75 protein-coding genes (2 of these 75 cut by a window edge) are annotated in these 54,384 nt (G+C 36.1%); 27 read left to right on the plus strand and 48 right to left on the minus strand.

The window, feature by feature from the left end:
- The 4 genes from ACXAEY_RS22665 to ACXAEY_RS22680 form a co-directional block, all read right to left on the minus strand.
- On the minus strand, window positions 1-613 hold the 5' portion of the coding sequence (locus tag ACXAEY_RS22665; RefSeq protein ID WP_474815411.1) for a hypothetical protein. Its footprint begins 605 nt before the window's first position; only the first 613 of its 1,218 coding nucleotides appear in the window; it begins with the start codon at window positions 611-613; its stop codon lies off the left edge, out of view.
- 306 nt (window positions 614-919) lie between these two features.
- On the minus strand, window positions 920-4,036 hold the full coding sequence (locus ACXAEY_RS22670) for a right-handed parallel beta-helix repeat-containing protein (RefSeq protein WP_474815412.1): 3,117 nt from the start codon (window positions 4,034-4,036) through the stop codon (window positions 920-922).
- A 133-nt stretch (window positions 4,037-4,169) separates the two neighbouring features.
- Window positions 4,170-5,261: a hypothetical protein gene (locus ACXAEY_RS22675; protein ID WP_474815414.1), complete on the minus strand. Its 1,092-nt coding sequence runs from the start codon at window positions 5,259-5,261 to the stop codon at window positions 4,170-4,172.
- A gap of 244 nt (window positions 5,262-5,505) precedes the next feature.
- Window positions 5,506-5,727, minus strand: coding sequence for a hypothetical protein (locus ACXAEY_RS22680; RefSeq protein WP_474815416.1), 222 nt, complete (start codon window positions 5,725-5,727; stop codon window positions 5,506-5,508).
- A gap of 180 nt (window positions 5,728-5,907) precedes the next feature.
- Between ACXAEY_RS22680 and ACXAEY_RS22685 the strand changes: the two genes are divergently transcribed.
- Both ACXAEY_RS22685 and ACXAEY_RS22690 read left to right on the plus strand, forming a co-directional pair.
- The gene (locus ACXAEY_RS22685) at window positions 5,908-6,219 is read left to right on the plus strand and encodes a hypothetical protein (protein WP_474815418.1); all 312 of its coding nucleotides are present in this window, start codon (window positions 5,908-5,910) and stop codon (window positions 6,217-6,219) included.
- A 1-nt stretch (window position 6,220) separates the two neighbouring features.
- Window positions 6,221-6,433 (plus strand): hypothetical protein, encoded by a 213-nt coding sequence (locus ACXAEY_RS22690; protein WP_474815420.1) that lies wholly within the window; start codon window positions 6,221-6,223, stop codon window positions 6,431-6,433.
- Between the two features lie 143 nt (window positions 6,434-6,576).
- On the opposite strand, the gene ACXAEY_RS22695 is transcribed toward ACXAEY_RS22690, so the two are convergent.
- The 9 genes from ACXAEY_RS22695 to ACXAEY_RS22735 all read right to left on the minus strand — a co-directional run bounded on the left by ACXAEY_RS22695 (window position 6,577) and on the right by ACXAEY_RS22735 (window position 15,237).
- Window positions 6,577-8,187 carry an AAA family ATPase gene (locus ACXAEY_RS22695; protein WP_474815422.1) on the minus strand — a complete coding sequence of 537 codons (1,611 nt, stop codon included), beginning with the start codon at window positions 8,185-8,187 and terminating at the stop codon, window positions 6,577-6,579.
- A 167-nt stretch (window positions 8,188-8,354) separates the two neighbouring features.
- Complete coding sequence (locus ACXAEY_RS22700) at window positions 8,355-9,566, minus strand: ABC transporter permease (protein WP_474815423.1); 1,212 nt, start codon at window positions 9,564-9,566, stop codon at window positions 8,355-8,357.
- Entirely contained in the window at window positions 9,567-10,445 is an 879-nt protein-coding gene (locus ACXAEY_RS22705; protein ID WP_474816522.1) for an ABC transporter ATP-binding protein, read from the minus strand.
- A 130-nt stretch (window positions 10,446-10,575) separates the two neighbouring features.
- On the minus strand, window positions 10,576-10,725 hold the full coding sequence (locus ACXAEY_RS22710; RefSeq protein ID WP_474815425.1) for a hypothetical protein: 150 nt from the start codon (window positions 10,723-10,725) through the stop codon (window positions 10,576-10,578).
- Window positions 10,726-10,898: 173 nt separating this feature from the next.
- A complete protein-coding gene (locus ACXAEY_RS22715) occupies window positions 10,899-11,303 on the minus strand; it encodes a DUF488 family protein, N3 subclade (RefSeq protein WP_474815427.1) in 405 nt (134 codons plus the stop codon).
- A gap of 205 nt (window positions 11,304-11,508) precedes the next feature.
- Window positions 11,509-12,012, minus strand: a complete 504-nt coding sequence (locus tag ACXAEY_RS22720) for a DUF6241 domain-containing protein (RefSeq protein WP_474815428.1) — start codon at window positions 12,010-12,012, stop codon at window positions 11,509-11,511.
- Window positions 12,013-12,234: 222 nt separating this feature from the next.
- Window positions 12,235-12,516, minus strand: coding sequence for a DUF5983 family protein (locus ACXAEY_RS22725; RefSeq protein WP_474815430.1), 282 nt, complete (start codon window positions 12,514-12,516; stop codon window positions 12,235-12,237).
- Window positions 12,517-12,648: 132 nt separating this feature from the next.
- Window positions 12,649-14,064 (minus strand): flagellin N-terminal helical domain-containing protein, encoded by a 1,416-nt coding sequence (locus ACXAEY_RS22730; RefSeq protein ID WP_474815432.1) that lies wholly within the window; start codon window positions 14,062-14,064, stop codon window positions 12,649-12,651.
- A 342-nt stretch (window positions 14,065-14,406) separates the two neighbouring features.
- Window positions 14,407-15,237, minus strand: a complete 831-nt coding sequence (locus ACXAEY_RS22735) for a hypothetical protein (protein WP_474815434.1) — start codon at window positions 15,235-15,237, stop codon at window positions 14,407-14,409.
- Between the two features lie 317 nt (window positions 15,238-15,554).
- Here ACXAEY_RS22735 and ACXAEY_RS22740 point away from each other — a divergent pair, with 317 nt between their 5' ends.
- The 7 genes from ACXAEY_RS22740 to ACXAEY_RS22770 all read left to right on the plus strand — a co-directional run bounded on the left by ACXAEY_RS22740 (window position 15,555) and on the right by ACXAEY_RS22770 (window position 17,992).
- Window positions 15,555-15,995, plus strand: coding sequence for a hypothetical protein (locus ACXAEY_RS22740; protein WP_474815436.1), 441 nt, complete (start codon window positions 15,555-15,557; stop codon window positions 15,993-15,995).
- Window positions 15,996-16,052: 57 nt separating this feature from the next.
- A complete protein-coding gene (locus tag ACXAEY_RS22745) occupies window positions 16,053-16,286 on the plus strand; it encodes a hypothetical protein (RefSeq protein WP_474815438.1) in 234 nt (77 codons plus the stop codon).
- Window positions 16,287-16,326: 40 nt separating this feature from the next.
- On the plus strand, window positions 16,327-16,629 hold the full coding sequence (locus ACXAEY_RS22750; RefSeq protein WP_474815440.1) for a hypothetical protein: 303 nt from the start codon (window positions 16,327-16,329) through the stop codon (window positions 16,627-16,629).
- Between the two features lie 33 nt (window positions 16,630-16,662).
- Window positions 16,663-16,926 (plus strand): hypothetical protein, encoded by a 264-nt coding sequence (locus ACXAEY_RS22755; RefSeq protein ID WP_474815442.1) that lies wholly within the window; start codon window positions 16,663-16,665, stop codon window positions 16,924-16,926.
- A gap of 92 nt (window positions 16,927-17,018) precedes the next feature.
- Entirely contained in the window at window positions 17,019-17,189 is a 171-nt protein-coding gene (locus ACXAEY_RS22760; protein ID WP_474815444.1) for a hypothetical protein, read from the plus strand.
- Between the two features lie 36 nt (window positions 17,190-17,225).
- Window positions 17,226-17,588 (plus strand): hypothetical protein, encoded by a 363-nt coding sequence (locus tag ACXAEY_RS22765; protein ID WP_474815446.1) that lies wholly within the window; start codon window positions 17,226-17,228, stop codon window positions 17,586-17,588.
- A gap of 50 nt (window positions 17,589-17,638) precedes the next feature.
- Complete coding sequence (locus ACXAEY_RS22770; protein WP_474815447.1) at window positions 17,639-17,992, plus strand: hypothetical protein; 354 nt, start codon at window positions 17,639-17,641, stop codon at window positions 17,990-17,992.
- A 61-nt stretch (window positions 17,993-18,053) separates the two neighbouring features.
- Here the strand turns inward: ACXAEY_RS22770 and ACXAEY_RS22775 are convergent, their stop codons facing one another.
- The 6 genes from ACXAEY_RS22775 to ACXAEY_RS22800 all read right to left on the minus strand — a co-directional run bounded on the left by ACXAEY_RS22775 (window position 18,054) and on the right by ACXAEY_RS22800 (window position 21,220).
- The gene (locus tag ACXAEY_RS22775) at window positions 18,054-18,290 is read right to left on the minus strand and encodes a YolD-like family protein (protein WP_474815449.1); all 237 of its coding nucleotides are present in this window, start codon (window positions 18,288-18,290) and stop codon (window positions 18,054-18,056) included.
- 145 nt (window positions 18,291-18,435) lie between these two features.
- Entirely contained in the window at window positions 18,436-18,819 is a 384-nt protein-coding gene (locus ACXAEY_RS22780) for a hypothetical protein (RefSeq protein ID WP_474815451.1), read from the minus strand.
- A 54-nt stretch (window positions 18,820-18,873) separates the two neighbouring features.
- Window positions 18,874-19,395, minus strand: a complete 522-nt coding sequence (locus ACXAEY_RS22785) for an ADP-ribosyltransferase-containing protein (RefSeq protein WP_474815452.1) — start codon at window positions 19,393-19,395, stop codon at window positions 18,874-18,876.
- 137 nt (window positions 19,396-19,532) lie between these two features.
- Window positions 19,533-19,805: a hypothetical protein gene (locus ACXAEY_RS22790; protein ID WP_474815454.1), complete on the minus strand. Its 273-nt coding sequence runs from the start codon at window positions 19,803-19,805 to the stop codon at window positions 19,533-19,535.
- A gap of 343 nt (window positions 19,806-20,148) precedes the next feature.
- Window positions 20,149-20,898 (minus strand): hypothetical protein, encoded by a 750-nt coding sequence (locus tag ACXAEY_RS22795; RefSeq protein ID WP_474815456.1) that lies wholly within the window; start codon window positions 20,896-20,898, stop codon window positions 20,149-20,151.
- Between the two features lie 91 nt (window positions 20,899-20,989).
- A complete protein-coding gene (locus ACXAEY_RS22800; RefSeq protein ID WP_474815458.1) occupies window positions 20,990-21,220 on the minus strand; it encodes a hypothetical protein in 231 nt (76 codons plus the stop codon).
- A 182-nt stretch (window positions 21,221-21,402) separates the two neighbouring features.
- Here ACXAEY_RS22800 and ACXAEY_RS22805 point away from each other — a divergent pair, with 182 nt between their 5' ends.
- Window positions 21,403-21,891 (plus strand): dihydrofolate reductase, encoded by a 489-nt coding sequence (locus ACXAEY_RS22805; protein ID WP_474815460.1) that lies wholly within the window; start codon window positions 21,403-21,405, stop codon window positions 21,889-21,891.
- 86 nt (window positions 21,892-21,977) lie between these two features.
- Here the strand turns inward: ACXAEY_RS22805 and ACXAEY_RS22810 are convergent, their stop codons facing one another.
- The 7 genes from ACXAEY_RS22810 to ACXAEY_RS22840 form a co-directional block, all read right to left on the minus strand.
- Entirely contained in the window at window positions 21,978-22,448 is a 471-nt protein-coding gene (locus ACXAEY_RS22810) for a PH domain-containing protein (RefSeq protein WP_474815461.1), read from the minus strand.
- Between the two features lie 123 nt (window positions 22,449-22,571).
- Complete coding sequence (locus ACXAEY_RS22815; protein ID WP_474815463.1) at window positions 22,572-23,675, minus strand: DUF4236 domain-containing protein; 1,104 nt, start codon at window positions 23,673-23,675, stop codon at window positions 22,572-22,574.
- A 32-nt stretch (window positions 23,676-23,707) separates the two neighbouring features.
- A complete protein-coding gene (locus tag ACXAEY_RS22820; RefSeq protein ID WP_474815465.1) occupies window positions 23,708-24,439 on the minus strand; it encodes a hypothetical protein in 732 nt (243 codons plus the stop codon).
- Between the two features lie 153 nt (window positions 24,440-24,592).
- On the minus strand, window positions 24,593-25,087 hold the full coding sequence (locus ACXAEY_RS22825) for a hypothetical protein (RefSeq protein ID WP_474815467.1): 495 nt from the start codon (window positions 25,085-25,087) through the stop codon (window positions 24,593-24,595).
- 205 nt (window positions 25,088-25,292) lie between these two features.
- A complete protein-coding gene (locus tag ACXAEY_RS22830; RefSeq protein ID WP_474815469.1) occupies window positions 25,293-25,730 on the minus strand; it encodes a hypothetical protein in 438 nt (145 codons plus the stop codon).
- A gap of 58 nt (window positions 25,731-25,788) precedes the next feature.
- Complete coding sequence (locus ACXAEY_RS22835) at window positions 25,789-25,953, minus strand: hypothetical protein (RefSeq protein WP_474815471.1); 165 nt, start codon at window positions 25,951-25,953, stop codon at window positions 25,789-25,791.
- Between the two features lie 127 nt (window positions 25,954-26,080).
- Window positions 26,081-27,520, minus strand: a complete 1,440-nt coding sequence (locus ACXAEY_RS22840; protein WP_474815473.1) for a hypothetical protein — start codon at window positions 27,518-27,520, stop codon at window positions 26,081-26,083.
- Window positions 27,521-27,846: 326 nt separating this feature from the next.
- Between ACXAEY_RS22840 and ACXAEY_RS22845 the strand changes: the two genes are divergently transcribed.
- The 5 genes from ACXAEY_RS22845 (at window position 27,847) to ACXAEY_RS22865 (ending at window position 30,895) form a co-directional block, all read left to right on the plus strand.
- On the plus strand, window positions 27,847-27,993 hold the full coding sequence (locus ACXAEY_RS22845; protein ID WP_474815475.1) for a hypothetical protein: 147 nt from the start codon (window positions 27,847-27,849) through the stop codon (window positions 27,991-27,993).
- Between the two features lie 324 nt (window positions 27,994-28,317).
- Window positions 28,318-28,701, plus strand: a complete 384-nt coding sequence (locus ACXAEY_RS22850) for a hypothetical protein (RefSeq protein ID WP_474815476.1) — start codon at window positions 28,318-28,320, stop codon at window positions 28,699-28,701.
- Window positions 28,702-28,904: 203 nt separating this feature from the next.
- The gene (locus ACXAEY_RS22855) at window positions 28,905-29,066 is read left to right on the plus strand and encodes a hypothetical protein (protein WP_474815478.1); all 162 of its coding nucleotides are present in this window, start codon (window positions 28,905-28,907) and stop codon (window positions 29,064-29,066) included.
- Window positions 29,067-29,143: 77 nt separating this feature from the next.
- Window positions 29,144-29,959 carry a metallophosphoesterase gene (locus ACXAEY_RS22860; protein WP_474815480.1) on the plus strand — a complete coding sequence of 272 codons (816 nt, stop codon included), beginning with the start codon at window positions 29,144-29,146 and terminating at the stop codon, window positions 29,957-29,959.
- Between the two features lie 150 nt (window positions 29,960-30,109).
- On the plus strand, window positions 30,110-30,895 hold the full coding sequence (locus ACXAEY_RS22865; RefSeq protein ID WP_474815482.1) for an LAGLIDADG family homing endonuclease: 786 nt from the start codon (window positions 30,110-30,112) through the stop codon (window positions 30,893-30,895).
- Window positions 30,896-30,964: 69 nt separating this feature from the next.
- On the opposite strand, the gene ACXAEY_RS22870 is transcribed toward ACXAEY_RS22865, so the two are convergent.
- The 3 genes from ACXAEY_RS22870 to ACXAEY_RS22880 are packed head-to-tail and all read right to left on the minus strand — an operon-like array spanning window position 30,965 to window position 31,601.
- Window positions 30,965-31,126: a hypothetical protein gene (locus tag ACXAEY_RS22870; RefSeq protein ID WP_474815484.1), complete on the minus strand. Its 162-nt coding sequence runs from the start codon at window positions 31,124-31,126 to the stop codon at window positions 30,965-30,967.
- Between the two features lie 59 nt (window positions 31,127-31,185).
- The gene (locus ACXAEY_RS22875) at window positions 31,186-31,395 is read right to left on the minus strand and encodes a hypothetical protein (protein WP_474815485.1); all 210 of its coding nucleotides are present in this window, start codon (window positions 31,393-31,395) and stop codon (window positions 31,186-31,188) included.
- Between the two features lie 2 nt (window positions 31,396-31,397).
- The gene (locus tag ACXAEY_RS22880) at window positions 31,398-31,601 is read right to left on the minus strand and encodes a hypothetical protein (RefSeq protein ID WP_474815487.1); all 204 of its coding nucleotides are present in this window, start codon (window positions 31,599-31,601) and stop codon (window positions 31,398-31,400) included.
- Between the two features lie 418 nt (window positions 31,602-32,019).
- Here ACXAEY_RS22880 and ACXAEY_RS22885 point away from each other — a divergent pair, with 418 nt between their 5' ends.
- Window positions 32,020-32,175 carry a hypothetical protein gene (locus ACXAEY_RS22885; protein ID WP_474815489.1) on the plus strand — a complete coding sequence of 52 codons (156 nt, stop codon included), beginning with the start codon at window positions 32,020-32,022 and terminating at the stop codon, window positions 32,173-32,175.
- Window positions 32,176-32,329: 154 nt separating this feature from the next.
- Here ACXAEY_RS22885 and ACXAEY_RS22890 read toward each other — a convergent pair whose 3' ends face one another.
- On the minus strand, window positions 32,330-33,121 hold the full coding sequence (locus ACXAEY_RS22890; protein WP_474815491.1) for a hypothetical protein: 792 nt from the start codon (window positions 33,119-33,121) through the stop codon (window positions 32,330-32,332).
- Between the two features lie 574 nt (window positions 33,122-33,695).
- Here ACXAEY_RS22890 and ACXAEY_RS22895 point away from each other — a divergent pair.
- On the plus strand, window positions 33,696-33,872 hold the full coding sequence (locus ACXAEY_RS22895) for a hypothetical protein (protein WP_474815493.1): 177 nt from the start codon (window positions 33,696-33,698) through the stop codon (window positions 33,870-33,872).
- 343 nt (window positions 33,873-34,215) lie between these two features.
- Complete coding sequence (locus tag ACXAEY_RS22900) at window positions 34,216-34,623, plus strand: hypothetical protein (RefSeq protein WP_474815494.1); 408 nt, start codon at window positions 34,216-34,218, stop codon at window positions 34,621-34,623.
- A gap of 138 nt (window positions 34,624-34,761) precedes the next feature.
- Here the strand turns inward: ACXAEY_RS22900 and ACXAEY_RS22905 are convergent, their stop codons facing one another.
- Window positions 34,762-35,301: a hypothetical protein gene (locus tag ACXAEY_RS22905; protein WP_474815496.1), complete on the minus strand. Its 540-nt coding sequence runs from the start codon at window positions 35,299-35,301 to the stop codon at window positions 34,762-34,764.
- Window positions 35,302-35,490: 189 nt separating this feature from the next.
- On the opposite strand from ACXAEY_RS22905, the gene ACXAEY_RS22910 reads away from it, so the two are divergent.
- From ACXAEY_RS22910 to ACXAEY_RS22925, 4 genes are all read left to right on the plus strand, one after another.
- Window positions 35,491-35,772, plus strand: coding sequence for a hypothetical protein (locus ACXAEY_RS22910; protein WP_474815498.1), 282 nt, complete (start codon window positions 35,491-35,493; stop codon window positions 35,770-35,772).
- Window positions 35,773-35,858: 86 nt separating this feature from the next.
- Entirely contained in the window at window positions 35,859-36,401 is a 543-nt protein-coding gene (locus tag ACXAEY_RS22915) for a hypothetical protein (protein WP_474815500.1), read from the plus strand.
- 48 nt (window positions 36,402-36,449) lie between these two features.
- A complete protein-coding gene (locus ACXAEY_RS22920; RefSeq protein WP_474815502.1) occupies window positions 36,450-36,905 on the plus strand; it encodes a hypothetical protein in 456 nt (151 codons plus the stop codon).
- A 47-nt stretch (window positions 36,906-36,952) separates the two neighbouring features.
- Entirely contained in the window at window positions 36,953-37,174 is a 222-nt protein-coding gene (locus ACXAEY_RS22925) for a hypothetical protein (RefSeq protein ID WP_474815504.1), read from the plus strand.
- Window positions 37,175-37,285: 111 nt separating this feature from the next.
- Here ACXAEY_RS22925 and ACXAEY_RS22930 read toward each other — a convergent pair whose 3' ends face one another.
- The 4 genes from ACXAEY_RS22930 to ACXAEY_RS22945 form a co-directional block, all read right to left on the minus strand.
- The gene (locus ACXAEY_RS22930) at window positions 37,286-37,549 is read right to left on the minus strand and encodes a hypothetical protein (protein ID WP_474815506.1); all 264 of its coding nucleotides are present in this window, start codon (window positions 37,547-37,549) and stop codon (window positions 37,286-37,288) included.
- 201 nt (window positions 37,550-37,750) lie between these two features.
- Window positions 37,751-38,059 (minus strand): hypothetical protein, encoded by a 309-nt coding sequence (locus tag ACXAEY_RS22935; protein ID WP_474815507.1) that lies wholly within the window; start codon window positions 38,057-38,059, stop codon window positions 37,751-37,753.
- A 68-nt stretch (window positions 38,060-38,127) separates the two neighbouring features.
- Complete coding sequence (locus ACXAEY_RS22940) at window positions 38,128-38,400, minus strand: hypothetical protein (RefSeq protein ID WP_474815509.1); 273 nt, start codon at window positions 38,398-38,400, stop codon at window positions 38,128-38,130.
- 25 nt (window positions 38,401-38,425) lie between these two features.
- Entirely contained in the window at window positions 38,426-38,893 is a 468-nt protein-coding gene (locus tag ACXAEY_RS22945) for a hypothetical protein (protein WP_474815511.1), read from the minus strand.
- Between the two features lie 257 nt (window positions 38,894-39,150).
- Between ACXAEY_RS22945 and ACXAEY_RS22950 the strand changes: the two genes are divergently transcribed.
- The 3 genes from ACXAEY_RS22950 to ACXAEY_RS22960 all read left to right on the plus strand — a co-directional run bounded on the left by ACXAEY_RS22950 (window position 39,151) and on the right by ACXAEY_RS22960 (window position 40,930).
- Window positions 39,151-39,768 carry a DUF2628 domain-containing protein gene (locus tag ACXAEY_RS22950; protein ID WP_474815513.1) on the plus strand — a complete coding sequence of 206 codons (618 nt, stop codon included), beginning with the start codon at window positions 39,151-39,153 and terminating at the stop codon, window positions 39,766-39,768.
- A gap of 58 nt (window positions 39,769-39,826) precedes the next feature.
- Complete coding sequence (locus ACXAEY_RS22955) at window positions 39,827-40,366, plus strand: zinc ribbon domain-containing protein (protein ID WP_474815515.1); 540 nt, start codon at window positions 39,827-39,829, stop codon at window positions 40,364-40,366.
- Between the two features lie 195 nt (window positions 40,367-40,561).
- Window positions 40,562-40,930, plus strand: coding sequence for a hypothetical protein (locus tag ACXAEY_RS22960; protein ID WP_474815517.1), 369 nt, complete (start codon window positions 40,562-40,564; stop codon window positions 40,928-40,930).
- 123 nt (window positions 40,931-41,053) lie between these two features.
- Here ACXAEY_RS22960 and ACXAEY_RS22965 read toward each other — a convergent pair whose 3' ends face one another.
- From ACXAEY_RS22965 to ACXAEY_RS23010, 10 genes are all read right to left on the minus strand, one after another.
- Complete coding sequence (locus ACXAEY_RS22965) at window positions 41,054-41,902, minus strand: hypothetical protein (RefSeq protein WP_474815519.1); 849 nt, start codon at window positions 41,900-41,902, stop codon at window positions 41,054-41,056.
- A 152-nt stretch (window positions 41,903-42,054) separates the two neighbouring features.
- Window positions 42,055-42,696, minus strand: a complete 642-nt coding sequence (locus ACXAEY_RS22970) for a hypothetical protein (protein ID WP_474815521.1) — start codon at window positions 42,694-42,696, stop codon at window positions 42,055-42,057.
- Window positions 42,697-42,895: 199 nt separating this feature from the next.
- Window positions 42,896-43,312 carry a hypothetical protein gene (locus tag ACXAEY_RS22975; protein ID WP_474815523.1) on the minus strand — a complete coding sequence of 139 codons (417 nt, stop codon included), beginning with the start codon at window positions 43,310-43,312 and terminating at the stop codon, window positions 42,896-42,898.
- 551 nt (window positions 43,313-43,863) lie between these two features.
- On the minus strand, window positions 43,864-44,232 hold the full coding sequence (locus tag ACXAEY_RS22980; protein WP_474815525.1) for a GIY-YIG nuclease family protein: 369 nt from the start codon (window positions 44,230-44,232) through the stop codon (window positions 43,864-43,866).
- 203 nt (window positions 44,233-44,435) lie between these two features.
- Window positions 44,436-44,702: a hypothetical protein gene (locus tag ACXAEY_RS22985; protein WP_474815528.1), complete on the minus strand. Its 267-nt coding sequence runs from the start codon at window positions 44,700-44,702 to the stop codon at window positions 44,436-44,438.
- A 454-nt stretch (window positions 44,703-45,156) separates the two neighbouring features.
- Window positions 45,157-45,468, minus strand: coding sequence for a hypothetical protein (locus ACXAEY_RS22990; RefSeq protein ID WP_474815530.1), 312 nt, complete (start codon window positions 45,466-45,468; stop codon window positions 45,157-45,159).
- A gap of 37 nt (window positions 45,469-45,505) precedes the next feature.
- Window positions 45,506-45,823, minus strand: a complete 318-nt coding sequence (locus ACXAEY_RS22995) for a hypothetical protein (RefSeq protein WP_474815532.1) — start codon at window positions 45,821-45,823, stop codon at window positions 45,506-45,508.
- A gap of 49 nt (window positions 45,824-45,872) precedes the next feature.
- Complete coding sequence (locus tag ACXAEY_RS23000; RefSeq protein ID WP_474815533.1) at window positions 45,873-46,121, minus strand: hypothetical protein; 249 nt, start codon at window positions 46,119-46,121, stop codon at window positions 45,873-45,875.
- Between the two features lie 210 nt (window positions 46,122-46,331).
- Window positions 46,332-46,700: a hypothetical protein gene (locus tag ACXAEY_RS23005; RefSeq protein ID WP_474815535.1), complete on the minus strand. Its 369-nt coding sequence runs from the start codon at window positions 46,698-46,700 to the stop codon at window positions 46,332-46,334.
- A gap of 22 nt (window positions 46,701-46,722) precedes the next feature.
- On the minus strand, window positions 46,723-46,983 hold the full coding sequence (locus ACXAEY_RS23010; RefSeq protein WP_474815537.1) for a hypothetical protein: 261 nt from the start codon (window positions 46,981-46,983) through the stop codon (window positions 46,723-46,725).
- Between the two features lie 167 nt (window positions 46,984-47,150).
- Here ACXAEY_RS23010 and ACXAEY_RS23015 point away from each other — a divergent pair, with 167 nt between their 5' ends.
- Both ACXAEY_RS23015 and ACXAEY_RS23020 read left to right on the plus strand, forming a co-directional pair.
- Window positions 47,151-47,741: a helix-turn-helix domain-containing protein gene (locus tag ACXAEY_RS23015; protein ID WP_474815538.1), complete on the plus strand. Its 591-nt coding sequence runs from the start codon at window positions 47,151-47,153 to the stop codon at window positions 47,739-47,741.
- Window positions 47,741-48,145, plus strand: a complete 405-nt coding sequence (locus ACXAEY_RS23020) for a hypothetical protein (RefSeq protein WP_474815540.1) — start codon at window positions 47,741-47,743, stop codon at window positions 48,143-48,145. Before ACXAEY_RS23015 ends, ACXAEY_RS23020 begins: the two co-directional genes overlap by 1 nt.
- A gap of 53 nt (window positions 48,146-48,198) precedes the next feature.
- On the opposite strand, the gene ACXAEY_RS23025 is transcribed toward ACXAEY_RS23020, so the two are convergent.
- The 3 genes in view from ACXAEY_RS23025 to ACXAEY_RS23035 are tightly spaced (each overlapping or abutting the next) and all read right to left on the minus strand, a layout consistent with a single transcriptional unit that may run on beyond the window.
- Complete coding sequence (locus ACXAEY_RS23025) at window positions 48,199-49,560, minus strand: TIGR02679 domain-containing protein (RefSeq protein ID WP_474815542.1); 1,362 nt, start codon at window positions 49,558-49,560, stop codon at window positions 48,199-48,201.
- On the minus strand, window positions 49,557-53,702 hold the full coding sequence (locus ACXAEY_RS23030) for a TIGR02680 family protein (RefSeq protein WP_474815544.1): 4,146 nt from the start codon (window positions 53,700-53,702) through the stop codon (window positions 49,557-49,559). The genes ACXAEY_RS23025 and ACXAEY_RS23030 overlap by 4 nt, the downstream gene beginning before the upstream one ends.
- Window positions 53,699-54,384 carry the 3' portion of a TIGR02678 family protein gene (locus ACXAEY_RS23035; RefSeq protein WP_474815545.1) on the minus strand. It continues 568 nt past the right edge of the window, so 686 of the gene's 1,254 nt are visible here — the last part of the coding sequence; its start codon lies beyond the right edge, outside the window — the gene reads right to left on this strand; the stop codon is at window positions 53,699-53,701. The genes ACXAEY_RS23030 and ACXAEY_RS23035 overlap by 4 nt, the downstream gene beginning before the upstream one ends.

The following is a 54,384-nucleotide window of genomic DNA, read 5'->3' on the forward strand; positions in this document are numbered from 1 at the left end:
AACCCTCTTCTTCAGCCTTTTTCTTTTCTGATTCTAACTTGGTAGCGCCCTCTTCATAACCGGTAGCATAACTACTTGCGTAAGCTTTTTGGTAAGCGTCAGATCCGTCAGTAGATACGTCTTTAGAGCTACCTGCATATCCATCTTCCAAACCTGCAGGGTATCCTGCCTTTTCTCCATTTGCTTTATCCTGGTCTTCTTGTTGTTTTTGCTTTTGAGCAGGACTGTTATTGATTTTGGTAGTGTCATAGCCAGAAGGAGCTTCGCATGGAATTCCATCATCAACAGTGTTTCCCCATCCGTCTAAACGTTCAGGATCATAAGTGGCACTATAGCCTTTTTGGTTCCAGTAAGCGACAACTTCATCGTAAGAAGAAAAGTCGCTGCAGTCTTTGTCATTATTCGTTCGAGCTGGAGTGCTAGAAGAGTTGCTGCTTCCTGATGACGACCCCCCTCCATTGTGACTGTGGTAACCCGAACAAAGACCTTTTGCTTTGGATTTTTCAGAACAATTATGACCACCGCTACTGTCCGTTCTTCCCCCGTGCGCTTCTGCAACGTGAGAGAATGCAAAAATCGAGAAGATGGTTAATAAAAAAATAAAACCTTTCATAAAGATCCCCCTTAAATTGGATGTGCTTGTTACATTGATTTTATAATGCTAGGGAGCATAATGGTAGTTTTTTCTAGGGTTAATGGAATATTTAGGGTGAATGGCACAGGTATTATTCTATGTTAATGACTTACAATCTAGCAAGAATCTGCTAACCTAGTTTTTTATTCCCTTTGGAGAAGCAATATCCGATTGTTGGGGGGACTTTGGATTATGTTGAGGAAGGTCATAGGTCACTTGATAAATAAAAAGACTAGCTCTATCCGTTTAGCACGGACCAAGCTAGTCTTTTTCATATTTGGAGGTTTAAATTGAACCCTGAACATCGTCTTCATGGAAATAAACTTTTGTCTTAGTTCCATTATTATCAATAAATCCGTAATACCAGTAGTTACCGATGTACTCTGCTAAGATACTTGATTGGTAAGCTACAGTGTCATGGATCGTGCTAGATTGATTTTGATCTAGATATGCATTCGCGCCACCAAAACTTGCATAAACAGTCTTACCTACAAATGGCTTACTACCCTGAACATCGTCTTCATGGAAGAATGCTTTAGTAGTGGTTCCGTTATGGTTTATATAACCGTAGTACCAGTAGTTTCCTATATACTCAAGGGTTACCTTAGAAGCGACAGGATAGTTTTTATAACTAGTGCTAGACTGATTTGTTTCCTGATAAGCCTCAGCTCCTCCTTCGCTTACATATACGGTCCTTCCTACAAATGGTTTGCTTCCTTGGACGTTATCTTCATGGAAGTAGGCTTTCGTGCTATTTCCATTAAGGTTTATATATCCGTAATACCAGTTGTCGCCTACATATTCTAACTCTAGGGCTTTAGCGATTTGATGAGTCATATAGTATTCGCCTGATTGGTCTTTGGAAACATATGCGTTTGCACCGCCATTACTTACATAGACAGTTTTACCTACAAACGGCTTGCTTCCTTGAACATCATCTTCGTGGAAGAATGCTTTGGTACTCGTGCCATTATTGTTTATATAACCGTAATACCAATAGTTTCCGACATACTCTAAAGTAAGGTTGGTTGCAACTGGATACGTATTGTACGTAACTCCCGCTTGATCTTCAGCAGCGTAAGCCTTTGCTCCACCTTTACTTGCATATACGGTTCTGCCTACAAAAGGCTTACTACCTTGCACATCATCTTCATGGAAGAATGCTTTTTCGGTGGTTCCGTTATTATCTATAAAACCGTAATACCAGTAGTTACCGATGTACTCAAGTGTTAGGGTAGTTCCAATCGGAGAGCTCTTAAAGAAATCTCCCGCTTGATCTTTCCCTTTATAGGCGTTTGCACCGCCTTTACTTACGTATACGGTCTTTCCTACGAACGGCTTGCTTCCTTGAACATCATCTTCGTGGAAGAATGCTTTGGTACTCGTACCATTATTGTTTATATAGCCGTAATACCAATAGTTTCCGACATATTCAAGTGTAAGGTTCTTACCGATTGGATAGGATGTAAAAGTATTACCTGCTTGGTCTTGAGATGAATATGCGTTTGCGCCACCCTTACTAGCGTAAACTGTTCTTCCTACAAATGGCTTACTTCCCTGGATATCATCTTCATGGAAGAATGCTTTTTTAGTTGTACCATAGTAATCGATATAACCATAATACCAGTTGTTCCCAATATATTCTGCTTCAAGAACATCAGCAATCGAGAAAGTCTTATAGACTTCGCCTGATTGGTCTTTCGTGACATAAGCATTTGCGCCACCTTTACTTACATACACAGCTTTCCCCATGAACGGTTTGCTTCCCTGGACATCATCTTCATGGAAGTAGGCATTTTCACTTTTGCCGTTATGGTTTATATAACCGTGGTACCAGTAGTTACCGATATAATCGAGAGTCAGAGTTGCTCCGATTGGGTACGTACTATAAACTGAGCTAGACTTACTCGTTTCTTGATAAGCTTTTGCTCCTCCCTCACTAACATAGACGGATCTACCTTCGAAAGGTCTGCTATTCTGAACTTCATCTTCATGAAAGAATGCTATATTAAGTCCTGCTTGAGTCTCTACGTATCCTAAGTACCAATTGTCGCCTACATAATCTACATTTATATTTTCACCAGCACTAAAGGTTTTGTAATCGCCTGAAGACTTGTCTCTTTTTATATAGGCTTTTGCACCCCCATTACTAGCGTTAACATATAAAGAAGGCATATCATTGTTATCAATGGTTATTATCTTGATAGGAAAAATATCCATGTCATTTTGGTAATCGTTATATATGTTGAAAGAACGAATAAAGTTTTCCTGAACGTTCTTCACGCTATTTGTTTCAAGGTCGTTTATGTTTTGAGCACCTATCTCATTATATGTGATGGCATATTGAGAACCGGCATCGCTGTTCTTCCATTGCATAAACTCAATAGGTTTCGGTAAGTTTTCGAAAGAATTGTTTTGGAACGTTGGATTTACAGCTCCGCTTGCTAAAATTCCTCGGTTATTCCCATCGGGTAAGTTCTTTATTGTATTGTTTTCAATTGTTGAATTTGCCCAATTTAGGACTCTGATTCCATTCGTTCTCATTTTATCTATTACGTTGTTTTGAATAACGACATTGCTGTGATAGCTTCCACCAGAATATTTGTGAGTACCAATTGCTGTGTCTAAGTTATAAAACAGATTATCTTTTATATAGACTTGATCATTTGCAGTTTTATCAAATTTACTCCATGGATTGTTAAACCCTTCTGTTGAAAGGTCTGGAGTATCTAAGTTAATAGCTTCTTTACTTTCATAAGTTGAAGCGTATGAATTCATGAATTTATTATTATTGATATGGATGTTTTTAGTAGCATCCACCTCAATAAAGTGACCTGAATACATGTTTTCGAATTGTATGTTTTCGATGATAATGTTTTGGTTATGTCCCGCAACGATTGCAAGACCATCTTTGTGGAAATTCATATCAATAATCGCTTTACCGCTACCGATAAAGGAAATGTTCTGTTCTCCATTATGACCGCCATATACATCAGAGTTTTTACCAAGCGATGGACGGATCAATTGGAATAGAGATTTAGACGCGGAAAACTGGGATGTCCCTGTCTGTGTCCCTTTATTGATCACAACTCCATCATTAAGGTTAATTGTGACATTCGAAGGAACATATAGCGTATTACTAATCGTATAAGTACCTTTCGTTAGGGTTAGTGTGCCTCCCCCAGTTTGTTCAAGTTGCTCTAAATATGAGCGTAAAACATAATATTGCTTTGTGTAACTATTGTAAGTTGAGTAATTCGTCATGTTGCCGTTATATGGTTCGCTAGATGGTGTAATGGTGTAACTTGGGCTAGCTGCATTGGCATCTAACGAAGTTAAGGATAAGGATAAAAATAAAACAAAAGTTATTAGAGTAGGAAAGAAAAATTTCTTTTTATTCACGTAACGTCACTCCTTTCAAAGTGACTATAATGGTATTGGTGTTTTTGTCAACGTAGTGGGGTCACTAAGCCGTTTGTAAGTAGGGAGATGGAACATTTTTTGACATAAAAAAAGAGCGTGATCATTCGATTGATCAGCTCTCGTAGTTACTTGTGATTATTTTTTTAGCTGTCTCATAGGTGACTATGTGTAGGTCATTTAGAAGCTGTTTGAAATGTTCTTTATCTGGATTATTCAGCCACAAAAGGATAGCTTGTTTGTATTGTTCTTTTTGCCTGTTAGTTAAGTCATTTCTAGTGATCTTTACATGTACGTTTTCACATAAGGGGACAACATTCTCAGGATGAAAGGTGTACTCGGGATAGTCGCTACGAGGTAACAAGTGATGCAAAGAAGGTGAAGGTGCTTTACAGCAAAAGCAATGGTCTAAATCTATTTCGGGATTTTCTTTTTGAAACAGTCTCCTGTCCCACCTTTTTGGAGTGCCCATGTGCAACCCCGTTTCTTTCATGTATTTGTTTTTAAGTTCCGTCTTAAGGGTGAGAATGCCTCCTTGACTCTTGGTCATGTGGTCAGTGAAGTTGTATTTAGATAAGAAAGATTTAGGAAAGAAGCCTACTTCTTTATATCTGATAATATAAGATTCTTTATGGTCTTCATCTCTTGAATCAATTATGGAATTATCACAATAGAAGTTCATATAGATGTCGTCTAACAACTCTACAAGGTCCAGATGACTGGCTACTTTTGTTTTGGTTTGATGAAACATAGCAGGATGAATGTGATTCTTCTTCATAATCTCTGCGCCTGGGTACAAATGAAAACAACAAAAGGCGATCACAGTATAGCCTTTATCGATGAAAGATTCGTACTGCTGTCCAAATGCCGATTGAAGATATTTAGATCCTATAAGAAAGCTGAATTTATCATTGTTAATTTCAGTTGTGCTCAGTTTTAGGATTGTAGGTGCCCAGTTCTGCACATCACTATTTAAATCGATTCCTTTTTCAACATTTAAATAGTATTTCCATGCTTCCTTCAGATTAGAGTTTAGTTGTTCTGGTTCCATTAGAGTGCTAAACCCTTTAAAACGCATTTTTATTTCAGGGGGTAAGAGCTTCTTGAAGTTATCTATATCGTATTGTTTTATATTGAATTTTTCTACAAGAAGGTAAGACGGAAACCATTTATGCTTGATATAAAAGTTCTTCCAGTCCTTTTTCATTAGCCGCCTCCAAATTATAATGAGTGCCATATTTACTGTCTCATCGCCTGTATTTCGCATGTGAACCGTTCTATCTCCAGTATACCCATCTGATGACGTTTTCAACCCTGATATTAGAAGGGTATGAAATATAGGGGAAATACGATATTTTTCATTTCATAGGTAATAACTAAAAGTCCTCAATAGATAGTGAAGTTATCTATTGAGGACTAATTATTTACATGCAGGTTGTGATTGCATAAAACTATTCTTTCGAAGGGCGAGGTAAGATTTTTTCGGACTCGGCTAGCGCTTTTTCTAATGCATTAATATTGTGCGTCATTCTTTCTCTTGCTTTGGTTACAGAAGCTTTAGTCGCTACACTATTACTAAGTGAGTGAGAGGTATTTTTCTTCCCATTTAACGATGGTGAATGTTTGACGATAACCGAATCAATTCCATGATAATGTTCAGTTTTTTTAGTCATGTCTTCCTCCTCAAATTGAAAGATAGTCGTTTTAATTTCAGTAACGGTACATTTATGGAACTTACCTCCTTAAAATCAGTGAAGGGAAATGCGATATCAACTTAAATTTAAACTTGTTACATCATAGTTAGATTCACCTTTGGGCGTTGGGTTTAAAGTTGAAAATGGAAGGAAGTTGTTATGGTAACTGTATACCAACCTATGTATCTTTTTCTGTTCTTGATAGTTTTAGGATTACTATATATTCCAGTGTATATGTATGCTCTTATCAAATTCAAACTGAATTTTATCGGATGGTCGTTTGCTGCTCTTTCAATAATTAGTTATTTGATTGTCGGTATTTACATGGTCGGGAAAGGCTATTACTCTGATGGTGTTTATATTGATGAAGGGTATTCTTCTCTCCTGTTTGATTCTGGATTACCTGAATTGATTTTGTTAACGTATCCATACATATTTGTTGGATTAGCTATATTGATGGGGAAAAAGTGAGGTGAATGTCGTGAAAAAAGATACTGATGAGCGAATTCTAAATGAACTCCAAAACATAAATAAGTCTTTAAAAGAAATGAATGATCGGGAAGATCCGAAATCGGAATTAGCAGGTATGGTCAGAGCGATAATGCTTGGATTTCTAATTGTCGGTCCTGGGATTGCCATTGGTTATGGGATCTTACAGTTCGTAAGTAGTTTGATAATTGATTAGAGAGTATAGAAAAAGAAAGTAAAAGCGCCCGGATAATAATTCCGTGCGCTTTTGTTTGAGAATATAATTCGGCTAATTATAAATAGGAGTTTAGCGTTCTAACATTCTCCTAGATGTTTATGGTCGTCTAATATTCGATGACTTTAAAAACCTATTTTGCTCTCTACATTATTGCTGGCATTGGATACAGGTCTAACTTGGTTCTCTGCAGCCCACTTCCTTATGGCTTTCAACTTCTCTCGGTTGATGATGCTAAGGGGTGTTAACTTATTTATCTCATCTAGGACGTTTTCCAGCGTAATATCGTCCTGATTCGCAAATAGAGAAACCAAGGTACTCTCTTTGATAATCGCTTCAATTTCAGCTCCTGAATAGCCTTCTGTATTTTGAGCCATAGCCACCAGCTCGTCTTGTGAAAAATGGATATTCCTTTTTGAAGCATGGACATTAAAGATAGACATTCTCTCATGTATGTTAGGAAGGTCCACGAACCATATTTCATCAAATCTTCCTTTTCGTAGGAATTCAGGAGGGATTTCATCGATGTTATTTGCGGTTGCTACTATGAACACAGGATGTTTGTTTTCTTGAAGCCATGTTAGGAAGTATCCTAACATCCTCTTAGTCGTTTCATGAGAGCCTCCATTTACTGAGAAGGATTTTTCTAACTCATCGATCCACAACACACATGGAGACATCATCTCTGCAATTTTCAAAGCTTGCTTTAGGTTTTTATCTGACTCTCCAACATATTTACCAAAGAGACTACCCATATCTAAGCGGAGCAACGGTATTTCGAACTCATTAGCTATAATATTAGCTGCTAGTGATTTACCACATCCTTGAACTCCAGTTAGCATTACTCCATTAGGGTATGGAAGGTTATGTTTGACTCGATTTTCCTCGTTGAATAGAAGTTTTCGCTTCTCTATCCATGTGAACAAGTTTTCAAATCCACCTATAGAACCTCTGTCTATATTGGTGTCTAAATAGTCTAGGGAGCCCTTCTTACGGATAATTTGAATCTTTTCTTTTTGGATGTCCTTCACTGAAATTGATTGCTTATTGTTATTGAAATAACTGTTTCTGAGTGCTAGCATCGCCTCTGTTTCAGTTAATCCTATTGAGGATTCTGCTATTTTTTCTCTTGTCGTATTATCGACCTCAATTTTTTCCTTCTCAATAAAGCTATCTAACAACAGCTTCATTTCTGAACGATTTGGATTTTCATAATGGATGATATGAACAAGGCTTTCTAGTTCTTTCGGTATTTCCAATACAGGAGACACGATTAGGAGAAATCTCCTGACATGCTCATCGTTATGCTTATAGGTTGGTAGGTGGTAATCCTCGGTAAATGGGAAGATCACTTCATTTGTAAAATCTTTTATCTGTCTTATTAATTTGCTTCTTTTATTAGAGTCGCCCTTAGCCAACTTTTCGTGGAAGTCAAAAAAGATTTGAACTTTATTCTTGTCTGCTTTACTTAAAAGTTCTAGCGATTTTTCATAATCAATCGCTTTAGAAGTCTTCTTTCCATCAACCTTTTTATTTATTACTTGCCCTTTTCCCGTCACCTCATCTTTAGCTTTCCTATTAGAATCCCAAGAATGGAAGTCAAATTCTTCACCAGAATCTGAAATGAATTGGTTAACCGTCTCTATTACAGGTCTTTCGTCTTCTGAGACTATGTATATTAATGGGTAGTTCCCTTTTAACGCACTTAATAAGTCTTGCTTACTTTCTGAAATCAAACAAACACCTCCTTCAAGGAACCATAATCAAAAAAGCGTGTTTAGCAAGAAGGAAGTTTACTTTGTTAAGTATGATGGTTGTACAAGTAACTATGCTATCTAAAAAAGTTGCCCGCAGATGTCTGCGAACAACCCTATAATCTGTATTTTCTCCTTCAGCTGATAAGTTAATCTTTGTTCTTTGCTAACAAGAAGACATCTTTTATTGTTGCTTTGTTTTTGTATCTCATAACACCATTTTTATATACTTTACTTGCAAAGATGCTTAAAAGGAAGATGGTAGTGATTAGGATAGCTAATGAACCTATAATTTCTACTAAAGACGCTTCATCTAGAGCTATTCTAGAGAATGTAACTAGAGGAGAGAAAAACGGTATGTAGCTCCCGATCAATACTAGTGTATCGTTTGGATTGAATATAGATTTAAATCCAAGGAATGTTCCACCAAATAAAAGCATTGTCACTGGGAATATGATTGAACCAATTTCTTCAACTCTTGTCACTACAGATGCTGCTGAAGCGAAGATCAAAGCGTACAAAATGTATCCCATGACAAAATATACGATAAAGAATAAAAACATCTTTATAGACAACACTGAGAGATCAAGAGGCATCCCCATCAACGTGATGTCGCCACTAGTCCATCCTAGTAAGTTAGCAATAATGTATGCGAGTCCTACGATGGTTACTTGGATAATTCCTGCTGTCATCAAAGAGATTATCTTAGCGTACATCATAGTTAATGGTTTCGCTTTTGTAATCATAATCTCCATGACTCTTGTTGTCTTTTCCCCTGTAATAGCCATTGCCACTTGTTGACCAAACATGACGATGAAGAAATACATCAAAAAGATGAAGAAGTAGACAAGTCCAGTCGATTCTGTCTCTTTGAGCTGAGTTTGTTCAATCGAAACTTTTGATAGTAACGTCTCTGCAACATCTAGTTCGATTTTATTCACCATAACTGTTCGTTTGATATACTGACTCTGAAGTTCAGGTTGTATTAAGGAAATCAGATTATAGTCAGGGTTATTTTTATAGAAGTATTCTACTTGCGGCAACTCCGTACCTTTTGAAATAACTAATACGCCATCTTCGTTACCTTTGCGTACTTCCTCTTTCATCTCTTCTATGTTGTTTTTCTCAAGTTCTTTTAATTCGATAGAGTTTTGTGATTCATTAAGATTTTCTAAATCCAATGAATAAAAGTCATTCTCCACAATGACATGAACTACATCTCTGTCTTCGTCATTAATATAATGGGTAGCTGCAAAGAAGCCGATGATCACAAGGAATAGTATGGAAGCGGTTATGATAAACGACTTTGCCGTCAATGATTCTTTCAGATGGAATCCTAATACAGTCTTAAAGTTCCCCAATTATCTCACCCTCTCTACGAAAATTTCATGAAGTGAAGGGTCAAGCATTGAGAAATTACGAATTTCTGCACCCTCTTCTTTTAATACCTCAATCTTCTCTAGTGCTTCGTCATGGTCTTTAACCTGTAATGAGTATGTGTCGCCTTTTACTGAAAAGTCTCCGACTCTTTCCGATTGGACAGGATGTTTTTTCACCTTTATCATGAGGTTTTTATACCCATACTCTTCTTGTATATTTTGTAGTTTCCCCGAAACAACAGGTTTTCCATTTTTCATCATGATGACTGACTCACAAAAGGTTTCGATTTGTTCCATTCTGTGGCTGGAAAGAATTACGGTTTTGCCTCTAGCAATCTCTTCTTCTAAAATTTTGCTCAGCATAGTTGCATTAACCGGATCTAAACCGCTAAATGGTTCGTCCAAAATAATGAGTTCTGGATCGTGAATAAGCGTAGCTATGAGCTGGATTTTTTGTTGATTTCCTTTTGAAAGTTCTCCAGCAAGCTTTGTTTTATATTCTGGAATGCCAAACCTCTCTAACCAGACATCAATTGCTTTATTAGCATCTTTCTTTTTCATCCCATCTAGTTGAGCGAAGTACCTTAGTTGTTCTACTACCTTTGTCTTTTGATATAAGCCTCTTTCTTCAGGCAAATAGCCTATTGATACATCTTTACGTTCGAGAGGTTTCCCTTCCCATTCGATGGTCCCTTGGTTTTGTTTCAATAAACCTAGCATCATCTTAATGGTGGTTGTTTTTCCCGCTCCATTACGCCCAAGCAAACCAAGAACTTCTCCTTTTGGTAAGTCGAACGATAGTCCATCGACCGCGACCTCATCACCGAACTGTTTTACCAAGTTTGTGATCTTTAACATCAGATCCCTCCATTTCTCTTTTTCCATTTATTAGATTGAGTTATGATATTGCTTTTCCTTTCAAAAACGATTAGTTATGTAGCGTATTGATTTTATTAGTTTTATCCTCATAAAAAAAGACTCCGAATAATGATTAATTCGGAGTCTTAATGTTTTTATTCGTATCATCTTCCCGTTCTTCCCGAAGAATGGGTCGAGAATCAACTTTATATTTGTACTTCCCAAGATAATAAATGAAGCCTGCCGCTATAAGAACAATAATAAATCCTATGATGAATCCCAATGTATCTCTCCTCTCTAATCGAGATATACACTTTGAATGCAATGGTTAATAGATTTGTATCAACCGTATTTTAATCAAGTACATCTCAACTAATACTTGTTTCGCTTTTAGTTATGTTATTAGTATTCCCCTGGAAGTGACATGGCTAAAACAAATTGATATTCCTGTAGTCATTAATTAATTTCCCTCACGCTATAACCCTTCTTACTAAAGAAGCTCCCTACAATGCTTCGGTGGCATAATTTCGATTGATTACAATAACATGCGTAGTAAACATCATTCCCCTTATCCAGTTCGTTCTTCATCATAGTAAATTCTTCTTTTGCTTTTGGATTCCCTTTCATTTCTTCTAGGTAAAATGGGGCGTAATCAGACTTGAATGATTTTTCATTCCATCTATTCACCTTTTCTAGATCCTTTGCTTTGTACAGTAGTTTTCGGGAAGGTGCCGTTTGGTCCCAATTTACCCAACCTTCAGGCAAAAACTTTGCTATCCTTACGCCAAACACTTTTAGTCCGTCTTGGTCTTCTACCTTAGGCGCATTCGCGATTTTAGTTATAAATAATGTTCCTCTCATAACAACACTCCTTTCCATTGAGGTTTCTATGCACAAGGAAAAACCCCTTGAGCATTTTGTTTAATAGCAAGGGGTGGAGTATCCATTCGTTCAGATGGGTAATAGAGTGATTTGACCAGAGATAAAGATGTAGGATATGAAAAAGAGCCGGAGCTCTTTAATAGTATTGTTTCTTAGCTAGATAAACAGGTTGTTAGGATTTTTTCTATTCGAAGTTTTCATTGATGTACTGCGTTTCTTCTACCTCGGATAGAAGGTCTGTAGCTCTTCCGATATTCCCGTCTTGCATATTCCAAATACGGTTATGAGCTTCTACAGCATTGGAGAAATCGCCTTGTTTCCATGCTTCCAAAGTAACCTTATAGAATTCTTGATTATTGTACTCATACTTTGTGCCTTCTACGTTTTCTAACGTTTCTAGCAACGCATCTATTCTTTCTTCTGTAATTCTGTAATGTGACCATTTTTCTTGAGCTTTTACCTTTTGGTGTGTCATAGCGTGGAGTGTATCCTGAAACGCTCTTTCTGAAAGGTAATCCCCATTAACTGTTGTATTTGGTGCTTTTAGTGAGGCGATAGAATCATCTTTTGTTGAAACCTCTTGGTTTTCTTTTACAGTGGTTCCCAGGTCTACGATCGCCCAATACGCAAAACCCGCAATACATAATCCTACAATAGAAACCAAGATTACGAGAGTCCTCGTTTTCATTGTCTAAAATCCCCTTCCCTATTCCTTTCTTATATCCAGTATAAACCAATTATGTGTTTTTCGTAGATAAAGCCTGCAAATCGGTAGATTTTAAAGATATTAATGCATAGCATAATCAAAACGTGCTGATTGAATCATAGGTTTGAGTGATTTCGCACAAGAATTTTTAGAAGAAAAAAGACTCCATGGAGGAGTCTACTTAAAACATAATTATCTCTATTCTTACCAATCGTAGCTTGGTAGTTCATCGACTATTTCTATATCATGATCAAGCAATACCCAATCACTGCCCTTAGTCTTTGCAAAGTCCAATACGTGCAAAAGGTCTTTTGGGATTTCGCTAACTTTTTCCTCGTGATAGTTCGCATATACAATCCATCCGATATCCGACTTACAAAAGACTGTGACATCTTTTGATTCTTCTCGGTGTTGCTGGTCTAACCAATCCCCTGTCTTAAGACTTACATGATTATTAGATAGTTCTAGCATTTTTACGTTTTTCATAAAATACGCCTCCAATTAGTTTGATTAGTTTTTAGTATCTCATCACTTCATAATGATAAAATGGAAAAATTATTTTGCAACATTTTTTTCTTTTGAAAATTCAGTACGGTCATTGAAATTATTTTTTACTTATTAATTCGCAAGCAATTCTAAATAACTCTTTTGGCTACTTTTGGATTCTAATAACATAGAGAAAGAGACTTGTTTTAGGATCTTGTTTTTCACCAAAGCGCTAGTTTCTTCTGATATATTCACATCTTTAATCCTCATCCTGGTGGTTTCATTTTGTGTATTGATAGTAGAAAGAAAGTTAGACTTCATTTCTAAACGTTTAATATCATTTCCGTTCTGTTGTATTTGCTTAGTCGTTTCCTCTATAGCAAGGTCTACTACCGCTATTGATTGTTCGTCTGTCACATTAAAGTTTTTTAACCCAAGGTTGCTTAGTGTTAGATTGTTCAATGAGATAGATGAACTGTCCTTACTGTTGGCTCCTGTATGGATGTCTATCTTTTTATCGCCCGCCCATTCAGCGTTGTAAGCGGTCCCGTGGTATCCGTTACCTGACTTATCCTCCACTAAGTCTTCTCCTTCAAAATTCCATTGTCCTGTTATTCCATTTCTCACCACTTCGCCATCGGCATTACTTTTCATTTCTGAACTTGATAACTCTCGCTTATAATAGCGCACTTCATTGAAAGTGGAGTCGGGGGGAGTGTAGTATCCATTACTCCAAGCTTTTCCTATCATAAAATCGTGAGTTGTATTTCCGACCTGGTCTGAACTCGCAGAGATTCTAAAAGTCTCGTTGCCATCAATGTATCCAATAAGGTCTCCTCCTGTCTTCCAAGTGATTCCTAATGTTGTATCTTGGTCTATAGGTACTGTTCCGTTTCGGAATGTATAGCGATTACCTGAAGAATCCCATACTTCTGGATATAGCCTTCCATTAATTACACCAAGTACAAAACCGCCACTATAAGGGATAGAAAGTGAAGCTAACTTTTGGTCTTCTGTAGTTTCTCTCATCTTTAAGTCTACTTCAACTGTAAATTCATCAGAAGCTAACAAGGAAGACTGGTTGGGGATCGTTACATATCTTGAAGGCTCATCTTTAAAATTGATTCCACTTACAGCTGCTAATACTTTTTTGTTGTTATAAGTTGTGGAGTTTGTGATGCCTTGGATTGAATTTAAGATCTCGTCGGCTTCTTGTTTCATACTTTCTTTATCAGTCATTGAAAAGGTGTCGTTTTGAGCTCTTACTGAAAGGTTCCTCAACCTTATAAGTTGATCAATGACTGATTGAGATGCTCCTTCAGTGACTTTTATCATTGAAATAGCGTCTTCAATATTTTGAATGGCTTGCTTATTACCATTAATAGTGGAAGTGAAACGAGTTGAAATTGCTAAACCTGAAGAATCATCTTTCGCAGAATTGATTCGCTCTCCTGTGGACAGCTTCTTTATAGAATTTTCTAGGTTTTTATTAACCCTTGATTGATTATGTAATACAGCATTTTGTACCGAACTAGACCCAACTTTCATAAAGTCACCCCCCTGCATATCAGGAGGATTTTGTATTACTTTTTTGTCTTTGTCAAGATAATGGAAATTTTTCAATTAGGCATAAGGTCAATATAAAAAGTACGAACTAAAAAATGTGGAGGTATTTTCCACCACATTTTTATTAGGGCATCAATTTTTCATGTACTATTATGCTTAGTGGTTGATTGCAGCAAATACTACTTATTCGGACCCAGTATCGGTAAAAATTCTTGATAAATTCTTGATAAATTCTTGATAAATTCTTGATAAAAATATCTATATTACTTTTATCTCCACCTGTTAGAAAGGCTTATCAAGAGGTACAATATATGACATTAACTCTCACAGCCTTATCTTGAGATAAGCCCTGTCGTCATATGAAACTAATCCTTTAGATATACCCCTGAATGTTTTAAACTCTCGTATACCAAGTATGTCTTTATCTATAGTATCTTTTAAAAGCAGTTCTGTTTCCTCCAGTGTCATGCAAAGTTCTTGATACCCATCCGTTGCTAACACAATATGTTTGGCATTTTTAGATACCGGTACCACTTTAATGTGGTCTTCATTTGTTCCGAATCCATTTATACAAGAATAAGCAAAGGAAGTGTTGTAATCCGTATCATGGAAATGCTGCTGCATAGCAAGGAGCGGTTTAATAAATTTTGATCCTTCGTCATTCAACAACAACTCTTCCTCTGTTTTGGAACCGGTAATGAGGTGGTACTCATTCACTAACTTCCTTACAGATGATGTGATTTCGTCTATATACTTTGTGTTGTCATAAGGTACTCCGTCTACCATTGCTATCGCATCGCCAAAAAACCATAGCTCTCTTCTTGATTTGCTAAACACGACTACATTAGCTTCTGGAACAGCTTTTTTGTCAGTGAGGATCAAATCCATTATCCCTTCTCTTTCATATGAATCGCGGATCGATTTATCGATATGTAATTTAAAGTCCATGGCGTTGATATCTGGTTCAAGTTCGTAAATGCTATTTTTAATTTCTTCCATAATAAAACGACCGGTCTTCTTTCCGTTAATCAATAAGTCTGATTTCGCTGAAGCGCCATCAATCATCACAGCATAATCTTCAGTTACGATAAAACCATCTTCACATTTTTCGGTTGGTGATTCTTTCCCTCTCAAAAACGTCTCCATCACTTTCATTAAATCCCCCCTTTAAATAAATCCTTTGTACGATGAAAATGCATTTAGTCAATTTTTTTAAGTAGTAACCTAGTATGGTAATTGAAATTTATTATGGTTAATTTTTTCTCTAAACCGCACAGTAGTAAGAAACGGTCTAATCAGACTCTCAAAGTCAAAAAGTTTCATTTTTTATATGTAAAAATAATATTTTGTTATTTAAAATGGATAAAAAAGTAGAAAAAGCATTTTTTGATATGTTATCATTGTTTAAAGAAAAATAGTGCTGGATATCGCGTCGGTGAAAATCCAGTTGATCTTGAAAGTGAGTGTCACGCATGACTAAAATGCAGAGAAGATTCGCGCCACCCATCTGGCATTCTGCAATTTTATATATATTCTATCTTGTAATGTTTCAGCTATTGCCCGGTACGATAAAAGAAGTGCATAGTGATCAATTCCATGCCTATTTCATTGCCTTTGCTGGGGCTGCTTTTTTTTTGCAATTGATTTTTTATCTAATTTCTTATAGAGAATACAAGCAGAAGGCGCACCTGGTTATCGAAAGTACGCTTTTAACACCTGAACAACAAGAGATGACAATCCCTCTACTGGAATCAAAGATGGAGGACGAAGGAGAAAACATTAAAAATTGTTTAAAGTTACGTTCCCTCTTAAAAAGCGTGAGGAATGGAGCCCGACTTTATGAATTTGAAGTGATTGCTCTGAACGCTCTTCTATTCGACGACGACAAGAGGTTTTGTGATAAGTACCTATAGAAAACATAGATTGCATTTTGTGAAGTGTATATCTAGAAGTCGGAGGATTATTCTTTTATGGATATCAACGAGACGAAAAGCTATTTAGAAAAAGCTGCAGCTGCGGGAAAGATTGATCATGAAGTTAAAACGATGCTTTTAAATGAGTTTGAAGACCTACACGACACGGTGAAGGAGCTAGAGGATTTGATTGGAGACATGGATCTGCATATGATGTTCGAACTCTTGAGTTCTCCTTCTAGTGTTGACGAAATCATTCGTAAAGGGAAAGGTAGTACAAATAAAAATTAACCAGACTAATGGTCTGCTTGTTTTTAGAGGTGTATTTTGAATGACGAATAAAGAGGCGCTAAATTTAGTGAATTCCATTCATCACAAAGTTATCGAATACGATTGTGATTGCAATGTATGTTGGTTTGTTTACGTTCCGCTCGATCATGAGGTGAAACAAGTGTTGAAACAACTAGGTAAAAACGATAATTGGATTCAACAACATAAAGAGACAGATTTAGAGCGCGAAGGGTTATTCGATTTAACGAAAATAGGATTTGAATATAGTGACTGGTGGGAATCGGATACGGGTTTCTCTTGGATTAATTCAAGTAGCAACAAGAAGAAAACACTATCTCATTAACGACCTTTCTCTATAGAAAGCGGGATGTTTCAAATGGAAAACAAAGATATACGTAAACTTATGGCATTGGGTTATGACGTTCATATTGAATGTAGAGGGAAAGGTAATAAGAATGAATTTACATATGAAGCTACTGCTACTAAGAATATAGAGGAGTATAACCAGGATTCCCTTCTCATTAGTTCCCTGTTAACTGTGAGTGTCACTGGAGAATCAATGGACAAGGTATCTTCGCTAATATACGAACGTGCTATGGAGCGGCTAAGCGGGATGGACCCATTAATTTTTGGAGAATGAGTTCATTAATGCTTGCTGAGTCGCCTTTTATATACAAAGAGTTCTAAAAACATATCCAGTTTAAATCTACTAAAACATTTTGGAGGATGAAAATGTTCAATCTATGTATTCATACAGTGTACGACAAAAGGACAAATAAAGTTGTTTATCAAAGTGATGACAAATGGGATTGTATCCGATTCCTTAAAAGCATTCCAGTTAATGATGAAAATGCAGAGCACTACTACCTGGGCTCTGGCGGTTCATCAAAAGCATCAGCGTAATACTGAAAAAAGCCCAAAACTTGAGGAGCTGAAACTATGCCTGTAAAAAGCATGCAATCGTTGTCTGCTGTAAAAGGGTATTTGTTATTTACCCTTATCAAAGATAATGAGCAAAGAGAAAACATACAGCTTGAGTTTCGTTGTGCTGAGGATATTGAAACGGCTCTAAGATTGTTTCATAAAAAGCAATGGGAAGAGTTATTTAATGAGCGTTACGAACCTTTAGAATTTATGGGTGCTGAGTTTTCTGGAATTCGCATGGTCAATGACGACGAGACTTACATAACAATGGGTGTATATGAGAAAGAGATATTAGGAGTGGCTTCGTTTGATTCCCTCTCACTCAAGGATAAAAACGCGGATAAAATGAGGCGTATTGTGGAGATAGCACAAGAATAATGTTGTTAACGATAACGTTATTTTGAGCCTTAAACAAAGGAGAACAAATTATGAACAACGGAGATTATTACACACACCTTAAAGGTGTAGAATACTTATTTGATTGTATCGCCTTACCAAAGCGACTGATGACTAATTCAGAGTCAAGCAATATCACGTACATTGGTAAAGCGAGGTACCATGAAAACACCCATGACCTAGATCTATTTATGTCTAACAACGTCACTTTTGTTGATTCAGTGTTCCCTCACGTCATATATCAAAGTGAAAAAGACTATAACACCGATAAAATGTGGGCTAGAGAAGTTGATGACTTCTTCGGATACAAAAAGTATGTGGGATCGCACTACGAAAAACGATTTGCCTTAAAAAAGTATGGACGGTTTTCAGAAGCTACTTCTTGATCGGAACATAGAACGGAAATTAGCATAGTAGAGTGATAACGAGAAACAAAAGCACCATTAACTATATGTTAGTGCTGATACGTATATCTGAAATTCTATTTATCTCTATACGATGTAAATTCTCATTCTGGTCAACAATTCTTAAATGGTGTGTTTGGTTATCCCAGTAATGGATTAATCCTGTGACATCTAAGTTTTGACCGCTCTTAGAGTATTGGAGATGTACTAGCGAGGCAAATTCCATAGCCTCTGCAATCGTTTCGTGCAATATAGGCAATTTATCTTCCATTGTGATCATTCAACCTTCCTTCTACTTGATAACCTAACTTAACTTCATAATATCGAACAAACGTTCTTTTTTCAAGATCAAAACTACATTATGAATCTGTTAAGATAATGAAAAACCTTCAGTTAGTAAACTGAAGGTTTTTTGAGTTAATGTCTTATTTACTTGCTGTTTCTTCACGCTCAATTCCTTTAATATGAATCGTGATATCTAAAAGTTCTTTTATTGCTTTAGTACAATCTTCATCACTTTCAGACAAGCCAAGCTCTTCTATTTTCTTGCCGTCTTCATCGTTACTTTCTGCTAGCGTATCACTATGCAGGTACGCAAAATATCGACCTTCAGGATACTCAACAAGGTCAAATGATTCTTGTAAGGAAACAGAAAGACCGGTCATATTAAAAATTTCTTCTTCCATCCATTCTCTAATAGAATACATATCGCCTTCTTTAAGTGTTTCTTTTTCTCTTTTGATAATAAACTCTACGTCTTCCTCGCGGTTATGAAAATTTTCTAGAAATTTCATTGTTTTGTTAGTCATAAATTATCATCCTTTTTATTTTAATTTATTTGAGCTTCTAAATTCTTTGTTAGCTTAATCCATCTTTTCTACTTTAATTATTTTTAGAATGTCATTTGTTAATGCAATATATAGTTGCTGCCCTCCCCACTCGGGTTCCATAATAATGCTATCGTATCCAAGTGTTTCATAAAGGGTAGTTAGTGATTTTTCTATACTCCCGCTCGCATTGCAAACACCAGCTATTAAATCCACATCATTGTCACTACCATCAAATTCTGCGTCGACTGCTCGATCTAGTACATTTTCATATCCTTCATAATTCACATCACCCCAATTGGATAAGTATTCGGTCTCTTTATCTAGTGCTTTTAAGTATGCTTTGAACATTGGTTTGGTAATAGTTTTTGTATCATACCCTAATGGTTTATGATGATTAAATTCTATGGTGTACAGGTAACCTTTTTGTCCATAGCCTTGAGCTATTTTTTGGTTATCCGTAAAGTAAAATCCTTTCCCCTCACTTGTTCCATTAGTTCCTATTTTGTCCAGATCGAACAATTCAAACAGTGATTTTGAACCATGATAAACGATCAATTCCATCATCCTTTTTATGTAATTAGTTGTTTTCTTATCTTTATCTTATAAGTAATTCTGTATTTTAGGGAAAATATTAATACTTCATTTGAAGCTTATAAGCAAAAAAACAGAGTGTAAAAAACTCTGTTTTATTGTTAATCGATAGAAGCTTCAAGTTCTTCTAACTCTTTTAGCTCCTTTTCTATCTTATCAATCTCTTTTAGGTCTTCATCTATTTCGTCTAGATGATTTAACTCCTGCTCTATAGTATCAATTTCATCGATATTTTCTTTAATGGATGTTAACTCCGTTTTTTCAACAGTCTGTTCCGATTCAAGAGTCTTCTTATCTTTTTGTTCTCCATCTTCACTAGAGCAAGCTACCAGAGCCAAAGAGAGCAGTATTGAAAGAAACAGTTTTTTCTTCATCATTTATCCTCTCCAGGCGCATCCATATCAGATAGCTGGCTTTCTTTTTCTTTAAGTGTTTTCTTTATGTAAGAGATTGCTTCCTCGGTCTTCATACCATCAATATTCACGCCTAACCTTTCTGATATGTCACTAATTTTCTTTTGCTTGCGTTCCTCTATCGCCTCTTTAATAGCGGTTCTTTTTTCATCGGTAGAGAGATTTTGCAGTTTAATACCGAGTTTATCGCCTAGTTCAGATAGTCTTTCATCTTTTTTCTTTAGGATCGTTTGGCGAATTTCAGCTTTTGCATCTTCATGAGAAAGACCAGAAATATCGATATTGAATTTCGAAGAAACTCTTTCTAATCGTTTAGTTTTCTTCTCTTCTCTTCCAATTGATATTTAATTGTCTCTCTAGCTTCTTTGTTTGATAAGTTCTTAATATCAATATTTAATTTACTTGCTGCTTCTTTTAGTTTTTCACGGTGTTCCTTTACTATTTTCTCTTTCTTTAGTTTGAGTTCTTCCTTCTTCTCTTTAAACTCTTGTTGCTTAGCTATAAGCTTATTCCTAATTTCATTAGCTCTTTCAGTTCTTTCATTCTTATAAGATTCTATGTTTGATGATTTCTTCTCATCCTCTTTTACTGCTTCTGTTTCCTCTTCATACTTTTCTCTTTGTTCTTCTTCATATTTTTTTATTTCTTCCTCGATCTCTTCAACTTCTTCGTTTTCTATTTCAATCTCATTCTCAATATCTTCTTGATGGTTGCCATTGTATTCTTCCTCTTTCTTATGTTCTTTCTCCTCTTCCTCTATTTCATTATTAACATGATAACTTTCATTATGATGTTCTTTCTCATGTCTCTCTTCACTACTTTCTTGTTCTTCATGTTCGGTATTGCCCTCTTCTACTGAGCCTTCTTGAAGGTTTTTTTGGCTAGTGCTCTCATCATATGATTTTACCGAACCCTCATGATCAACGCTTTCTAATGAATGTTCCAGGTTGCTGTCATTACTGTTTTCTGCATTAGAGAGCGTAGGTGCCGCTAATAACATAAAACTAAATGACAGGGGCATAACGAACGTTTTAAACTTTTTATTCTTGCTCATACTATCACCTCATCTCAAAATTTTAATTGTTATATAAAAGTAATAGCAAAAGTCAACCAAATTTCTTGATTGACCTTTTAAGCTCGATAGTTTATTTGAGGATTTGGATTTGAATGAGGTTTGCATTTGAGAATGCTGCCCTTACTACTTCCCTTACTTCCTTGTTATCTGCGAAGAGTGCATAGTTAATATCTACTGCACCACTCTGCAAGGAATCGCCTAAGTCTACAAGTTCTTGCTGAGTGTACGAGCTAAGTTCTTTTGTCTCTATTATTTGATAAATCTCATTTACCAAATCGTCTACAAGCTTTCTAATTTCCATTGCCAGTGTCTCCTTTAATATCTGTAGTCACAAATTCATAGTAGATTCTTTAATTATAGAGAGGAAATGAGGAAATTCCCATTATTCGCTAACCTAATCTTAGGGAAAAAAGCCTATAAACACATTGTAAATTACCCTTCTCATTATTTAAAATGAGGTATCTAATAATTAGGAGTGAGCTAATGATTTCATTTATCGTAGCAATGGATAGGAACAGAGTGATTGGTAAGGGGAATCAACTCCCTTGGCACCTTCCTGAGGATCTAGCTTTCTTTAAGCGTACAACTAAGGAGCATTCTATTGTCATGGGAAGAAAAACGCATGAGTCGATTGGGCGACCATTGCCTTATCGAAAGAATATTATTTTGACGAGAGATCCTTCTTATGAGTCTGATGGGTGCGAAATCATAAATAACGTTCAGAGCATAAGGGATATGGCTAGCAAAGAGGGTGAAGAGGTTTTCGTAATTGGAGGTTCAGAGGTATTTGACCAATTGTTTTCTGAAGCTGATCGCTTATACATTACGAAAATAGATCATAGCTTTGAAGGTGATACGTATTTCCCTGATTTTTCACACGATGAGTGGAAGCTAATATCAAGTGAAAAAGGGATTAAGAATGAGAAGAACCCATATGATTATTCTTTCAACTTGTATGAGCGCTGCACCTAAGTTACAAAAATAAGAGGGACCTCAAAATGAGATCCCTCTTATTTAGAATGTCGTTTAACTATTAAACGACTGATGGCTTCGTTGGATTAATTAGAGAGCATGTTTCTTAGTCGAGTGACAAAGCTATCTAAGTTTTCCTCTGGTATGCTTCGGAATGTCCTTTGTTTAGTTCCGAACCCTTTCTTCACAGTTAAGTTGACGACGCCACTATCCACAAAAGCTGGAGCTGGGATAATATCAAAATCAACTTCTTTGATGTCTTTATATTTTATTGACTCGATGTCCGCTCCTGGGAAGATGCTATTCTTCATTAGGACTAGGAATAGTTTTTCTTCTCCCATTACTAAGAATCCGTTCTTAGTAAGTTTTGGAGCAGCTGGCATGAAAGAATACATCTTCTCTTCTTTTTTAAGTTCTTTCTTAAGTGCTTTTAGAGCAATTAGATAGAATTGCCTTTCTGTTTTGGGAAACTCCAATAAGATTTTATCCATCTCTTCCATCGTGACTGGGAATTCTATGGTGCCGAATCTTGAATTTAGTTTAGTGAAACCTGACATTTTAGCCAACTCCTTATCTTTTCATTCGTATCTAAGTATACCGCTGCTGTTTCTGTGATGCCACAAAAAGAAAAGTTGAGAAGAGTTGAAAAAGACTGAGCCTTGAGCGCAGTATTTCGTTTCTTATAACGGTTCGCTTACTGTGATTTTTTCAACAGGAGAGAAACCTTTAGTCTTTTTGAAACTCATGTTGTGGTTGAAATTATCCATCGAGTCTGAACAATCAATTAGGTCTAAATTTATTTGGTCTAGTTGTTCTCTATCGATAACAACTGATAAAACTACGTCTTTTTGAAAGAGACCAGTCTGGGAGTTTAAGTTTTCATCAAGAGCGTGAACTACGACTCTGTTTATAGGCAAGAGTGCGAATAAATCTTGGGCAATTCTAAGGGCACAACTACAGACGTAATCTTGAGTTAGCTCATAATAGCGTGATTTAGGCATTTGTTTGGTGGATAGTTTACCAGTCTTCGTTAGTTTCTTTTCCTCTTGTGGAACGACACTGTCTGAATGCACGTCAAAGTTAACTTCTATATATTCGTGATCGGTCGTTGAGAATTCAAATCCACTACCAAAATCAGTAAGATCGCCTAGTGGATCCATCTCTTGAATAACCTCAAAATACGTATCGATGTCACCCTGGAGAACTTTATTAGCTGTATTAACAAGCTCTTTCCAAGACTCATATGCGGATTCATCTTCCCTTTTGGCTTCTATTATCTTAGTTCGCAAATCAGTACGTTTCTTCTCTTCCTTTTTCATCAACTTGTCAAAGAAGGAAGGTTTGTAATTGTTAAAGGTGTCCTGTGCCTTTGATTCTTCAGGTCCTACAGCGCCTTCAAATGGTGGTAAGCTGACTTGGATCTCTTGCCAATTTACTGCCTCATCGCATTCTTTATGAATCGATTTAATTGCTTCGCATTTTGTTTCGAACATATCCACTTCGAACTTTGCTTGTTCTAGTGCTTCTAGTTTTTTAATTTCTCTTTCTTGAGCGCGGAGCTGCGCTAGAGACTGATGACTAGAAGTCTTGTACTTCTTACCTGAAGAACTAGTGGAGTAGGAAATACCAGAGCCTGGGATTCCTACAGTTGAAGTCCTTCTCCCGCTAGAATGAATGGTATGGCGCATCCCTTTTCCTCCAAAGGACATACCAACCCCCTTCTTCCCCACATTTACCTTTATTCCAGGTGCTATTTTCATACTCTTCTTAAAGCCTAAACCCATGAAAATCCCCCTCCGCGTTGAATTTTTAAACATTATTTACTGTTACTGAGCGCTTCATCTAATAATTCATCTCTCATTTTAGTGAATAGTTCTTTTTGCAAGGTATCTAATGTTCTTATTAACTCAGATTCGTCGTGCTCTTTATCTAGTTCATGGCGTGTAAAATCCTCCAATAGTTCTGAAGCGAGATTTAAAGCGTCTTTTGCCAATGAACTAATTTCTTCGGACAAGAATAGTCGGTTTAGTAGGAAGTAGTTATTGGCTTCTTTTAAAAGGGTTTTTGCTTCATCGAACCTCATCGTTTTCGTTCTCAATTGCAACATACTCCAACAACTTTCCTTTTCTTTGTCCCACTTTTGTCTTACCTCTTCCTTGTCTTGCTCTGTGAAGTTGTTTTTTTCCATAAAAAGCAAAACATCTGAGGTATTTCGCCTATAAAAGTTGGTCGTCAACTTGGTATCTTTTAAATCCTTTACCGTAGTAATGCTCGAAACAACTAATTTATACAACTCAGGGTAAATAGCATGTTTCTTGACAGTGAAGAGTTCGTAATTTTTCATCAGCTTGTTTTGTTGGTGCTTCAATTCTTCTATTGCTTCTTTAAAAGTTGTTCTAACTTCTTCCTCTTTCTCAGTAATTCTCTTGATATCTTGAAGAGTAGCAAGGTTTTTCCCTTTATGCTTTGCATAGCTTGGTAAGAAATCTTTGACAATAAACCCAATGACAAAGGCAATTAATAAATCAATTATTAAAGAACCGGTCATCGCTGTCTCCTAAATGAATAATATTTTTGTTGTGTTTGCTTCTTAAGGAATGTGAATTATGTTATAAAGAGACCTATTTAATAATCCCCTCTTTGGATTGTGAGTGTGAATCAATGTATATCCTGGGTATTTAAAAGGCATTCCAAGTGGTTGCTATTTTTGTTCAATTCCGTGGTCTGCGTATCTCTCTTCTCTTACTTTCGCTAGAACCTCATCTACGAGATCTTCTGCACATTCTCTAGAGCATGTTCGTCGATTCGTAAGGGTCTGGGTGAGTAATCCCACAGTGAATAAATAATATCCGTCATCTTCTTTACTCGATACCTTCTGTTCACAACGAAAACATTTAAACGACCAGTTCCGCTTGTTACGGTTAAATTCTTTATAATAGTACGGACTTCCATACCATGTTAATTCCTTATTAATTTCATCTTCAATTTTCTTGATTGCAAGTTCGTTTTGTTCTTCTTCATCAAAAGAGCCATAATACTTTAACAAATCTTTTGCTAGGTTGAGCGCCTCATCTGGACTCATCTCAATTCCGAGATGGTTATACGCCCTTACTCCATCCCGCTCCTCGTCTTTGCTAAAATGATAAAAATAATGCTGGCTGTAGTATTCACGTTCCTCATCTGTGGCAGATTTCAATATGTGCCCTCCCGTCTGTAGTTTTTAATATCAATGCTGCTGTTGTAGTCCGAAGTGTTAGTGTCAGATGCTCTAAAAGAAAAAAGTGCTAGTATTTTTGCTGTACTTTCCCTTATTAAGTAGATGTGTAGCATGTGCTAGCTCCATTTTATCACTTAATAATAATTGGAAAAAGATGTTTTTTAGGAGTTACGTTTCTATGAATCTATTCAATGACCTTGTCGGTATCTAGGTCTCTTCTTTCTCTGATCTCTTTAGAAAATGGGTTGTATACCTCAACAACATTACATTCTGTCACACGCCAACCAAGCACATCTCTGTTCTTGTTTCTACAAATCTTCAGAGCTGAAACGCCTAAAAATTCTCCAGCTTCTTTGCAACGTTTGAAATAACGTGTCTCCTCTCCCCTACTTAGAGAGATCGTATATTTCCTTTCATTTGATTCTATATTTTCTATATATCCTCTCAATGTAAGTTCCCCTTGAAGCTCTTTCTTTGTTAACCAGGCGATAAGACTGAGCTTTTCCCCACCATCTAAGTTCATGTATTCTTTCCAACCAAGATTAGAAAATCGCTGTTCTACTGATGAAAAATCCGTATTCATAACCTCTGAAATTAATAACTCGTGTCTTTCTTTATCCATTTAAATCACTCCTTAACATAAATCATAACAAAGGAAACAACGGGTTGTCTTATAACCGCTAACCTTGCCCTTTTCTAGAGCGTAAAATCTTCTTGGCGTTTAAGATTCTATCTTCCTTTGTTCGGTTTATATCGTTGGGAACGGTAGAATCTTTTACTTTTATAGGACTCGTTTTGATCATTTTGTCTGCTTGTTCGTTATTTTTCGTCCATTTTTTGTCCATTTTTATCACACCCTTTCTATATACCATTCCATAGAATAAATCCTTCACCTTATTTAACTGAATATAAAAAGAAGACTGTTGATGATGCAGTCTTCTTGAAAATATAATATCTATTCTCTTTTCGTAGTTATGCAGTTAGCGATTCTTGGTTAGTGAACAATGATAGCTGGTGTTCTAAATTTGCTTTATTCTCGCTAAATAAGGATATCTGAGTAGAATTCTCACTATTGCTGTTCTCATCGTTTGCTTCTAACATACTCCCGCCTAACAAAACATTTTTATAGTAGGAATACCACTTTCCTTTGAATAAGTCGCGTGTATGGTTGTTAAAGTCTGGCTTATGGACACTTGAAAGCATCTTCACATTGTAGTCCAGGCGTTCAAGATCAGTACCTTCTTTGGTTCTCTCTGTTGCTTGATTCGGTCCTTGCATTGTATAAATTTGACTTGCTCCCTCTTTGTTTAATTTCCTCCCATTCGTCCAGGCTTGGCTATCTGCTGAGAAGAAATCGAATTCGAGCATTAGATGGCTTGCTCCACCAAGCCAATGGAAATTTTGTAGAGGGTGTCTTTTGAAGACCTCTTGGAACAAACTGCGTTTTTTGTCCTCATTTCTCATTTTCACTGTTGCTCCGAGAGCTATTACATCATGACCTTCTTCAACTAATGTTGCTAAGGCGTTCCAATCACTTAACGTAGGGTCTTGGGTGTTACAGTGCCAAACCGGAATAGGTTTCATTCCTGTCTCCTGTTCAAGGATCCGATAGTTTTCTGCAGTTTCCTTTGGGCAGAAAGCGTCAAGGTTGAAGTAAGCATAGATGAACTCCTTGTTCCTATTAATAAACGCAGCATACTCATAAACATTTAAAGGTTTGTAATCAATTAGCTTTTTTAACCTTATTTCGTATTTCATGTGTTTTTCTGTTTTTGAGAAAGAATCGAATCCGTGCTTTTCGATGTCTTTCTCCCATTTTCTTAAGAGATTCCAAATTTCTTCTTGTTTGTTCATAACCGTAAAGAATCCGCAATCTACCAGTAATCTCATACCAGCGTTACGAACTCGCTCTTTCCACTTTCCGTTCTCCATATCGCGCAAGTAGAAATATGACATGAGGATCGTGTTTACCTTATTACGGTATAACGCGTTCCAATCATAACTAGCAGCTTTTTCTAGCCCACTGAAGTAAAATTGACACCCTTTAAGAGTTAAGCGAAGTTTCCCTCTCTCATTACTCAATACTTTAGCCATCCCGTCAAAGATAATCGCTAGTAGTCCTAATAACGCTGAGTTAAATTTGTAGATTTGCTCAAGGTCTTTTCGGATAACTGTTCTTCTATAAAAGAAATATGAAGCGCTACTTTTGATTTTGGACATAGGAATAGCAAAGGGTTTGTGGCTTTTCTCCGTCTCAATGTAGATGTTCTTTTTATCTACATCCACAATTTTATTTATCTTCCCACTGCCTGTAAGGAACGTCGTTTCTTTGGTGAATTTCTTAAAGAAATGCTTTACCAAATTCCGAGAATATTGATGTTCTTTATATCGAGTTCGCCATTGTCTATACATAATATTTCCTCCATTGAATTAAATTGTTTTTTCATATTATAATAGAACAATGAATTGAATAAATAAAAAAACAAATGTTTTATAGTATTACGAAACGTGATGCTTGAACGTTTGGAGGTAACGCATTGAATAAAAATGAGCCAACAGCAGTCATTGATATAGTGGTTTATCATAGCATGGGGTACTCACCTAGATTCATCAGGTGCCCTAACTGTGAGCAGTCAATTTCGAGGTCTTGGGATAAACCTAGATCTTGTGAAGAATGTGGTCAGTTGTTGCTATGGAATTAGGTTTGACTGTGTCTTATGGATAGAGAGGGTGAGTATATGGAAGAGAAACCACACAACGTTAAACGTGGTTCATGGTTTTCATTGGATTATTGTGAAGATTGTGGTGGTAGCGTTACTTACGATTTCTCTCTTAATAAGATATACTGCGATACTTGTGAGAACGAAGAAATCGAATGGATGTAATGGCGTATTGGTGAAGGTAAAGGATCATGAAGGCTGTCCCACATGGTCCTTAGCTTTAATATCACCTTGAGTGCCGACTATACTAAATTAGGTGCGTGGAAGTATGGTATGTGAACACAAAGAAATTGTTATGGCTAACACAACTGGAAAACCACTAAATAACGGTTATGAAGTTGATTTTGTTGTTTGCTGTAATAACTGTAATCAAGAGCTGTTTAGGATTAGTGAGTACAATAGACAGATTCATAACATTTCCAAACATTAGTGATGATAACGTACTCTATATAACTTTGTATGAAGTAACTTAACTGAAGGGTGATTAGAATGAATAGAACAGAGTTTTTCGAAGCCGTTAAAGAAGATTTTTTCGAGGAAAAAGTAGTTGAGTTTGAGGCTTTCAAGATCATGATTAAAAGTGCTTTGCCTGTATTCGGTGCTCTGGAGACAAACATTAAAGAGCTTGAGGGTGGCGGGAAGACGATAGAATTTATTGATCGTGATGAAGCTGATTTAGTTTTTGGTGGAGATGACCAGGATGTCGATGAAATAAATACGGACATGTCTACGTTTGTCATGGAATTGACCCTTAGTGAAGATGGTTATGTAAAAACGGTCGGACATGGCATTCAAGGTTTATACACTCCTGCAAATAAAGGTCTTGTACTTTTGCTAGCAAGCTTTATCGGGAAGAAAATTATAATTAAGTAAGGTCATCATATAAGAAAATCATGCAAAACGATATGAGGTGTGAAAATGGCTAAACACGATGAGTGGTGTGAACTTTGTGATGACAAAATCAAAAGCGCAGTAGTTAGAATCAACAACAGAGAATATGTTGTCTGTAATCATTGTGAAAGTCTTGCTGTGCAAGACACCGAGAAATAGCTATTTATACAGGAGGTCATTGTTAATTGAGTAATGCCGAATCTAAGGCTCAAGATATCTACGTCATGGGTACTGGTATAGTAAAGGAAGAAATTGCACCAGAGGTCATGCATATATTGGAAGAATATAACGGGTTCTATTATGATGATATTAGGATGAATGGATTTGTGTTAATTGAGAAAGCTTAACTCTTATTGATTGATAGATGGATGAATTAGTGGATAGGATACAACTTAATTCCAAGAATTGAATATGGGGGAACGGTATGAAAGTAATGGTGTGCTCGGATCCTCACTTCGACTTAAATAGTGATCTCGATCGAGATATGGTGAGAGAGTTTATTAAATTTGTTAAAACTAAAAACGTGGATCGTATTGCATTCGCGGGTGACTTATCAGGTAGCGCTGTAACAACGATGAACGTTGTTGACCTTATTGAAAAAGAAACAGGGGTTCCGGTTTCTTTTATCACTGGTAATCACGATATCTGGGTAGATATAAACCAAAGTAGCGATGATGCATATAATGAGTTGCTAAAACATCCGTCATGTTTAATAAATTCGCCTGTTAGACTAACAGAAAATACTATTTTGATTGGGTTTATGGGATGGTATGATTATTCTTTCGGACCAAAAACTATACCTAATTATCAATTCAAAGCTAAGAAGAAGAAGAAAATACGTGATGGTTCTTACGCTAGATGGTCATTAGATGATCCTTCATTTTTAGAAAGAGAACTAGATGGCGTTACCTCTATTCTTGATCAACACAAAGATAAACAAGTTATATTATTAACTCATTTCGTACCGTATTTTGACTTTTTAACGGTTTCATCCTCCAATACTGATTGGAATTTTTCTAATGCATACATGGGTGGTGAAGGTATTGGGGAACTGGTTGATCTGTACCCTAATATTAAGACATTAGTCTTTGGGCACACACATAAAAGATACGGTAATGTGGTTTATCGAGGCAAGAATATCATTTGTAATCCATTGGGTTATTTAGGTTTAGGTGAATGGAAAACGAATGACCCATCAACAGAGTTTGAACTAGTTACAACCATATTAGATGTGGATTAGTCTAAACTAATTATTTATATCCTTTAAAGGGGTTGTCGTTTTATAAACGGCAACCCCTTATTCCGCTCCCTATCATCTTATGTTTGGTGTATAATTAAATATGTAACATTATTCCAATGTGGAGAGGGTGTCAATTTGAAGAGGCGGACCATGACAGACGAAGAAATCTGTAAACGGTATCTAGCTGGAGAAACTTCAGGCACTATTGCAATCGCAGCAGGAATAACATCAAGAGCGGTAAGAAATGTTTTATATAAGCATAATATAAAAATGAATAGTGTTGGTTTTCCTAGAAAATATAGCGTTAATGAAGACTACTTTAAGGTTTGGTCTCACGAAATGGCATGGGTATTGGGTATGATTGTTTCAGATGGTTACATTGTCGATAATATCGAAAAAGCTGGTTCAATCTTTTCAATTGTCCAGAAGGATCTTACAATGCTAGAGAAAATAAGGAAATTATTACATTCTAATCACCCCTTCACAGGAAAAAGTAGTACCAGAACAGAGGGTTTAGTTATTGCATCCAATAAAATGGTAGAAGATCTTAAAAAGTTGGGTATCTCACATAAGAAGTCACTCATTATAAAAATGCCAGATGTTCCTGAAGAATTCGTGCCTAGCTTTATTAGAGGTGTTATTGACGGAGATGGTTGGGTCCAAAAAACTGGTTACACTATGAATATCACTACGGGTTCATTAGATTTTGCTGAAGGGCTCCGAAAAGTGTTTTATAAATGGAAATTACGAACTGAAGTTCGCGAATATTGTTCTAATGTTGGAACTATCTATTATCGAACATGGGTTATCGGGAAAGAATCTCTACCGAAATTAGCTAAAATCATTTATGAACACTGTGATGGCGGTCTTTACTACGAAAAGAAAAGAGAAAGGATGGAAAAGCACTCTACAGGTCAATTGGAATTTTTTCTATAAAGTAGAACAAGTAAAAAAGAGATATCACTTTAAGAATGTGTGATACCTCTTTTTTATTAATCTATTCTGTCATTCATACCATCTCTTTACGATGAAGTGGACACGATCGCTGGTCAATAGCTCAATCATAATTTCTAGCTTCTCAATGGCAGCCATTCTGCTAATATCATCATTACTACAAACATAATCACGTATATCAAGAAGTTCATTAACTATTTGCTTTTCGTTCATAGTTGAAATCCATCCTCCTCATATACCAATATCCGTTTGTTAATACGCTTTCACTTAAGTTATTCTGTTGATCTGTTGTCCGCTCCATCATTTATTTCCTTATTATTGCTTTCGTACAAGGGTATTACGGTCCCATCTGGATACCCCTTTACTAGCTTACCATCGACTGATTCATACACGATATATGTGCCATTCTCGACTGCATCCTTCATGGCTTCTTCACCAGTTCTTTTAGCATACTCATCTACCCACTGGTATTTCCGTTTCATTTTCACCCTCCCTTACCCTTTTGCTGACGTCCTCTTTTTTTATATTGTGGAGGAGTTATTTTAATAGGGTCTTCCTTAGGTGGCTCAATCTTCGGGAATGGCTTCCCCGCGTGGCTCTTGTAGAGGTCGATAAGGGCTTTTCTTATCTTCTCCTTTTTATCGCGTTCCATTATTTTCTCCTTGTATTTAGTAATCACTTCAAACATCTTCCACACCAACAACTGATATCTTTAAAAATTAAAAGGTTCCTGGTTCAAAAATATACGAATGTATCCTACTTGTTCATTGCTCGTGAAAATGTACGCTTTGTTTAAGATTTAAAAGTTCTTTATTCAAATCGTCAACGTTATTATATATTCTGTCATTTTCCACTTTATACGTTATCTGTATTCGCTAAACGGACCACCTCCAAACTTGATTGAGAATGGAAAGGAACATTATTGAGAACATTTGTTCTAATTATATCTTTTAATCATGCCTATGTAAATATTGATTAATCTGGTCGAGGCAGGTTTTTTGAAGAATTGGGGGTGTAAACTAATTGTTTAGCGTGTTTTCACTCTTCTTTTATTTTCAATGTAATATAGGAATAGGAAACTAAACTAACATATAGGAGTGGTCATGATGGAATTCAATGAAAAAGATATTAGAGTAATAAAAAGTGTCTTGGAGGAGCTTCGACTTTACCGAAACGAGGATGTTGAGCCTAGAGAAATGACTGCCAATGGTCTGTACACTGAGGAAATAGAATTAGCATATAAATTAGGCATCAAAATTTAGGTTGAGAAATTTAGAAGTCAAATGTTTGGGTATCAACTAATAGTTGATACCATTTCTTTTTAACGCCTGTATATCACAAAAAAACAATATAAAAAAGGTATCAAATCGATTAGGATCTGATACCTTTTTTTACTTGCTCTAGTTTTGGACAGACTTAGAAAGTCCAACCAAATGCTTTAACTTCAATTTCAGCAACTTGGTCCACAACATCCATAGGGATTTCAGGGTAATTAAGTTCAAACCCTGCTTCTCCGTCAGGATTTACACCTGCACTTACGCTTCCTTTTAATACTCCTAACAAACTTCCGTCTTCTGCATATAGTGCAGCAGCTAAACGGATGTCATCTTGAAGTTGGTCGGTTGTATTCTTTACCATGCCTGTTACAGAGTAAGGCATGAATTCGTCGCCTTTAGTCCCTTTTACTCCGGAAACTTCAAGCAAATTCCCATCTTTTTGTTCTGCTTTATCAAATCCAAAGTTATAGGTTGTTTCTTTATATACAGATGGATCTGTAACACCACTTAGTTGCGTAGTTGTTGTAACAAACGCTTTTTCTCCAGGTTGTACAATTTCAGGAACGGAATAAATAGCAGGCTCTGTCCCTAGTACACTATCGTCGCTACCTTTGAATGTCATCTGAGTCTCGCCTATATTTACAGGTATTTCCCCATTATTGACATAAACAGCAGAAGAATGGACCCACACGTTGTCAATGGAGTCTTTCCATGCGCCACCAGTAGAAGTTTCAAGTTCTAGTTTAGGAGTTCCAGCCTCTTCCTTCTCTTCTTTTTCATCATTCTTTTCTTCGCCATTTCCAGCTGCTTCATTCGAAGATGAAGACGAAGAATCGTTCGATTTAGTTTCTCCAGCATAATCGTTGCCACTGCAAGCTGCCAGTACGACACTTAAACCGATCGCAAAACATATAAGTGATAATTTTCTCACCTTAAATACTCCCCCTTGGAAAAATTAAGAGCAATTCTTTTAAGCAGAATATGTATTATGTTAAGAGATTGCTAACTATAATTTACCATATTCCTGGTGGTATTGATATGAATATTTATGAATTAGGAGGAGAAGATTCTGGAAAAACTCTGGATTTGCTTTTGATGATCTATATTACTCAGTCAAAGGTTCATTATCTCTAGTCTGTAAATTGTTTTTCTACAATCAGGTATTGAGAGGGTTTAGTGGAAGGTCCAATCCTACTATTATCTCATATCATTTAAGTGTAAATACTTCCTGCCTTGGAAGTAAATGTGGTATAATATATGTATATAGCCCCCTTCCTCTGGACGATCTGTTTCATTCGTCCAGATTTTTTTTACAAGTTTTTAATTCGTAGGGATAAATTAGGATTATTTTTCACATCTATGTTTCGCTAGTATCCTAGGCGGGAATGTCAGAAAAGGTGTATTCACCTATAGAATAATGATCTTTATTGCTTATTACGGTCATGGAAGTACATATCTAAAGAACGAATATTGTATGGAAGTACGACAGACATCCGGAGGGTTTAATGACTACGTGGAAAACAGAAGTAGAAAAAATAAAACAATGTGCTCAAAGTGATGAGGAAACATTGACACAACTGGAAGATTTGCACCATATAGCTAACAAACTAGGTTTTTATGATGCTGGGGACGTTATTGGTTTGATTGTTGATGAAAACAAAAATAAAGGAAAAGATAAATAGTAGATAACAAAGGCATTACTGAGATATTAACAACTCAGCAATGCCTTTTATTTTTGCTTATAGGAAATAGTATTTAATCCTCCTAGCTCACCCTCCTACTGTTCGTCTTGAAAGGAAAACAGGTACGTAGGAAGAGGTTAGTTCTATCAATTTGCAACAAGTAGGACCAAATAAAGAAATTTAGTTTTTACTACTGAAGAGCTTTTGGGAATAAGCTCTTTTTTATCTTTGGTTAGCAGATTTTAGTATAGTTAGGAATTTTTTGATATTATTAGGATTAAGAGACAATTTACTCTCTTAACAATACTGATACTCATGTGATTTGGGTCTAGGAGGAGTAATGGTGAATTCTTACCAATACGGAGAAGATTTTCATGTTGATATTGAGCTGGATAGGGAAAAACACGGATTAAACAGATGGAATTATGATATTTATAAGGGTGAAGAATTAATAAGCTCTGGCACATCAAGAAATCTAAGGGCTGCTGAAGAGAAAGATGCAGTTATCGAATTGCTATTAGAGGATTTCTTTTCTGAAGATGAAGATGAAGAAGGTCATGCTACAATGTCCATGGAGCTTGCTATGAACTTGATTAACGAAAAAGAACATAAGATTGGATACCATGACCTTATGTTCGTCCTTACTACGCTAAGGGATAATGCAGCTGACGATCAGGTTTACCATATGCTAGATAGCGTTGTTCAGACGGACTGGGAAGAAAAGTTCAAAAAAGATACTACTAAAGAATAATCAGATCAACAGAAAAATAGTTAGAGTGAAAATATGCAACATTCAGTAGAAAGAGCACTGGTACCACAAGGAACCAGTGCTCTTTGTTATACGATATCTAGTTCGTATTAAATATATGATCTCTATCGTCGCAGAAGATTAATCTTCCCCGCTGTTCATTGTTTTGTCTGCTTTATCATACCACTGTTCGTGATATTTCTTTATGTAAGGTGAAGCTTGCTGCTGTAAGTACCGGTGCTCTTTTGAATTATTTGACCCTTCTTTTATTTCCCAGTCGCTATCGTGATAACTAAATTTCCACTCAGCTTCCACGTTGCTATCATAGGTTAATTTATAATGGATCCCATCCTCAACATAATCATGCTTTATTTCAGCGTTATGGTCTTTTTCGCCATTACTGACTAATAACAACTTAATGATTCTTTTCGTTTGCTTTCGACGATTCATTGATGCAATCAAAATATTAATAGTAATGGCTATCATTATCAAGATGCTACCTGTTAAATAAGCCTCTGGGTGTTCTCTATTCTCGTCATATAGATATATGCCCATATATATGGTGGCAAGAGTGGTAAAAAGGATTAATTGGAAGGCTGAATAAGAATTCATTCTGGAAAGTGCCCCTATCCTCTTCCCTTGTATGTGTTTTGATCTTTGCTGTAACTCTTTAATGGTCATTCTAACTCGCTCCTCCCTTGAATGGTCTTACACATTCTATAAATTATTTCCGTGTAAAGGAAGGGATAAGAATACCTTTCTCGTAACCTTTTTCACCAACCAATTAAATTCGTATTACCATGTATTTAAGAACAAATTATTATGCTAGTTCGTACTATGTACGGATTAAGCGAGATTGGAGAATGCGAAATGGAACTGAAAATGTATATGGTTGGGTTACGTTGTGTAGGAAAAGCAGAAAATACTGGTTGTGAATGTACCAGTGTGGTGCCAGAAGATATCAATAAAAACTTTAAGGAGATTTATGGATTTGATTTCAGCGATAACTGCCATTACGACATCATTCAAGCAAAAGATGAAAGCGATCTTACTCTAGACGAGTGTTTAAAGAAGCAGAACGCTACGGAATATGAAAATGCTATCGGTATTTGGATTGCTCATGAAGTGATCGGTGAATTCCCCAGCATTTAAGCTCTTTACCTCTTTTGAAGAGAGTTGCTATCAAACGCTATAGGTAACCAAAAGGATTGAAACAAAACACAAAAAGGAGAATGATTATGATCAACCCCATTACATTCAACATTCGCTCTTATATGCCTAGCTTCGTGAAGGATGCAGAATTAGAAGATGAAGGAGTTCGTTCCATTTTCGGATTTGATAAAAATTCAAACGAAGAAGTAAGATTAGACTTTTATGAAGATGGCAGAGTTTATCATATTGAAAACGACCCTGATCCCGATTGTGAAGCGGATGTGAAACCAGAAGAATTAATTTGGGTACCAGAACATAGGGTTAGAATTGAATTTAGATTTAGTGATTACATGAAGCTGCCTTCAAATAGAGAATTAGGTGACCTGTATGGTTATAACGTTAAATTTAGCGATAATCTCTTTAGAAAATCAGGCTATCAAAACGAGTGTTACATTAAACGCCACTATGATTTTTGGTATGTAAGTGACGTTGTTTTCACTAACGAATCGAACAAAGGAAAAGAAGTTTACTATTATAAAGAAATCTTTAAAACGGTCTCAAAGGAAGAGGCTATGAATGTTGCTAAAAAGCACTTGATGGACAACTACCTAAAGCACAAATTGGGTTAATCATGACAGATAACAAGATAAGAAATTGAACATTATGGAGGTTCCAACATGTCAAAAACGCAAATTGAAAAATCTATCTCATATAAGGAAAAGAAAGTAAAAGAGTTACAAGAAATGATTGTTCAGCTCAATATCGGAATCAAGAATGATCAAAAGGAGCTAGCAAAAGCTAAGGAGCTTGAAAAACAAGAAAAAGAAAAAAAGTTCTTCAAAAAGTACGGGGTTCTGGATTACGACAAGAACAACCCTGAAACTAATAGATTGGTAAATCGTTTATTCATCTTGTTTAATAAAGAAGCTCAGTTTGTTAGAGTTTCAAATCTAAAAGATTTTGCTAGTTATAGCGATTTCGAAAAATCTCTCAAAGAAGAAAAGTTATATGGACACGCTTTAACTAGTTTCCAATTACGTTCAACTGAATTTTATGATTGGGACCTTAAAGACCAATTGGTTAATTTAGATTGGAATTTAAATAGTGATGGGACGATCGATGGTGATTGGTAAATGAACCCGTCTATCACTCATGTTTAAGAACGGAGAGGATAATATTGTTGACCAGGGATGCATATATGAATGAAGCGGAGCAAGAATTAGGTAAAAGAGACTTCGCTTACATGAAAGCTAGTATAGACAATGAGTATTATGAAGTGGTCTCTAGAATGGCTAAAAAAGGGATAGCGATCAGTCAGAAGGTTTATGACAGTCTAACTGATGGGCAGAAATATCATTTTAACAAGCATTATAATCATCGTAACGATCTAATCAGGGACTAATCATTGGATGTATTAATAAGTTCTAACAATAAAATAAAAAGACAATAAGATTTGTAAGCAGAAGGTATATTCACTTCTGCTTTTTTATATCTATTTGTGACTTGCACTTTATCATTTTGGTTTATTTACAATTTCTAAATCTGTTTTCTTTGTAGCTTTTTGGATTTCAGAAAGAAGCGGATCGAGTATATACTTAGGAAATCTTACAAAACGAGTTGTACCCTTTTTTTGGATGAGGATTCGTTCTGTATTTCTTATAAATGTACTAAAGTATTCTACTCCCCTTGGGTCTGTTAACTTATAGTCCCCTGCTGATGAAACTCTTTTTATTTCCCAACCTCTTATTTCGATACTTCCCCATTTACTATTATTCATTTTTATCTGCTCCTTTTTTAACGTGTTCCATATAGTTCTCAATATCTCCTAAGCAACACCCAAATAGAAATAAAAGAAATTTCAGAACTATTCACAGGAATAATACTAACATACCCCTATGGGTATTAAAAGCGTTTGTTTTCTTTTGGTGGTCAAGTGAAACGATAAAAAAAACAAAAAAAGAGCCTCGAAGTACGAGACTCAATTATTTTCTTCTACTGTCACGATATATTCATTTCCCTCGTATTCAAAGGAGCTTTCACCTAAGAGAGAATCACTTGGTTCTTCGACATCTACCTCATGACCATTCTGAAACATAACAACATCAACGTAGGGAGAGTTTCCGTTGCACACTTTAACGTCAACCTCGATGTCATTATCGAACTTCGCTGTATATCTTTCGAAAGTATAGATGGATTTGACCTCTTTCACAGCTTCTTCACGGTCTAAAATATCTTGTAAGAATTTGGCTTCCTCTTTAGGAATTTTGATAGTACGTTGGTATCTCATGTTAGTTCCTCCTGGCTTCATTTTTATTTGTTCAATTGCAAAAAACATGAAAATCATTCTGCAGTTTTTTATGCTACTTCGTCAGCTGAAACTGTCCTCATGCTGCCACCACATTGCTCGCATGTGTTTGTATCCTCCTGCATCTCATCACAACTATTGCAGATGTAAACAACATCTTCCCACTCTGTCCAATACGTTTCATCACCTGCATGGAACTTCTTTAGGTATTCATTTCTAGTCATGTTTTTTTCAAGACATTTATCGGAGCAGTAGTAAGTTTCTCCTCCATCAATACAATAGCCTTCACTCATTTTCTTTGTGCATTGTGTACATTCTGGCATAGTAGATCCTCCTAGTTTTTTATTTTTACTTGTTATACAAAAATGCTTTTCTATTTTGTTCGGGTAAGTTTTTCCCCAGGTCTTTTACAGCAGGGAGGTTTAGAGACGTTGTTATGAAGTCTGCGTGGTCTCGGTGTGAATATGCGATAATTTCATCGTGTTCTACGCTCACAAACCCTACTAAGTTTCCACTTTCCATCCATTCATTTGCTTGATGTAAGTTTGTATCGTCAAGTTCATGGAAAGAGTAATCAGGGAATTCTTTAACACCATTGCTGGACTCAGATTTGTTTACTTTTGTTGCTTCGCTGTCATTCCTCTCTTCAATGGTAGGATTAGGTATCGTTTTGGCTCCTAATTTGCTCTGTTCTTCCAAGATACTGTCTAATTGTTTTTCAAACATGATGTTCAATTCTTCCTTCACTTTTTCCGATAGACAGGGTTTGTTGACTTTAATTACTTTGTACGACGGTTCATTGATGTACTCTTCCATTTTGATCACTCCATTAATAGATTTTATTCTTAAATGAATTGTAAGATAAATTTTAAAGTTAAGTTAAAAAACCATAAATATTTTTGTATATAAGAGTCGTCCATTTAAAGAAAGTTACATATAAACTAGACGACTCAAAATGTCTATTTGAGCTCGCCAATAGTCAATTATTCATGTTTATTGACAAAGTGGTAGTCCTGGTTAGTATTTGATAAATACAAATTTTAATTAAATAGATACTGGAGGTGTTAAACAAGATGTGTTCGAATTGCGGGGATAAACTTGAATCGGAAAATGATCTTTGTGCCCAATGCAAAGAAATGTCAGTTCCTGAAGACAGTAATAAAGAAGATAGAATGAAAAAGAAAAATACTAGCCGAGATTCAGAAGATGAATATGAGCAACTTTTAATTGTTGCGACAGGTAATAAATATTCCTTCTACAAAGAATCTTGGTCTAAAATTTCAAATTCTAATATTCTTTCGTGGAATTGGGCACCTTTCTTATTTTCTATATTTTGGTTAGGGTATAGGAAAATGTATATGAATGTAATTTTATTATGTGCAATTTTTCTATTCGCCGACTTTTTACAATATATAATTTACTATAACTTTGATGGTGTAAAGGTAGACGCTATAACATTTTTTCTTAATCTTGCAACAATTCTATCGCTCGGAATTTTAGGGAATTGGATTTACAAATTGCATATTGAAAAGTTCATTAAGACGTCCAACCTAGAAGGAGTAGACAAAAACCATAGACTTAGGTTACTACAAGTGAATGGAGGTGCTAGTTGGGTAGGGATTCTTACAGCTCTAGGAATATTCGTTATATACGCAATATTATCTTTGTATCTTTTCCCTATTCCGATGTAATGTTTTAAGAGTTCAAACTACTATAGAGGTTGTATTTTTAAATAAATGGGGTGAATTAATGTTTTGTACAAATTGTGGTGATGAAAATCATTTAGATTCTAAGCATTGCTCTAATTGCGGAAAACTATTAGGGGAATCTGCGAATAACCAAACAAATGATATAACTAATAAATATCATGGTGAGGATAACAAGGATGACAACGGGATAGCAAAAATAAATAGAGATAAAATATGGTTTAGTTGGGTATCTGGTATTTTAGGTGTGTTACTGGTTGTTGTTGTGTTGATAGAATTAAAACCCTTTAATGATGAAGTGGATAATATTTATATGGTCGAGGGTGGTGCATATCAAGCCTATCCCACAATAACAATAGGAGAAGCTTTTGGTAATGCTTTTGAAGATGAGGAATGGATCAACGTAAATGATAACTCACCTTATGATGTGGTGAGATTTAAAGGGATACGTGACTCATACGAAATACAAGTAGATTTCGTTATATTAGAAGAAACTTTTGAAATGAGCTCCATAAAGGTTAATGGTAATAAACTTGATTATATGCAAGAATCTGAACTAATAGATGCTATTTTTTCTAATTAAAACAGCAAATACATGCAAAAACTTCTCTTTCTCATAAAGGTGATAACTCAACAACCGCAAGATAATGACCCATTATCTTGCGGTAGTTCATGAGCATGGTGTTCTATCTCATGCTCTATTTGTTTGGAATGGTCTCCCCGATTATATAGAGGTTTTTTAGAGCTCATCAATGAACAAAACTGTAAGGGGGGCTTTATGAGAAAAAAATCTTTATTTATCCTAATCGGTTTATTAGTTTTATTAGCTGGATGTGGAGGCGTTAAGAACGAAACACCCTTTGAAGCTGCTGAAACTGTTATAAGAGGGCTTATCAATGAAGATGTGGAGCTCTTAGACGGAGTGAATCGATCTGAGGAATTGTCTTATCCAACAGACCACCTTCTGAAGATCGCTGAAGAACGAGGATTTATACACTTAAAGTTTAAAGACATTGAGTTTTCTGATGGTCTTCGCGAAAACCAGGTTATGGTGGAATGGAAGGATACTGAAGGCAATGAACAATACTCAAAAATGAATTTCATCGAAGAGGACGGATTATATTACTTTGATAGTTTAAGTTATTAATCTGTCATGAATAGTTATATGTATAGTAAAACCTTACATTCATTTGATGTAAGGTTTTTGTTTTCCCAGATTTGTGAACCGCTTTAGATAAAAGTGCTGGTACTGCCGGTATTCTTAATCATGTCATGGTAGGGATATAATCATTATCGAGACTACAGCTATGACTATTGCTATGCCCTTTTTCCAAGTCCACTTACTTTCCTTAAAATAAAATCCTGAAAGAATAAAAGTTAGAAATAAGGCGGTATTCATCGCTAGAGATACAATTAAGACCGATCCAAAGATCAGGGCATATGTATAAAGTATTTCCCTGGAATACTTCAGAAAGCCAATTTTAGTGTGCGCTAGCATCCCTTCCTTAGTATTCCCTTTGAACTTCATCCCATTCTTCTTACCAAAATAGTAAAACACAAATATTAATAGAAAGATTCTTAGCATAATAGCGGTTTCTGGACTTACTAATTCGTTATCAAAAACAGTTTTTGCTATAGGTCTGTCTATTGATGCGATAGTAATTAATCCGACAATGAATAGTAATGACTGTTTATTGATCTTTAGGAAGTCGTTGATTTTTACATCTAAAAACAAATAAAAGGCACCTACAAAAAGAAGTAACCCGAAGATGTTTTTCGCTAATAATTCTTCTCTACCTATCAAAAGCTCGATTATGTAAATAAAAAATATTGAGGAACTAATAAGTAGAGAAAAGGTATTTAGTTCTAGCTTTTGCATAGCCTTACTTCTAAAGTTTTCGTTTAAGAATACGATTACTGTTGAGTATAAGACAAAAAGTGCGCCATAGATACCTATGTGCCAATTAACTATCCCAAAGAATATTGAGAAGAAGAACAAAATGATATTTTTATAGTAAATATGCTCATATGTATGAAAACTTTTTAAAACGGATTTTGTACTGATGCTTTCGGCTGAACCCATTAGTGCAGACAATTGAGCCATCAAATAGGATATCAAGTATTTTTCACCACCTTAAACCAAAGAAGTATAGCTCTGGTTCGGTGAAAAACCTATCAATAGTTCAATATTTTTCTTAATTCCTCTTAGAAATTGGCACTAGAAAGAAAAAACACCAAGCCCTTTTTGGACTTGGTGTTTTAAAAAGAAGATTAATTCTCTTCCGTTTTTTCCATATCATCAGGATAAACAGCTTCGTCGAATACTTCTCCAGTAGCTTCATCTTCCATATATATTGTTACACTTTGCTTATCTTCATCGGCTCCATCATAAATCTGATAGATCATACCTGTCATGCCGAGAGTAATGGTAGCGAAGCCATCCATGCTATTCTCATACTTTTCTTTATCAACAATCATAGTAAATTCTGAATAAGAATCGTTATGAGTTATGTCTTTCACGGAAGGGAAATCCCCACTATTTTTTGTTTCTTCAATTGCTTGATCAATGCTCGTGCCAATTTCTTTCATCATGTCTTTATGAACTGACTTAGACATTTTGTATGTGAGGGAGCCGTCCTCATTTTCAATGACCTCTTTGACTCCTTGTTCTTTTGCATCAGCAATCGTTTGTTCAATGTCTTCTCCTTCAAACATTGAAGCAGGTATTGTGATTTCTACACTAAGTAGTCCTTTATCAACTTTCATGCTACCTTCATCTGATTTTTTCTCAGTATCTGCTGAGTTTGCATCAGATGTGTTGCTATTAGACTCTTTGCTTGCTTCATCGTTTGATGAGCATGCTGCTAGAAATGTAAGCATTAAAATCAATGCTGCATAAGTGAATTTTTTCATATTCCCTTTTCCCCCTTTAAATAACTATTATGAGTATATCAGAGTTAGGTGTTGGTAGCAGTCATTTCCAATCCATTTCCAAAATATAAATAAATGGGAATTTTCACAATACTACCCTTTGGTAAGTAACAGGCAACAATAAACAATAACAGCCCTACTATTTAAATAGGGCTGTTATTGTTGTTTTATAATGGATTACTTATGATGGTTGGTCTTTTTTGTTGTAAACAAACTCACCGCCGGATATTCGTTTGCTGTTAGTTTGGTAAAGTAGTCTCCTTATCCAGAGAGTTTGTTCTGATATCCTCTTCTCAAGATGTGCTAATCGTGTTTCTAGAAGAGCATCTTCATCTTGGACGTTCTGTTCTTGTACGTCCCAGGTTGTTAAGTCGAAATCATGATTGTCGATTCTGTGCTTATAGTTGATTAGTATCTTTCTGATCTCTGAAGGGAGTTCTAAGAAAGATTCATGGTCAAGAACAAGACCGTCATAGCTACTGAATACGCCGAATGCTGTAATTTTCTTCAGCTTGGTATCGTAGAAATGTATTTTGAGGAAGCTGGCATTTTTATTGCTTCTAGTAGCATACATAAGGTAATAGCGATTGAACTTCAAACCAATGCACCATCCTTTAGCTTTAAATTGCCGTCCTCTTTTTAGAATAGCACAGAGTTTGGACAAAAAATGCGTTTTCGACACACACTCCCAATATTTCACAATTTTTTCGAACAAGTTTCTAACCCGCTAGTAAATTTAAAACGTTATTCTCGTTGTTTTTAGCTTCCATTAACATTGATATAGAGAGGTTTTTAAAGTTGTGTTTCAGTAGTTATACTACAACCTATCTTAACCTAACACTATTTATTATCTTCATACAATCTACTGAGCTCGATATAACTTTCGAGGACTTCATAGTAGCATCTAGGGCAATATTCCCTATCCAACTTGTCGTAAGGAAGTCTTCTTAATTTTTTCACCGAACCAGTTCTTACGCAGTACAAGCAAGTACCAAGCCATCTGTTCTTATGGTCTAAACGATACTTCATTAAAATCCTCCGAATTTGATAAAAAAACGTTATTATAGGGTTTGTAAATGTGCACCACAAATTATGATAACTAAAAAAGGAGCTTGCTATGCAAGTTCCGATAAGTTGGAGTTCCCCTGCCTATTTCTCTATCCGCTCCATTTGATACAACTGTCTAGGAAAAATCTTCTTTTTACTATACTCAGGTTTAAGGAAGAACCACAAGATTTTTTCCAGTTCGTGTAGGTCTTTTTGGGACATTCTGCCTCGTTCCACATAGTCAATATACTGAATTTCATCTTTAAATTTTGAACTGCTAAAATGCTGTTCGATCCGTTTTTTTAAGTTTTCAGTATATCCTACGTATAGCACTTCTTTATTCTTGTTCCGGAAAATATAGACCGCAGAAACTTCGTAAGAAAACCCCTTATACCAAAATTCCGAGTGATATGCGGTATCGACTCTTTCTGGTTTAGTAAATAATACGCTCCTTATTTTCACTGAGTCCATGTAACCCCTCCCTAGGTTTTCGTTAGGTAATAATATCCATTATAACGATTGGTTCTATGGACAACAAACCATACGTCTTTACGTTAAGAGTTTTTAAATAAATATATTGGCTCTCCCGAAAAAAAGCCGCTTACAACTTATAGTTGTAGCAGCTTCTAAACGTTCACCTTCTCTTATTAAATGAACAATATTATAAATAAATCTTATTCTGCTGGTAAATTCTCGATAAGAACTTCAGGAATACCTTCACAGATATACGATAAGTAGCTGTTCCCATGATCGGATGTAGCGATCCGTAAAGCGGAAGATTTGGACTCCCAAATCCAAGTCCTATAGCATTCTAAAACTGAATTGGGCAAGTTGGGATAAACCTCCTGGATGTTTCCTAAGCAAATGAAATCGCTTGATAGTTCTTCAGCAGTTTTAATATTCTCTAAGTGTTCCAGAGTTTGTTCCTTTGTTGTTTGCAACTAAACCATCCTCCCTATTAGTTATTAAAACGATATTGAAATTAGTTCTTTTTAATTCACCAATATTTTAGCTCAAAAGGAAGTTTAGTGTGGAAAAGGTTTTAATTATTCTCTATACTCGTCCTCCTCCTTTTCATTTCTTCATACATTTGCCGTTCCTTCATGTCATGCTCTAAAACTTCATAATAACATCGCGGGCAATACTCTCTATTTAGTTTGTCAAAGGGGAGTCTTCGCAAATTATTGATTGAGCCTTTTCTCAAACAATAAAGACACGTTCCAAGCCATCGATTTTTGTGGTCTAAATAGTATTTATACATACTTAAAGTCCTCCGGATAGAAAATGTGCCCTTATTATAATAGGTTGATGTGTTCTTCACAAACCATGAAAAAAGAACTTGCAAGGCAAGTTCTAAATTAAATTTATTATCTATTTTACAAATGTTTTTCAGGTTCAAATATTAAATTCCTCAAAAAATTCACTTAGAAGATAGGCGCAACCTGCCATCTTGTGCTCATGTTTTGGTTCAAAGGATTTCAAGATTGCTGTTATGTGTCTTGCAGCTCTCGAAATATCTACTCCCTCTTTCCCTTTTACTTGAGCCTCTCTTGGTAGACCATCAAAAAACCAAATTGAAACGATCCTTTTCCATTCATTTGAATTGCTGTAGAACTCCTCTGGTATATCTTTGCTATCTGGCAATAAACCTTTTGTTCTCCCCCATGCAAGCTCTACTTCAGTTACTTCTACTGGTTTAATTGGCATTTTGGAACCCCTCTTTATCTATATCGTGTTATTTTTGCTAGGCAACCATCAATTCCTTAAACTCTTTATTGGTGAAGACTCTTATGTTGCTAATATCCATATCCTCTAATACTTCCTTTACATTACGGTCATTTAAATAATGTGTTAATCCACATCCGTAAGCGTAAATAATGAAACCATCCTTATAGACATATGGGATATGACAAACATTCTGTGTAAGGTATTTATTGTTATAGGAATAAACGCTCGAAAACACTTCTAGTGTTACATCCTTTAATTCTTCATCTGCTTTTACGAACCACTGAGATTTAATCGTTTTCTTATTCACTTTTACTACTGCGTAAATTTCTTTCATGTATAATCACCTCATGTTTAGTCGTTTTGTAGCTTAACTTCAAAGAATATTAAACAATCACCTTGTACATCATCCAACGAGAATATGAGGTGCTTAATGCTACCTTATATCTGCTCTGCTCGATATCAAATTCCAATTCATTTTTGTCATAAGAAACTACTGTTACTCCATCAAATGCTTCTTTAAACTCTTCTACAACTTCTGCATCGATCTTTCCAGTAGCGTAGATTCCGACAGATGGATCCTCTTCGTTAAAAAATTCTTCAACATCTTCTGCTAGTTGCTTTTCCTTGTTCATCTTTACATCCCCTTTTTCGTTAATTGGTTGTTAGGATTAGTCTTCGTTATATTCATCTTCCCAATCTTCTCTCGGTTGAAGTTCGTCTCCTACGCCGTTGTATGTTTTGCCACATATGCACTCGAAACAATGAAAGTGATAATTGTATAGAATATCTCTCTTACATTTCTTGCAAACCATGATTTGCATAGGCTAATCAACTCCGCTATTTTATTTGTTGTTCTTAGTAAGGGTAAGGGAATCGTCCATAGCAAGAATTAAATAATCATGCTTGGGGTTGTCCAAAATCCTAACAGAGTAACCGTATCCGTAGAATTTAGAAGTCATGATCCGCTCTTCAAAGGTAAAATCATCTGACTCCATTTTAGGATGATGAACTCTTAGTATCTCTCCATCAAATTCATGGTTTAACTGGATATTTGGTATAGATTCCTCCATGGTCATCAAACCATCTTCGTCGAAATCTCCGTTGCTAAGTGATTCTTTAAAAATTTTCTGAACACTCTCTATCTTAACTTTTATTAGATGGTCTTGTCCTGTGGAATAAAATAATTCTTGTCCTACACTGTATTTTTGCATCATAATCTCTCCTTAGTATTGGTTAGGAATTTGAAACAGTTACTTTGTAAACAATTCGATACGTATCGTCGTCCATCCAAACAGTACCAAGGCAGCTGGTGACAGTATGGTAGGAATACCGATCTTGTAGTTTTAAGTTCTTTAGTTCATTCTCTGCATCTTCTAACGAATGGTATACCGTCATTGACTGCTTGTACCCTTTCGGTGGTTTATAATCCTCAATTACAAATCGACCAGTCTCGTCAAAATTTAGAATTGGAAAGTCAGGTTGGTATGGTGTCATAGTATAACTCCTTTGCTATTTTGGAAGATTATACCACCCCGTGTTTACCTGAGATAAAAAAACGATATATTATTTATAGTATTGAATATAAATCACAGACTGGTTTAGAATATATAAAAAGTAGAAAAGGTTTAAAACATGGTATAATGGAGAAGGAGGTGAGGATAATGAGTTTTGTAGATGAAAGAAAAGAAAAATTGATAAGGGATTTAGCGAGTGTTGATGTTTCTGAGACTGAAAACCCAGATATAGCGGAACTGGTTAAGACGGCTCGAAAGCTTCAGAATACGCATTCTGTCGGTTTACATTCTATCGGTTTGGTCGCTCCTGGATATGCAATCAAAGATATAGACGAAGGTAATATCACTTCACTTTTTTCAGGCGTAATAAAAAACGATAATGATGCAGGGTATTTTAGTGTCAAAGAGGTAGCTGAGCGTTTTGATGTAAGTATTCAGACTGTCTACAAGTGGATTAAAGAAGGTAAGATTAAATTCGAAGAAAGTTCTAGTCCAGGAAAAAGCGTTAACAAAGGTTATAAAATTCCAATCGAACAATTCATCGGAGAAGATGAAGATGATGAATCAAAATATCTTGAGATAGATCCTACCTTCCGAGACCGCATTGATGAAGACCGGAAAGAATTATATGAGATGAGTCCCAAAGACTTGAGCAATTGGGAACGACCTACGGAGTCCTCTGAAAAAATGACTAAAGAAGAATTCCGAAACAGAATGAAGAACGTGAGGAAGCAATAATGGTTTCGGAGTATTGGCATAGAGGTATTTTAGAAGAGGACCTTCCAGTCATAAAAGAAGAGTTGGATTCGGATGAGGATTTTGATCGTTTCATTGATTCATTCGAGTCTGCTATTGAAAGTGCCAAATACAAAATAATTCCACCAAGCTGGCAACTTATTCATAACCTCGTTGGGTGGAGTGAATATAAGTTATTTCTAAGAGAGCCTCCTCCTCCTAAAGTAAAACCGCAAATGCGTTTAGTCTTTCAATATGATGCATATTTAAATGAGTTTTATGTTTTAGGGGTTGGTTTTCGAAACAGTGAAGAGTTAAGAAAGTCTGACGAGCACCACAGCATATATTATATCTCTGGTAACCGATTAGAATTCACCAAAAAGGAAGATTGGATTAAAAGAGAATAATCTTTTTTAAAAGGAGGTCCACGTATTTAGTGACCTCCTTTTTGTTCTTTAATTTATGAAGCGGAAGAAATATCGCCAGCATATTTTCCATTACAAAGATCACTAGTCAACTTTGTAATTATGTTTTCCTGGTACCCAGACTTCTTTACTTGTAACATCTCATCTCTGATTTCAGAAAGTAAAGAGTCCTTCTTAAGTCCGCTTAACTGTTTTAATCTACGTGAGGGAATGATCTTATTAGATAATGAGGTTAGATACTCTTCTCTTCCGTATCTCCATAGTTTCACTTTGCCTTTATAACGTTTCATTAACCTATCAGCAATTAGGATTCCTTCTGGATCGAAATCTCCTGCATAATAGATGGTTCCTCCACTCTTAACAAAACGATCTAAAAACCTTAATGTAGCTAGTTTAAGTTGCCCATTACCTGAGAGTATGGTTGCTTCCACATCCGCTTTTATGCACTCATTAATGACTTTCGAAGAAACAGATGAGTTTTCTATCATAAACAAATTATTGCTATTGGAAGCGGATGTTATAGTTTCTAATTTCATAACCTCTCTCAAAGGGAGATGGTAGGTGGACTTTTCTTCTCTTCCACCTTTTAATAACAGGTTTTCTTTTCCGTTTTGGTTGTATCCGACAGCATTGAAGACTGTAACATAATTCTGAAGGTCGTCTCTTAGAATTTTGAACTCATAAAGCAATTCAGTGATCTTTTCAGCATTAGGGTCTTGAATAAAGGGCTCTTCATTTTGGATATGTTTTAATACTTGAAGAGTATAAATTAACATCTTACCTTCTTCCCTATCTAGGTCAAAAGTGTGTGGGTCTTTCGTGATGTCGGCTGAAAATATCGGAAGGTATACGTACTCGTTTAAAGGGAGTTTCAAGCATACTTTCTCAAGGAAGCTTAACAGAGACGATAACGAATCTTTGTCTTGTTTATACAATTGAAGAAATCTATTTGTTCCTTTAGCATCACTTTGGATCCACGTAACCAGTTCACGAAAAACTTCTGAATGAGAGTATGTATACCATTCCTTGAAGTAACTATCACGCTCTGTTAACTGTGATAGGTGCTCTTCTCGTTTACTGGTTAGTTTCTCCCCATTATAGATTTCTAATATTTGTTGAAGTGTAATGAGAGGCATATTCTTGCCAAACTTCGTATTGGCTAATGCCTTTTCAAATTTAGAAGCTGAAATCGTAATGCTTCTGTTACGTGTTAAGTCTCTCCCCACCAATCCTGATATAGAACGTTTTTCAATTGGTGTTGGGTTGTTAAGGGTAACAGAAATTCCTTTTTCTACTCTCTCATAGGTCCGATACTTTTCAATAAATAGAGAGAAAAGGCGTTCGAACCCCTTATCTCTCTTGAAAACAGAAACGATTTGGTCAACTGGGTTTGTCACGCCTCGACCTCCTCTTTGACTTCAATCGTTTCCTGCCTCTCTTTTCGTTTTCCATTCCAGTAATACGATTGAACAAGGACCTTAGGTCTGTTCTCAGGTCTAATCAGCTCATAAATATTAAGAGATGGCACCGATTCAAAGCAACCCCATAGAGACTGTGAATTGAGAATGTAGTTAAAGTTTAGCTTTCGGATATAAGCGAACATAACATTTATATTATCATCGTCTACTCTGGAAAAAGCCTCATCTAAAGTGAATAGTCTAGGACATTCGTCGTTAGCCTCTGAATACTTAGCGTAAAGAGCTGCTAGAACAGGAGTGATCATTGCTAGAACTCTTTGCCCTCCACTTAACTTTCCATAAGTCTTACGGGTGAGACGATGTTCTTTGTCGCCTTTTTTGGTGAAGTAAATATGGAAGTCGAACCACTTACGATAATCAAGTACATCCTTCATGATAACCTGGAGATTATAATTATTTTCGCCTTGAGATGCATTGTGGATTTTTTTAGCCTGATTAATCTTAGACTTAAAGTGTTTGCTGATTTCAGAGAGATCTACCCACTGACTATCTTTTTTTAGAGCCTCTACGAGGTCGCGAGTATCTAACTCCTCTTCCTCGTCTTTTTCTCTCGGAACCCATTTGAGACGGAATTTGATCAAGTTCTCATGTTCCATGAAACGATTCATTTCTTTTTCCCAACTTTGAACGTATTCAATCTTACGTTTAAGATTGTCGCCAAGGGTGTTTATTAAGATTCTCTCGTATAGATCTCGGTCTTTCTCATTAGCATCTATTCTCATGTTATCGATCTTCTCTTGCAGGTGATTTACAGCATAGCTTGGTGGCACACGCTTACCTTCTATGTTCAACGTAATCTCAATTCGAGATGTCTTTCCGCTAACATAATTTAAGACGCTGTTCTCCTCATCGTCTTCCGTCACATATTCAGACGTATTGTCAGATTGCTTTGTTTCGTATTCTAATTCATAATTAGTGAGCTCCACGTTCAACTTGTTAAATGTGCGGTGAAGGCGATCTTTTACCTTTTCAACGTTATCTCTCTTTTTATCAAGGATGTCGCCCTTCGATTCTAAGATTTCTTTTGCGATAGAAAGGAGTGTGTCGTCCCTACCATCTACTACAAAATATCCAAGTTTATAGTGTTCGTTGAAGGCTTTCTCCCAAACGTCATGCAGATGACGTTTAAATGGAATATAAACCTCTTTGTTGTGCTCGTTTTCTTCTTTCTTGTTACTTGTAGAAACTTCGAGTTCAATTGACTCTTTTTGTAATGAAGATAATTGGTTAGGTACAGTCTCATTTATTTCTTTTGTGAGATGTTGAATACGTTCACGTATCTCATCAGATCCCATATCTTTTAATCTTTCTTGGTAGCTGCTTATCTTGCGTTTCGTTGCATCGATGCTTGCTTTTGTGCTACCAATTGAAAGTGCATATTCATCTAGGTGTTCTTCGATGTAAGAGAATCTCTCGTGAAAATGACCTACATTCTGTTTTGCGCCATTTATCTCGATGAAAGTCTTCTCGATATCTTGTAGACACTGCAAGTAACCACTTAAGCACTCCATCTCCTCATCAAAAGCGTGAACGGTCAAATCAAGCTCAGTAAAATCTATTTCCTTTTTGATTTGAGTGGTAATGCTCTGTTTCTCTTCTAATTTAGTATGGAATTCCATATCTAATTTCTCTCGTTGAGGTTCATAGATATCTTTTATACGAGAAACAACATTCTCTTTCTCTCTATGGAGTTCTTCTAGAGACTTGAATGTTGGGAATGAACGATATTCTTCCTCTAAAGTAGCGATTTCTAGCTTATTTTCGTTAATCATTTTAGTGATGTTATCCAATTCAAGAACCTTAGCGTTATAAGACTCTTCAAGTTCACTAATCTTCATCTTACGATATGATTCTCTACTCGCTTTTCCGATGAACATCACTTTTTCCATTGACGATGATCGACCTTCCACAAAGCCGCTTCTGAATTGCCCATCAGTAAGTATGTAACCTTCTTTGTCTCGTTCAATCGAGATGCCTTCAAGGATCGAATGGTGGTTCGGATCGTTGTCGCTTGATTTAAGAACACTGGTAAGATTGTTTCTTTTAGAAGGGTGGTAGTCTACAACTGTCGTATGTTCCTTCGATTTGCTCACAAACTTCGGCTCGACTATGACACTCGATAATAAACCAGATTCTGATAAGGCATTTTGAATCTTCCTGCGTTCTTCTTCTGAAACAGTTGGTAAGAACTCAAATGCTTCATAGAAAGGTAGATAAGAGACGCCTTCTTCAGACAGTCTATTCCACCCTTCTCGTTTCCAAGAAACAAAATCAGGTTCTATTTCTTTAGTATCTGTCCATTCCTTAATATCTTTTTTAAGGGAACTACATTCTTGTTCAATTACTTTAGCTTCATGTCTTAATTGGATATTACGTTCAAGCTTGTGCTCTTTACTTTTAGAGTGACTACCGTCGATTTGGCTTTTATAAGAAGCTTCAGATATTGAATTATAGAGTTCCTGAATTTGATAAACCAGGTTTTGATTCACCTGTTCATCAATGTGCATTTCTTTACAGTTTAATAACCATAACTGCACTGATTCTACTAGGTTATTTACTTCCTCATCAATTCTTCTTTCAATACTGAGGATTTCTAATTGTGCTTGGTCGATGTTCATTTGTAAGTCGCCTTGTTGATTGCTGATACTTTTCAAAACGGATTCGAGCAAGTCGCGTTGTTCCAACTGTTTTTTGGTACGCTGCAAGAACTGTTCATAACCTCTAGATTCTGAGACCCATTGTCCGAACGAATACTGACTTTCATTCATACTACCGTGAAAATGGTTAAAGTATCTTTCGTGTTTTTCAAAATGAAGGTCGTTTCCGATTTCTTCAATCTCATTAACATAAGATGAATAGTTATTCTCTAAGTCGGAAAGTTCAATTTCATATTTTTCTTTTTCTCTTTTGATTTCCGAAAGGGATCGGTCAGCTTCCAGCTTTTTATTTTCAAGCTTTTCTAAAGCTTGACTTAGTTTTGAAAGTTCAAGCTCTGAATCTTGCTTTCTTTTTTCAATTTCTTCGATATCTTCTACGCCTAATGAGCGTATTTCTTCTTTATTCGCTTCGAGCTGGTTATTTAGCTTCTTCTTCTCGTCATCAATTTCGTGTATACGTTTCATCTGTCTATCGATCTCTTTTTGAGTCGATTTAATGCTGGTTTTAAGCTTCTCGTAGTTCTTTGAAGCAAGCACGTATTCTGTTGCTTTCTCGACTAATATCATCTCATTATAGTCACCGTAAGTTTTATTTAACTTTTTAAGGGTAGTAAGGTCCGCTTCTGACCTTTTTAAGTCCTTTTCGATACGGTCGATGGATTCAATTGAAGATGTAAGTGGTCTTAGCTCATCATTTGTTAATTGAGGTAATGAGTCATTTAATACTTCTACTACTCCATCTGGTCGTTTTTGGTCACTTAGCTTAGGGCTTCTGGTTTGTAGCAAGAGGTCAATTAAGCCTTTGTAGCTTTGGATGGAATCAAATCCAAATAGGTGACGATTGACGTTATCCGCATAATCATCTCGGTTGTTAAAGACCTTCCCATATTTTTTTGGCTCCACAAGTTTTCGGAAATCCTTTTCGGTTAGAGGTATTTTTCGAACATCCCCGTCCATAACTTCTTCCTTATAGAGTTTTAACTGGGAAGAGTCGTCTCCAAAACGCATGCCATCGATAATGAAATACCAATTTTTTGTGGTAGAACGGCTCCTAGATGCCTCGATCCCCATGCCTATTGTTTTAAAGATCTCACTATTCTCTTTTTTGAATTCTAACGTTAAGTATCCGATCCGTTCTTGAATCCCTGTGAGCTCTTCCTCTCCTAGCACAGTATCCATCATCTTTCTCTCGCGTCCTCCGAATGGATCAAGCTTGTGGCTACGAGTATCACCATCGAGTAAAACGGTAATCAAACTTTGAGTTGTGACAGACTTACCGCTCCCATTGTGTCCTCTTAATACACCGCACCCATTTTGAAAGTAGAACGTTTGGTCAGGGTAATACCAGAAATTAAATAGTTTTGCTCGATACATCATCCAACGATCTTTTTGTTCATGCTTCATCTTGTTTCCTCCTTCGTAGGGTAGGTATTGAAATAATCACCGACCATGCGGAAAGCTCCCTCTTTTATCGTAAAAGTGTGTGCGTCTTGTATTTGCGCAAAGTTCCAATCGACCAAATATTCCACTACCATGCGATTTAATTCCGCAGTGCTTGTTGAATTGAACGTCTTGGTCCATTGTGGTGCATGAGTCTGCTTTAATTCGGTCATGATTTTATCCAATTCTCCATAAGACATCTGAACCTGATTATGTAGGTTTCTTCTATATTTCAGGGGGCGCTCGAAAATATAGTTTGCTGTCAATAAAACGAGATTTGAAATCATCGAATCGGATGGGTAATAAATATCTCCAGGAGAGTATGATGATTTAATCATCATAGAGTTATTTTTGTACCTTTCGTAATCGTAATCTGTGAACCGATTTATATTGTTTTCGATCGCGTTATAGAATTTTTTTATGTATTCTTTTTCATCTTCAGGGATTTCATTGTGGTAAACGACAGGTTGTAGAAATAATCTTCTATAATAGCGGTGCTTCCGTTCGATCTCTTGATTATTTTCATACTCCAAGTAGTCCTCGAAATCCTTAAGAGAATCCCACATCGTAATATCAGTTTTAAAATGACGCATGAAATAAGGTACGTATGGGGTCTTTTCAAACAGGACATCATGGCTTCCGTCTC

Source organism: Anaerobacillus sp. ABA4_114 (assembly GCF_056159065.1).

Excerpts from the sequence above, each read along its gene's own strand:
- ACXAEY_RS22675 (WP_474815414.1), bottom strand. The coding sequence starts at position 5,261 with ATGAAAAAGGACTGGAAGAACTTTTATATCAAGCATAAATGGTTTCCG.
- ACXAEY_RS22680 (WP_474815416.1), bottom strand. The coding sequence starts at position 5,727 with ATGACTAAAAAAACTGAACATTATCATGGAATTGATTCGGTTATCGTC.
- ACXAEY_RS22685 (WP_474815418.1), top strand. The coding sequence starts at position 5,908 with ATGGTAACTGTATACCAACCTATGTATCTTTTTCTGTTCTTGATAGTT.
- ACXAEY_RS22715 (WP_474815427.1), bottom strand. The coding sequence starts at position 11,303 with ATGAGAGGAACATTATTTATAACTAAAATCGCGAATGCGCCTAAGGTA.
- ACXAEY_RS22720 (WP_474815428.1), bottom strand. The coding sequence starts at position 12,012 with ATGAAAACGAGGACTCTCGTAATCTTGGTTTCTATTGTAGGATTATGT.
- ACXAEY_RS22725 (WP_474815430.1), bottom strand. The coding sequence starts at position 12,516 with ATGAAAAACGTAAAAATGCTAGAACTATCTAATAATCATGTAAGTCTT.
- ACXAEY_RS22730 (WP_474815432.1), bottom strand. The coding sequence starts at position 14,064 with ATGAAAGTTGGGTCTAGTTCGGTACAAAATGCTGTATTACATAATCAA.
- ACXAEY_RS22735 (WP_474815434.1), bottom strand. The coding sequence starts at position 15,237 with ATGAAAGTGATGGAGACGTTTTTGAGAGGGAAAGAATCACCAACCGAA.
- ACXAEY_RS22740 (WP_474815436.1), top strand. The coding sequence starts at position 15,555 with ATGACTAAAATGCAGAGAAGATTCGCGCCACCCATCTGGCATTCTGCA.
- ACXAEY_RS22745 (WP_474815438.1), top strand. The coding sequence starts at position 16,053 with ATGGATATCAACGAGACGAAAAGCTATTTAGAAAAAGCTGCAGCTGCG.
- ACXAEY_RS22750 (WP_474815440.1), top strand. The coding sequence starts at position 16,327 with ATGACGAATAAAGAGGCGCTAAATTTAGTGAATTCCATTCATCACAAA.
- ACXAEY_RS22755 (WP_474815442.1), top strand. The coding sequence starts at position 16,663 with ATGGAAAACAAAGATATACGTAAACTTATGGCATTGGGTTATGACGTT.
- ACXAEY_RS22760 (WP_474815444.1), top strand. The coding sequence starts at position 17,019 with ATGTTCAATCTATGTATTCATACAGTGTACGACAAAAGGACAAATAAA.
- ACXAEY_RS22765 (WP_474815446.1), top strand. The coding sequence starts at position 17,226 with ATGCCTGTAAAAAGCATGCAATCGTTGTCTGCTGTAAAAGGGTATTTG.
- ACXAEY_RS22770 (WP_474815447.1), top strand. The coding sequence starts at position 17,639 with ATGAACAACGGAGATTATTACACACACCTTAAAGGTGTAGAATACTTA.
- ACXAEY_RS22775 (WP_474815449.1), bottom strand. The coding sequence starts at position 18,290 with ATGATCACAATGGAAGATAAATTGCCTATATTGCACGAAACGATTGCA.
- ACXAEY_RS22780 (WP_474815451.1), bottom strand. The coding sequence starts at position 18,819 with ATGACTAACAAAACAATGAAATTTCTAGAAAATTTTCATAACCGCGAG.
- ACXAEY_RS22790 (WP_474815454.1), bottom strand. The coding sequence starts at position 19,805 with ATGAAGAAAAAACTGTTTCTTTCAATACTGCTCTCTTTGGCTCTGGTA.
- ACXAEY_RS22795 (WP_474815456.1), bottom strand. The coding sequence starts at position 20,898 with ATGAGCAAGAATAAAAAGTTTAAAACGTTCGTTATGCCCCTGTCATTT.
- ACXAEY_RS22800 (WP_474815458.1), bottom strand. The coding sequence starts at position 21,220 with ATGGAAATTAGAAAGCTTGTAGACGATTTGGTAAATGAGATTTATCAA.
- ACXAEY_RS22805 (WP_474815460.1), top strand. The coding sequence starts at position 21,403 with ATGATTTCATTTATCGTAGCAATGGATAGGAACAGAGTGATTGGTAAG.
- ACXAEY_RS22810 (WP_474815461.1), bottom strand. The coding sequence starts at position 22,448 with ATGTCAGGTTTCACTAAACTAAATTCAAGATTCGGCACCATAGAATTC.
- ACXAEY_RS22815 (WP_474815463.1), bottom strand. The coding sequence starts at position 23,675 with ATGGGTTTAGGCTTTAAGAAGAGTATGAAAATAGCACCTGGAATAAAG.
- ACXAEY_RS22820 (WP_474815465.1), bottom strand. The coding sequence starts at position 24,439 with ATGACCGGTTCTTTAATAATTGATTTATTAATTGCCTTTGTCATTGGG.
- ACXAEY_RS22830 (WP_474815469.1), bottom strand. The coding sequence starts at position 25,730 with ATGGATAAAGAAAGACACGAGTTATTAATTTCAGAGGTTATGAATACG.
- ACXAEY_RS22835 (WP_474815471.1), bottom strand. The coding sequence starts at position 25,953 with ATGGACAAAAAATGGACGAAAAATAACGAACAAGCAGACAAAATGATC.
- ACXAEY_RS22840 (WP_474815473.1), bottom strand. The coding sequence starts at position 27,520 with ATGTATAGACAATGGCGAACTCGATATAAAGAACATCAATATTCTCGG.
- ACXAEY_RS22845 (WP_474815475.1), top strand. The coding sequence starts at position 27,847 with ATGGAAGAGAAACCACACAACGTTAAACGTGGTTCATGGTTTTCATTG.
- ACXAEY_RS22850 (WP_474815476.1), top strand. The coding sequence starts at position 28,318 with ATGAATAGAACAGAGTTTTTCGAAGCCGTTAAAGAAGATTTTTTCGAG.
- ACXAEY_RS22860 (WP_474815480.1), top strand. The coding sequence starts at position 29,144 with ATGAAAGTAATGGTGTGCTCGGATCCTCACTTCGACTTAAATAGTGAT.
- ACXAEY_RS22865 (WP_474815482.1), top strand. The coding sequence starts at position 30,110 with ATGACAGACGAAGAAATCTGTAAACGGTATCTAGCTGGAGAAACTTCA.
- ACXAEY_RS22870 (WP_474815484.1), bottom strand. The coding sequence starts at position 31,126 with ATGAACGAAAAGCAAATAGTTAATGAACTTCTTGATATACGTGATTAT.
- ACXAEY_RS22875 (WP_474815485.1), bottom strand. The coding sequence starts at position 31,395 with ATGAAACGGAAATACCAGTGGGTAGATGAGTATGCTAAAAGAACTGGT.
- ACXAEY_RS22880 (WP_474815487.1), bottom strand. The coding sequence starts at position 31,601 with ATGTTTGAAGTGATTACTAAATACAAGGAGAAAATAATGGAACGCGAT.
- ACXAEY_RS22885 (WP_474815489.1), top strand. The coding sequence starts at position 32,020 with ATGGAATTCAATGAAAAAGATATTAGAGTAATAAAAAGTGTCTTGGAG.
- ACXAEY_RS22895 (WP_474815493.1), top strand. The coding sequence starts at position 33,696 with ATGACTACGTGGAAAACAGAAGTAGAAAAAATAAAACAATGTGCTCAA.
- ACXAEY_RS22905 (WP_474815496.1), bottom strand. The coding sequence starts at position 35,301 with ATGACCATTAAAGAGTTACAGCAAAGATCAAAACACATACAAGGGAAG.
- ACXAEY_RS22910 (WP_474815498.1), top strand. The coding sequence starts at position 35,491 with ATGGAACTGAAAATGTATATGGTTGGGTTACGTTGTGTAGGAAAAGCA.
- ACXAEY_RS22915 (WP_474815500.1), top strand. The coding sequence starts at position 35,859 with ATGATCAACCCCATTACATTCAACATTCGCTCTTATATGCCTAGCTTC.
- ACXAEY_RS22920 (WP_474815502.1), top strand. The coding sequence starts at position 36,450 with ATGTCAAAAACGCAAATTGAAAAATCTATCTCATATAAGGAAAAGAAA.
- ACXAEY_RS22930 (WP_474815506.1), bottom strand. The coding sequence starts at position 37,549 with ATGAATAATAGTAAATGGGGAAGTATCGAAATAAGAGGTTGGGAAATA.
- ACXAEY_RS22935 (WP_474815507.1), bottom strand. The coding sequence starts at position 38,059 with ATGAGATACCAACGTACTATCAAAATTCCTAAAGAGGAAGCCAAATTC.
- ACXAEY_RS22940 (WP_474815509.1), bottom strand. The coding sequence starts at position 38,400 with ATGCCAGAATGTACACAATGCACAAAGAAAATGAGTGAAGGCTATTGT.
- ACXAEY_RS22945 (WP_474815511.1), bottom strand. The coding sequence starts at position 38,893 with ATGGAAGAGTACATCAATGAACCGTCGTACAAAGTAATTAAAGTCAAC.
- ACXAEY_RS22950 (WP_474815513.1), top strand. The coding sequence starts at position 39,151 with ATGTGTTCGAATTGCGGGGATAAACTTGAATCGGAAAATGATCTTTGT.
- ACXAEY_RS22955 (WP_474815515.1), top strand. The coding sequence starts at position 39,827 with ATGTTTTGTACAAATTGTGGTGATGAAAATCATTTAGATTCTAAGCAT.
- ACXAEY_RS22960 (WP_474815517.1), top strand. The coding sequence starts at position 40,562 with ATGAGAAAAAAATCTTTATTTATCCTAATCGGTTTATTAGTTTTATTA.
- ACXAEY_RS22970 (WP_474815521.1), bottom strand. The coding sequence starts at position 42,696 with ATGAAAAAATTCACTTATGCAGCATTGATTTTAATGCTTACATTTCTA.
- ACXAEY_RS22980 (WP_474815525.1), bottom strand. The coding sequence starts at position 44,232 with ATGGACTCAGTGAAAATAAGGAGCGTATTATTTACTAAACCAGAAAGA.
- ACXAEY_RS22990 (WP_474815530.1), bottom strand. The coding sequence starts at position 45,468 with ATGCCAATTAAACCAGTAGAAGTAACTGAAGTAGAGCTTGCATGGGGG.
- ACXAEY_RS22995 (WP_474815532.1), bottom strand. The coding sequence starts at position 45,823 with ATGAAAGAAATTTACGCAGTAGTAAAAGTGAATAAGAAAACGATTAAA.
- ACXAEY_RS23000 (WP_474815533.1), bottom strand. The coding sequence starts at position 46,121 with ATGAACAAGGAAAAGCAACTAGCAGAAGATGTTGAAGAATTTTTTAAC.
- ACXAEY_RS23005 (WP_474815535.1), bottom strand. The coding sequence starts at position 46,700 with ATGCAAAAATACAGTGTAGGACAAGAATTATTTTATTCCACAGGACAA.
- ACXAEY_RS23010 (WP_474815537.1), bottom strand. The coding sequence starts at position 46,983 with ATGACACCATACCAACCTGACTTTCCAATTCTAAATTTTGACGAGACT.
- ACXAEY_RS23015 (WP_474815538.1), top strand. The coding sequence starts at position 47,151 with ATGAGTTTTGTAGATGAAAGAAAAGAAAAATTGATAAGGGATTTAGCG.
- ACXAEY_RS23020 (WP_474815540.1), top strand. The coding sequence starts at position 47,741 with ATGGTTTCGGAGTATTGGCATAGAGGTATTTTAGAAGAGGACCTTCCA.
- ACXAEY_RS23030 (WP_474815544.1), bottom strand. The coding sequence starts at position 53,702 with ATGAAGCATGAACAAAAAGATCGTTGGATGATGTATCGAGCAAAACTA.